The 53,296-nt window shown below is 61.9% G+C and carries 49 protein-coding genes; 30 read left to right on the top strand and 19 right to left on the bottom strand.

Going from position 1 to position 53,296, the window contains the following annotated elements:
* Positions 1–147: 147 nt before the first annotated feature.
* The gene (locus tag ACOX7T_RS05285) at positions 148–489 is read right to left on the bottom strand and encodes a branched-chain amino acid transporter permease (RefSeq protein ID WP_148316174.1); all 342 of its coding nucleotides are present in this window, start codon (positions 487–489) and stop codon (positions 148–150) included.
* On the bottom strand, positions 486–1,196 hold the full coding sequence (locus tag ACOX7T_RS05280; protein ID WP_006571954.1) for an AzlC family ABC transporter permease: 711 nt from the start codon (positions 1,194–1,196) through the stop codon (positions 486–488). The genes ACOX7T_RS05285 and ACOX7T_RS05280 overlap by 4 nt, the downstream gene beginning before the upstream one ends.
* Positions 1,197–1,408: 212 nt before the next feature.
* On the opposite strand from ACOX7T_RS05280, the gene ACOX7T_RS05275 reads away from it, so the two are divergent.
* From ACOX7T_RS05275 to ACOX7T_RS05255, 5 genes are all read left to right on the top strand, one after another.
* Positions 1,409–2,299, top strand: coding sequence for a diacylglycerol/lipid kinase family protein (locus tag ACOX7T_RS05275; RefSeq protein ID WP_433440581.1), 891 nt, complete (start codon positions 1,409–1,411; stop codon positions 2,297–2,299).
* Positions 2,300–2,672: 373 nt separating this feature from the next.
* Entirely contained in the window at positions 2,673–3,968 is a 1,296-nt protein-coding gene (locus ACOX7T_RS05270) for a cytosine permease (RefSeq protein ID WP_433440579.1), read from the top strand.
* A 124-nt stretch (positions 3,969–4,092) separates the two neighbouring features.
* Positions 4,093–4,689 (top strand): cysteine hydrolase family protein, encoded by a 597-nt coding sequence (locus ACOX7T_RS05265; protein WP_433440577.1) that lies wholly within the window; start codon positions 4,093–4,095, stop codon positions 4,687–4,689.
* A 54-nt stretch (positions 4,690–4,743) separates the two neighbouring features.
* Positions 4,744–5,700 carry an isochorismatase family protein gene (locus ACOX7T_RS05260; protein ID WP_433440575.1) on the top strand — a complete coding sequence of 319 codons (957 nt, stop codon included), beginning with the start codon at positions 4,744–4,746 and terminating at the stop codon, positions 5,698–5,700.
* Positions 5,697–6,752 carry an alcohol dehydrogenase gene (locus ACOX7T_RS05255; protein WP_433440573.1) on the top strand — a complete coding sequence of 352 codons (1,056 nt, stop codon included), beginning with the start codon at positions 5,697–5,699 and terminating at the stop codon, positions 6,750–6,752. The genes ACOX7T_RS05260 and ACOX7T_RS05255 overlap by 4 nt, the downstream gene beginning before the upstream one ends.
* A 60-nt stretch (positions 6,753–6,812) precedes the next feature.
* Here the strand turns inward: ACOX7T_RS05255 and spoIIP are convergent, their stop codons facing one another.
* On the bottom strand, positions 6,813–8,036 hold the full coding sequence (gene spoIIP / locus ACOX7T_RS05250) for a stage II sporulation protein P (RefSeq protein WP_433440571.1): 1,224 nt from the start codon (positions 8,034–8,036) through the stop codon (positions 6,813–6,815).
* 170 nt (positions 8,037–8,206) lie between these two features.
* On the opposite strand from spoIIP, the gene ACOX7T_RS05245 reads away from it, so the two are divergent.
* Entirely contained in the window at positions 8,207–8,734 is a 528-nt protein-coding gene (locus ACOX7T_RS05245) for a MarR family winged helix-turn-helix transcriptional regulator (RefSeq protein WP_433440569.1), read from the top strand.
* 24 nt (positions 8,735–8,758) lie between these two features.
* Complete coding sequence (locus tag ACOX7T_RS05240) at positions 8,759–9,601, top strand: DegV family protein (RefSeq protein ID WP_433440567.1); 843 nt, start codon at positions 8,759–8,761, stop codon at positions 9,599–9,601.
* Between the two features lie 124 nt (positions 9,602–9,725).
* On the opposite strand, the gene ACOX7T_RS05235 is transcribed toward ACOX7T_RS05240, so the two are convergent.
* Positions 9,726–9,971, bottom strand: coding sequence for a hypothetical protein (locus ACOX7T_RS05235; RefSeq protein ID WP_433440565.1), 246 nt, complete (start codon positions 9,969–9,971; stop codon positions 9,726–9,728).
* 217 nt (positions 9,972–10,188) lie between these two features.
* Complete coding sequence (locus tag ACOX7T_RS05230) at positions 10,189–10,431, bottom strand: hypothetical protein (protein WP_433440563.1); 243 nt, start codon at positions 10,429–10,431, stop codon at positions 10,189–10,191.
* 263 nt (positions 10,432–10,694) lie between these two features.
* Here ACOX7T_RS05230 and ACOX7T_RS05225 point away from each other — a divergent pair, with 263 nt between their 5' ends.
* The 10 genes from ACOX7T_RS05225 to ACOX7T_RS05180 all read left to right on the top strand — a co-directional run bounded on the left by ACOX7T_RS05225 (position 10,695) and on the right by ACOX7T_RS05180 (position 22,425).
* Positions 10,695–11,609, top strand: coding sequence for a DUF2156 domain-containing protein (locus ACOX7T_RS05225; protein WP_433440561.1), 915 nt, complete (start codon positions 10,695–10,697; stop codon positions 11,607–11,609).
* A gap of 58 nt (positions 11,610–11,667) precedes the next feature.
* Positions 11,668–12,546 (top strand): GNAT family N-acetyltransferase, encoded by an 879-nt coding sequence (locus tag ACOX7T_RS05220; protein WP_433440559.1) that lies wholly within the window; start codon positions 11,668–11,670, stop codon positions 12,544–12,546.
* Between the two features lie 527 nt (positions 12,547–13,073).
* Positions 13,074–14,018: an ABC transporter permease gene (locus tag ACOX7T_RS05215; RefSeq protein WP_433440557.1), complete on the top strand. Its 945-nt coding sequence runs from the start codon at positions 13,074–13,076 to the stop codon at positions 14,016–14,018.
* 2 nt (positions 14,019–14,020) lie between these two features.
* A complete protein-coding gene (locus ACOX7T_RS05210; RefSeq protein ID WP_433440555.1) occupies positions 14,021–15,352 on the top strand; it encodes an ABC transporter permease in 1,332 nt (443 codons plus the stop codon).
* A gap of 16 nt (positions 15,353–15,368) precedes the next feature.
* Positions 15,369–16,445 carry an ABC transporter ATP-binding protein gene (locus ACOX7T_RS05205; protein WP_433440553.1) on the top strand — a complete coding sequence of 359 codons (1,077 nt, stop codon included), beginning with the start codon at positions 15,369–15,371 and terminating at the stop codon, positions 16,443–16,445.
* A 4-nt stretch (positions 16,446–16,449) separates the two neighbouring features.
* A complete protein-coding gene (locus ACOX7T_RS05200; protein ID WP_433440551.1) occupies positions 16,450–17,484 on the top strand; it encodes an ABC transporter ATP-binding protein in 1,035 nt (344 codons plus the stop codon).
* A 484-nt stretch (positions 17,485–17,968) separates the two neighbouring features.
* Positions 17,969–19,717, top strand: a complete 1,749-nt coding sequence (locus ACOX7T_RS05195) for a peptide ABC transporter substrate-binding protein (protein WP_433440549.1) — start codon at positions 17,969–17,971, stop codon at positions 19,715–19,717.
* Positions 19,718–20,013: 296 nt separating this feature from the next.
* On the top strand, positions 20,014–20,904 hold the full coding sequence (locus tag ACOX7T_RS05190) for a transporter substrate-binding domain-containing protein (RefSeq protein ID WP_433440548.1): 891 nt from the start codon (positions 20,014–20,016) through the stop codon (positions 20,902–20,904).
* Positions 20,905–20,987: 83 nt separating this feature from the next.
* Entirely contained in the window at positions 20,988–21,716 is a 729-nt protein-coding gene (locus tag ACOX7T_RS05185; RefSeq protein ID WP_433440592.1) for an amino acid ABC transporter permease, read from the top strand.
* Positions 21,703–22,425 carry an amino acid ABC transporter ATP-binding protein gene (locus ACOX7T_RS05180; protein ID WP_433440546.1) on the top strand — a complete coding sequence of 241 codons (723 nt, stop codon included), beginning with the start codon at positions 21,703–21,705 and terminating at the stop codon, positions 22,423–22,425. Before ACOX7T_RS05185 ends, ACOX7T_RS05180 begins: the two co-directional genes overlap by 14 nt.
* A 44-nt stretch (positions 22,426–22,469) precedes the next feature.
* Here the strand turns inward: ACOX7T_RS05180 and ACOX7T_RS05175 are convergent, their stop codons facing one another.
* The 4 genes from ACOX7T_RS05175 to ACOX7T_RS05160 form a co-directional block, all read right to left on the bottom strand.
* On the bottom strand, positions 22,470–23,285 hold the full coding sequence (locus tag ACOX7T_RS05175; RefSeq protein ID WP_433440544.1) for a YczE/YyaS/YitT family protein: 816 nt from the start codon (positions 23,283–23,285) through the stop codon (positions 22,470–22,472).
* A gap of 230 nt (positions 23,286–23,515) precedes the next feature.
* Positions 23,516–24,694 (bottom strand): MalY/PatB family protein, encoded by a 1,179-nt coding sequence (locus ACOX7T_RS05170; RefSeq protein WP_433440542.1) that lies wholly within the window; start codon positions 24,692–24,694, stop codon positions 23,516–23,518.
* A gap of 68 nt (positions 24,695–24,762) precedes the next feature.
* Entirely contained in the window at positions 24,763–26,415 is a 1,653-nt protein-coding gene (locus ACOX7T_RS05165; RefSeq protein ID WP_433440540.1) for a DAK2 domain-containing protein, read from the bottom strand.
* 43 nt (positions 26,416–26,458) lie between these two features.
* Positions 26,459–26,809 carry an Asp23/Gls24 family envelope stress response protein gene (locus tag ACOX7T_RS05160; RefSeq protein ID WP_006571925.1) on the bottom strand — a complete coding sequence of 117 codons (351 nt, stop codon included), beginning with the start codon at positions 26,807–26,809 and terminating at the stop codon, positions 26,459–26,461.
* A 180-nt stretch (positions 26,810–26,989) separates the two neighbouring features.
* On the opposite strand from ACOX7T_RS05160, the gene ACOX7T_RS05155 reads away from it, so the two are divergent.
* Complete coding sequence (locus tag ACOX7T_RS05155) at positions 26,990–27,184, top strand: hypothetical protein (protein WP_433440538.1); 195 nt, start codon at positions 26,990–26,992, stop codon at positions 27,182–27,184.
* Positions 27,185–27,235: 51 nt separating this feature from the next.
* Here the strand turns inward: ACOX7T_RS05155 and ACOX7T_RS05150 are convergent, their stop codons facing one another.
* Together ACOX7T_RS05150 and ACOX7T_RS05145 are read right to left on the bottom strand one after the other, a co-directional pair.
* Positions 27,236–28,048, bottom strand: a complete 813-nt coding sequence (locus tag ACOX7T_RS05150) for a TIGR03915 family putative DNA repair protein (protein ID WP_433440536.1) — start codon at positions 28,046–28,048, stop codon at positions 27,236–27,238.
* On the bottom strand, positions 28,048–29,313 hold the full coding sequence (locus tag ACOX7T_RS05145) for a putative DNA modification/repair radical SAM protein (RefSeq protein WP_433440534.1): 1,266 nt from the start codon (positions 29,311–29,313) through the stop codon (positions 28,048–28,050). Before ACOX7T_RS05145 ends, ACOX7T_RS05150 begins: the two co-directional genes overlap by 1 nt.
* Before the next feature lie 481 nt (positions 29,314–29,794).
* Between ACOX7T_RS05145 and ACOX7T_RS05140 the strand changes: the two genes are divergently transcribed.
* The 10 genes from ACOX7T_RS05140 to ACOX7T_RS05095 all read left to right on the top strand — a co-directional run bounded on the left by ACOX7T_RS05140 (position 29,795) and on the right by ACOX7T_RS05095 (position 40,077).
* Positions 29,795–30,178 carry a NusG domain II-containing protein gene (locus tag ACOX7T_RS05140; RefSeq protein WP_433440532.1) on the top strand — a complete coding sequence of 128 codons (384 nt, stop codon included), beginning with the start codon at positions 29,795–29,797 and terminating at the stop codon, positions 30,176–30,178.
* Positions 30,175–30,765 (top strand): Gx transporter family protein, encoded by a 591-nt coding sequence (locus ACOX7T_RS05135; RefSeq protein ID WP_433440530.1) that lies wholly within the window; start codon positions 30,175–30,177, stop codon positions 30,763–30,765. Before ACOX7T_RS05140 ends, ACOX7T_RS05135 begins: the two co-directional genes overlap by 4 nt.
* Positions 30,762–31,814 carry an FAD:protein FMN transferase gene (locus ACOX7T_RS05130; protein ID WP_433440528.1) on the top strand — a complete coding sequence of 351 codons (1,053 nt, stop codon included), beginning with the start codon at positions 30,762–30,764 and terminating at the stop codon, positions 31,812–31,814. The genes ACOX7T_RS05135 and ACOX7T_RS05130 overlap by 4 nt, the downstream gene beginning before the upstream one ends.
* A gap of 144 nt (positions 31,815–31,958) precedes the next feature.
* A complete protein-coding gene (locus ACOX7T_RS05125; RefSeq protein WP_433440526.1) occupies positions 31,959–33,248 on the top strand; it encodes an RnfABCDGE type electron transport complex subunit C in 1,290 nt (429 codons plus the stop codon).
* Positions 33,245–34,147, top strand: coding sequence for an RnfABCDGE type electron transport complex subunit D (locus ACOX7T_RS05120; RefSeq protein ID WP_433440524.1), 903 nt, complete (start codon positions 33,245–33,247; stop codon positions 34,145–34,147). Before ACOX7T_RS05125 ends, ACOX7T_RS05120 begins: the two co-directional genes overlap by 4 nt.
* The gene (locus ACOX7T_RS05115) at positions 34,144–35,532 is read left to right on the top strand and encodes an FMN-binding protein (protein WP_433440522.1); all 1,389 of its coding nucleotides are present in this window, start codon (positions 34,144–34,146) and stop codon (positions 35,530–35,532) included. Before ACOX7T_RS05120 ends, ACOX7T_RS05115 begins: the two co-directional genes overlap by 4 nt.
* A gap of 1 nt (position 35,533) precedes the next feature.
* Positions 35,534–36,211 (top strand): electron transport complex subunit RsxE, encoded by a 678-nt coding sequence (gene rsxE / locus ACOX7T_RS05110; RefSeq protein ID WP_433440520.1) that lies wholly within the window; start codon positions 35,534–35,536, stop codon positions 36,209–36,211.
* Between the two features lie 3 nt (positions 36,212–36,214).
* Positions 36,215–36,820 (top strand): electron transport complex protein RnfA, encoded by a 606-nt coding sequence (locus ACOX7T_RS05105; protein WP_433440518.1) that lies wholly within the window; start codon positions 36,215–36,217, stop codon positions 36,818–36,820.
* A 12-nt stretch (positions 36,821–36,832) separates the two neighbouring features.
* Positions 36,833–37,633, top strand: a complete 801-nt coding sequence (locus tag ACOX7T_RS05100) for an RnfABCDGE type electron transport complex subunit B (RefSeq protein ID WP_433440516.1) — start codon at positions 36,833–36,835, stop codon at positions 37,631–37,633.
* Positions 37,634–37,920: 287 nt separating this feature from the next.
* Entirely contained in the window at positions 37,921–40,077 is a 2,157-nt protein-coding gene (locus tag ACOX7T_RS05095; protein ID WP_433440515.1) for an FAD-dependent oxidoreductase, read from the top strand.
* 73 nt (positions 40,078–40,150) lie between these two features.
* Here the strand turns inward: ACOX7T_RS05095 and arcC are convergent, their stop codons facing one another.
* The 4 genes from arcC to dpaL all read right to left on the bottom strand — a co-directional run bounded on the left by arcC (position 40,151) and on the right by dpaL (position 45,185).
* The gene (gene arcC, locus ACOX7T_RS05090) at positions 40,151–41,095 is read right to left on the bottom strand and encodes a carbamate kinase (protein WP_433440513.1); all 945 of its coding nucleotides are present in this window, start codon (positions 41,093–41,095) and stop codon (positions 40,151–40,153) included.
* A gap of 133 nt (positions 41,096–41,228) precedes the next feature.
* Positions 41,229–42,428 (bottom strand): knotted carbamoyltransferase YgeW, encoded by a 1,200-nt coding sequence (gene ygeW, locus ACOX7T_RS05085; RefSeq protein WP_433440511.1) that lies wholly within the window; start codon positions 42,426–42,428, stop codon positions 41,229–41,231.
* Positions 42,429–42,508: 80 nt separating this feature from the next.
* The gene (locus ACOX7T_RS05080; protein ID WP_433440509.1) at positions 42,509–43,900 is read right to left on the bottom strand and encodes a YgeY family selenium metabolism-linked hydrolase; all 1,392 of its coding nucleotides are present in this window, start codon (positions 43,898–43,900) and stop codon (positions 42,509–42,511) included.
* 49 nt (positions 43,901–43,949) lie between these two features.
* Positions 43,950–45,185: a diaminopropionate ammonia-lyase gene (gene dpaL / locus ACOX7T_RS05075; RefSeq protein ID WP_433440507.1), complete on the bottom strand. Its 1,236-nt coding sequence runs from the start codon at positions 45,183–45,185 to the stop codon at positions 43,950–43,952.
* 252 nt (positions 45,186–45,437) lie between these two features.
* Here dpaL and xdh point away from each other — a divergent pair, with 252 nt between their 5' ends.
* On the top strand, positions 45,438–47,996 hold the full coding sequence (gene xdh, locus ACOX7T_RS05070; protein ID WP_433440505.1) for a selenium-dependent xanthine dehydrogenase: 2,559 nt from the start codon (positions 45,438–45,440) through the stop codon (positions 47,994–47,996).
* A 438-nt stretch (positions 47,997–48,434) separates the two neighbouring features.
* Here xdh and ACOX7T_RS05065 read toward each other — a convergent pair whose 3' ends face one another.
* Positions 48,435–48,602 carry a ribbon-helix-helix domain-containing protein gene (locus ACOX7T_RS05065; protein WP_083870383.1) on the bottom strand — a complete coding sequence of 56 codons (168 nt, stop codon included), beginning with the start codon at positions 48,600–48,602 and terminating at the stop codon, positions 48,435–48,437.
* Positions 48,603–48,708: 106 nt separating this feature from the next.
* Between ACOX7T_RS05065 and ACOX7T_RS05060 the strand changes: the two genes are divergently transcribed.
* Positions 48,709–48,915, top strand: coding sequence for a hypothetical protein (locus tag ACOX7T_RS05060; RefSeq protein ID WP_433440503.1), 207 nt, complete (start codon positions 48,709–48,711; stop codon positions 48,913–48,915).
* A gap of 21 nt (positions 48,916–48,936) precedes the next feature.
* Here ACOX7T_RS05060 and ACOX7T_RS05055 read toward each other — a convergent pair whose 3' ends face one another.
* The 3 genes from ACOX7T_RS05055 to rpsO form a co-directional block, all read right to left on the bottom strand.
* Complete coding sequence (locus ACOX7T_RS05055) at positions 48,937–50,184, bottom strand: M16 family metallopeptidase (RefSeq protein ID WP_433440501.1); 1,248 nt, start codon at positions 50,182–50,184, stop codon at positions 48,937–48,939.
* Between the two features lie 93 nt (positions 50,185–50,277).
* Positions 50,278–52,428, bottom strand: a complete 2,151-nt coding sequence (locus ACOX7T_RS05050; RefSeq protein ID WP_433440499.1) for a polyribonucleotide nucleotidyltransferase — start codon at positions 52,426–52,428, stop codon at positions 50,278–50,280.
* Between the two features lie 472 nt (positions 52,429–52,900).
* Entirely contained in the window at positions 52,901–53,167 is a 267-nt protein-coding gene (gene rpsO, locus ACOX7T_RS05045) for a 30S ribosomal protein S15 (protein WP_433440497.1), read from the bottom strand.
* Positions 53,168–53,296 lie beyond the last annotated feature (129 nt).

Genomic DNA, 53,296 nt, shown 5'->3' with positions numbered 1-53,296 from the left:
GATTTTAGACAGCCTATAATATGAATAGCCGCAAGCCATCACACGATAGCTTGCGGCTATTCCGTTTGTTCCGTACCGGTAGTGCCCCTGGGGATTCAGTTTGTTTCCCTATGAGATGGAGCCCTTCCGGCGGCATTTCTTTTTCTTTTACACGAATACGGCCTGCACCAGCACCATATAGAGGATAGTGCCGCCGAAGATGGACAGCAGGTTGTTGTGCTTCCACAGGTGGAGCACCACCACCGCCGCCACGGCGATGACCTGGGGCAGCCACCCGGCGGGGGCAAACAGGCTGGCCGCCCGCAGGGAGCGCAGGCAGTAGACGATGAGCATGGCGATGATGGCGGGGGGCAGCACCCGGCCCAGGTAGAGCACCAGCTTGGGGGGATTGCCGCCCCGGTCAAAGAGCAGGAAGGGCAGGGCACGGGTGAGGAAGGTGACCACAGCCATCACCGCGATGGCCAGTACAGCGTGAATGGCGGGACTCATGCGTCCGCCTCCTTTCCGGCGGCGTCCTGCTTGTCCAGCCGGGGCCGGAGGAGGAGCAGGGCCACCACAATGGCGCCCAGAGCGGGGAGCAGCATCTGCTCCTCCCCTACCAGGATGAGAAACAGCAGGGTACAGCCCGCACCCAGGAAGGCGGGCAGGTGGTCCTTGGCCGCCTTCCACTGGTCCACGGCGATAACCACAAAGAGGGCGGTCATGGCGAAGTCAATGCCGGTGATGTCAATGGACAGCAGGCCGCCCGCCACCGCGCCGATGACCGACCCGGCAATCCAGTACAGGTGGTCCAGAATGGCCACGGCGAAGTAGAAGTCCTTGGGGCGCACGCCCACAGGCACCGAGGCGCCCGCCAGCAGGGCATAGGTCTCGTCGGTGAGGGAAAAGATCATATAGAACTTCCGCCAGCCCATGCCCCGGAACTTCTCCAGCATGGACAGACCGTACACCAGGTGGCGGAAATTGATGAGCAGGGTCATCACCGCCACGGTGCCCAGCCCGGCGGCGGTGGCCAGCAGCTCCACGCCCAGGTACTGGCCCGACCCGGCATAGATGGTCAGACTCATAAAAAACGCCCAGATAAAGTTGAAGCCCACCCGCTCCAGCATCAGCCCAAAGGCGATGCCGATGGACAGATAGCCCATCAGCACCGGCAGGGTGACAGGAAACGCGGCGGCGAGTGCCTTGCGGTTCATGGGAACGCCTCCTCTGCTCACTTGCACACAATAGTTTGCTAAAGCAATAGTTTAGTTCTTTTTGCGGAAAAAGGCAAGGAGATGTTTACAATTTCTCCGTCCTGGGCAAAGTCCGATTGCATTTTCTTCAGGATACAGTATAATAAAACAATCGCTGGTGCTGTTCCGCCGGGCGGAAACGGGGCGCCGGACGGGTTTCTCTGGAGGACAAAATGAAGAAACTGCTCTTTATCTACAACCCCCATGCCGGCAAGGGCCAGATCCGCGCCAAGCTGGCCGATGTGCTGGACATTTTCACCAAGGCGGGCTGGCTGGTGACCGTCCGGCCCACCCAGGGCAAATCGGACGCTACTTACACCGCCGCCTGGCTGGGGAGTGAGTTTGACCGTGTGGTCTGCTGCGGCGGAGACGGCACCCTTCACGAGGTGGTCACCGGCCTGATGGAGATTGAACGCCGCCCCGAGGTGGGCTACATCCCCGCCGGCACCACCAATGACTTCTCCCGTAACCTGAAGCTGCCCAAGGGGTATGACGCCCTGGCCGCCACGGCGGCGGAGGGCATCCCCCGTCCGGTGGATATCGGCCGGTTCAACGACCGGTACTTTGTGTACGTGGCCGCCTTCGGCGCCTTTACCGACGTGGCATATGACACCCCCCAGCAGGTAAAGAACATGTTCGGCCACCTGGCCTACGTGCTGGAGGGTATCGCCCGGCTGGGCAACCTGAAGGGCTACCAGGCCAAGGTGGAGTATGACGGCGGCGTGCTGGAGGATGAATTTATCTTCGGCATGGTGAGCAACACGGTCTCAGTGGGCGGCATGCTGGGCCTGCCCGCCGACACTGTGGCTCTGGACGACGGGCTGCTGGAGGCCGTGCTGGTGCGTACGCCCCGCAACCCCATGGAGCTTCAGGGGGTCATCACCGCCCTGATGAAGCAGACCACCGACGAGGCCGCCGGGGTGCTGGGCTTCCACACCTCCCGGCTGAAGATCACCTGCGCCGACGAGACGCCCTGGACCCTGGACGGGGAGTACGGCGGCGCGCCCAAGGTGGCGGAAATCGCGGCCTGCCGCCATGCGGTGAATATTGTCTACGGCGCCTGACGCCGTTGGTCCCCGCGCTTGTTCCGGCGCTCCCTTTCGGGAGCGCCGTTTTTTCTGTTTCGAAATTCGTTTTAATTTGTGAAAAAATCGTCAATTTGGCTCTGATTTCCCGTTTCAGGTCACTTTCTCTTATCCTATGTTCAAATTGCTGCGAATTGGAATATTTTCTATCTGTTTTGATTTCATTTTTCACAAAAATTCCTTGACATTCCCCTAAGAGGATGGTTTATAGTTTGAGTTGAACGGAGGCCCAATGCGGCGGGCAGAGACGGGTATCCACCCGGCTCCGAACTCCGTCCCGAGTGTGTGGCAGGGGCGGAAACGCGGCGTCCGGCGCACGGGTCAGGCAGACCGGATCTTATTTGAGAAAGGGATGTGTATTGTGAAAGAGACAAAAGCAGCGGTCCAGAACGAAGCCGCCAACAGCGACGAATTCAGTAATCAGCGAGTCCCCATGTCAGCCCGTAAGGGCATGCTGAGCCTTCTGACTGTATCCCTGGGCTACGTGTTCGTGGTCACCAGCATGCAGGCCGGCGGCAACATCGGCGCGGGCCTGAACTTCCAGGACACCGTGCTGGCGGTCCTGGTCAGCAGCGTAATCCTGGCGGTGCTCTCCTGCGCCATGGGCGTCATCTCCGCCAAGAGCGGCCTGAGCCTTGGCCTGCTGAGCAAGTACTCCTTCGGTAAGGCCGGCACCTACGTGCCCGTGGCCATCGTGGTCATCACCACCATCGGCTGGTTCTCCATCGACGCCTACCTCATCGGCCAGACCACCAACACCCTGTTCCCCATCATCCCTATTGTCCCCGTTGCCATCCTGGGCGGCCTGGGCATGACCTTCACCGCCATGCGCGGCATGAAGTGGATGACCTACCTGAGCAACGTGGCCGTGCCCCTCATCATCGTGTTCGGCATCATCTCCATGGTTCTGGCTGTCAACAGCGCCGGCGGCATTGCCGGCATGATGGCCATTCCCCAGGAGAACCCCGTGGACTTCGGTCAGGCCGTGGCCTGGGGCGTGGGCTCCTACGCCGTGGGCGCCGTCATGTTCACCCCTGACATCATGCGCTTCTCCAAGAACGCCCGCACCGCCATCATCGTCATGATCATCACCATGATGATCGGCAACACCTTCATGCTCCTCTCCGGCGCCATCGGCTCCGTGGTCACCGGCACCCCCGACGTGGCCATCATGCTGTCCATGCAGGGCCTGCTGGCTCCCGCCTTCCTGGTGCTGGTGCTCAACATCTGGTCCACCGCTCAGGGCTGCGTCTACTCCGGCTCCATGTCCCTCAACAGCGTGGTGCCCAAGGTCAAGCGCACCTGGCTGGTGGTTGGCTTCGGCATCATCGGCATCATCTTCGCCCTCATCGGCTTCTACAACTACTTCGGCTCCTACATCGACTTCCTGTCCGCCAGCGTGCCCCCTCTGGGCGGCATCTTCCTGGCTGACTTCCTGGTGACCTACCGTCAGGACTACCCCGACATGGACACCGTGGACCTGCCCACCGTCAACATCGCTGGCTTCATCGCCTGGATCGTGGGCTTCGTGGTCAACCGCATCAACATCGGCATCGGCATGCCCGTCATCAACTGCATTATCGTGGCCTTTGTGGTAAAGGCCATCCTGGGCAAGGTCATGGGCAGCGGCCTGAAAACCAAGGCCTGATTATCCTGCGCTTCCGGGACCGCGGCTCAGCCGCGGTCCCCTCACTATCCGGCCCGCTCCGGCGGGGCCCGGCATCAAATACCCCCAACAGGCGCAATGCGCCAACTGAAAGGAGATTTTTTACATGAAAGGCTTTGCGGAACATTTTGTGGACGACGGCTCCAACTTTGAACTGAATGACCCTGCCCTGCTCATTGTGGACATGGTCAACGACTTCTGCAAGGAGGGCGGCGCCATGGTGCTGCCCGAGGGCATGGAAACGGTGGAGCCCACCCAGAAGCTGATTGCCGCCTTCCGTGAGAGGAAGCTGCCCATCATCTTCATCAACGACTGGCACCGGGCTGGCAAGTACGACAAGGAATTTGACAAGCGGGCGCCCCACTGCATCGAGGGCACCTGGGGCGGCAAGGTCATCGACGAGCTGGCTCCCCAGCCCGAGGACTACCAGATTCCCAAGCGGCGGTTCAGCGGCTTCTACCAGACCGACCTGGACCTGGTGCTCCGTGAGCTGGGCCGCAAGACCGTGGTGGTCACCGGCGTGGTCACCAACATCTGCGTCCGCTCCACCTGCCACGACGCCTTCTTCCGGGGCTACCAGGTGGTGGTGCCCAAGGACTGCGTCCGGGCCACCGGCCCCCGCGAGCAGGAGTCCACCCTGTGGGATATCGAGACCCACTTCGGCGCCGTCACCGACAGCGAGACCGTGCTGTCCAAGCTGTAAGCCATCCCGCCGCCCTCCGGGCGGCCATTCCGGACGGCAGAGGAGGGAGCGAGAATGCTGACCGTCAAGGCAGCGGCCGACGAGACCGGCCTCACCGTCAAGGGAATTCGCTTCTATGAGAAAATCGGGTTGATCCGGCCGGCGGAGCGTTCGCCGGCCGGATACCGGCTTTATTCGGAGGAAGACGTGGCCCGGCTCCACCAGATCCACTTCTACCGGGAGCAGAAGTTCTCTCTGGAGGACATCGACGCCATCCTCAACAACCCGGATACCGACCTGCGCAGCTATTTGAAGCGGCAGCTCTTTGACATTGAGGACCAGATCCGGGAGCTGGAGCGGGTACGGGACACCCTAGACCGGGTGCTGCGGGAGGACGACTGCCGGGGCGCCATGAGCAACAGGGCAAAGGACGCGGGCAACCGCAGCCGGTACGCCATTGTGAGCACCGACCTGCAAAATGAGTTTCTGGACGGCGGGTCCATGTCCTGCCGCCGCATCTACAACATCATCGAGCCTTTGCGGGCCATGCTGGAGCGGGCCAGAGCCATGGGGATTCCGGTCATCTACGTCCGGGACTCCCACCACCGGAACGACCCGGAGCTGGAGATCTGGCCCGACCACTGTCTGGAGGGCACCTGGGGCGCCCAGATCATTGAGCAGCTCACCCCCGCTCAGGGGGACTATGTGCTGAAAAAGAACTATTTTAACGGCTTTATCGGCACCAAGCTCCAGAGCACGCTGAAAAAGCTGGGCACCGAGACCATCATCTTTACCGGCTGGCGCACCCATGTCTGCGTGGCCCAGACCGCCATCGAGGCCTTCCAGCGGGGCTACCGCATCATGGTGGCGGAGGACTGCGTGGAGTCCACCACCCAGGTGGAGCACGACTTCGGCCTGAACCTGCTCCAGGTCAACTACTGCGCCGAGGTGCTGCCCGGCCAGGACATTCTGGACCTCATCGCCCGGGAGGGCGGCGAGGACCTTTCTCAGGAAAAGGAGCACAGCGTATGAGCGGAACCATGATGGCCGTGGTGTACCACGGCAAGGGGGATCCCCGCTTTGAAGAGCGGCCCATCCCCACCATTCTGGACCCCAGGGACGCCATCGTGAAGGTGGGCATGTCCAGCATCTGCACCAGCGACTTCCACATCCGCAACGGCGCCGTCCCCAGGGCCAGGGAGAACGTCATCCTGGGCCACGAGTTCGCCGGGGAAGTGGTGGCCGTGGGCGATGCCGTCAAAAAAATCAAGCCCGGCCAGCGGGTGGCCGCCAATGTGGAGACCTTCTGCGGCGAGTGCTGGTTCTGCAAGCAGGGTTTTGTCAACAACTGCGTACAGGGCGGCTGGGAGCTGGGCTGCCGCATCGACGGCTGCCAGACTGAGTATGTCCGGGTGCCCTTCGCTGACAACGGCCTGACCGTCATCCCCGACAGTCTGGCCTATGAGGACGTGATCATGCTCTCCTGCATCCTGCCCAGCGGCTATTTCGGCGCGGAGCTGGCGGAGATCAAGCCCGGCGACACGGTGGTGGTGCTGGGTGCCGGACCGGTGGGCTGCACCACCATGATGAGCGCCCGGCTCTTCGGCCCCGCCTGCATCGTGGCGGTGGATCCTATCGGGGAGCGGCTGGACTTCGCCAAGCGGAATGGCTGGTGCGATGTGGCCGTCAACCCCAATGAGGAAGATTTGGAGGCCGTGGTGAAGGGCCTCACTGACGGACGGGGCGCCGACTCAGTTATTGAGGTTGCAGGAGGAAAGAACACCTTTGAGACCGCCTGGAAGGTGGCCCGGCCCAACGGCATTGTCTCCCTCATCGCCATGTATGAGGAGGCCCAGAGCCTGCCGTTACACCTGATGTACGGCAAGAATCTGACCTTCAAGACGGGCGGTGTGGACGCCTGCCACAACGACATGCTGATGAAGCTCATCGAGGGCGGAAAGCTCAACTGCCGCCCCCTCATCACCCACACCATGCCCCTCAACGACATCATGCACGGGTATGATATCTTTGAACACCACCTGGACGGCTGCGTCAAGGTGGCCATCACCCCCTACGAGCGCTGACATACAGAATATGACAGGGCCCGGGACAGCTGTCCCGGGCCCTGTATTTTGTGTCGGCATTTACTCCGTTCCCTCCAGCTCCAGCAGCACCTGTCCCGCCGCCCGTGCAAAGAGCCGGGCACCCCGGATGGCCTCCTGGATGGTGTTGCCGTGGGCGCCCACCTCCACCAGCAGGGAACCGTTGGTCAGCGCCTGGTTGTACACCGAGCTGCCCCGGATGGTGATGGGGCGGGCCAGGGTGGGGTAGAGGGTGTTCATGCTCTTCTGGATTTTCATGGCCAGGGTCAGGTTCTCCATCCAGCGGGGGTAGTCTCCCGCCTCCGGGCTGCCCATGACCAGCATGACCTGGGCGGTGTCCTGGCCGTCCACGGTGGTGAGGGGCTTGTAGACCGTGCCGTCCTCCCCGATGAGGGCGTCCCGGTGGACGTCCAGCACGATTTTGATGGAGGGGTACTGCTCCAGATAGGTCTGCACCCCGGCGCCCGACCGGCCGTAGGCGCCGTTGTATTGAGGGTAGTCGTAAGGCGTCTCATCGTGGATAACCGACAGCCCCATCTCCTCAAAGACCTCCTTCATCTCCTCCCCAATGCGCACCATGTTCTGCGTGTTGTCCAGGGTGCGGCTGTTGTCAGTCTGGACGTAGATGTCCGTGCCGTCGGGCGTGTAGGCCTCGGTGGCGTGGGTGTGCATGATGAGAATCTGGGGCTCCGCCGGGTCGCCCAGGGTGATATTCACCTGAGCGGAGGCCAGCGCCGCCGCATCCACCGCCACGTCCGTTGTATTATAGATGTATACCCCATCCGCCTGGGCATATCCGACACCCGAGGAGGGCACCAGCGTGCGGGCGATGATATCGTCCGGCGCGGTGGTGACAGCGGGGAGGTTGGCCGGGTCCTCCGGGTCCTCAGCCTCGGGGGTGGGGGAGGGCTCCGCAGGGTCCTCCGGCTCCTCCTTTTCTGTCCCGTCGCCGCCAGGTCCTCCCGCCAGCCATTGGGCCACCGCCTCCTCATTGCTCCGCAGCAGGGAGGACTGGCCCACTACCAGCCGCCCCCACCGGTCCAGGGCGTCAAAGGGACCGCCGGTCCCTTCCACCTCTCCCAGCTCCGCCCGGAGAACAGCCGATACAAAGCTTCCGTCCTCTCCCAGAGCCTTGAAGGCCTCGGCTGCCGCCCCCGCTCCTGCCGCCGTCAGCAGCGCCCACAGCGCCGCCGTGACCATCAGCAGCGCTGCGCTGCGCCGGAGTACCCGCCCCCACTGAATTCCGCTGTGCCTGTCCCTTTTCATCTGTATCCCATCCCTTCATGGTGAAATTTATGCGACAGCTTTGGCGGGTATGCCGGTTATTTAATTTGGCATTCAAAATTTACTTGACTTTTGCAATATCTTCTATATAATGGCTACTGAATTAGGCCTGTACGGCCCATTCTACATACTTTTAAAAGGAGGCGAAGGCCGTGGAACAGCATCGTGAGGAGCTCAACCGTTTTATGGTGGAGGTATTTCACGAAGTTCTCAAGACTGAGGAACTGGCGTTGTCCAGAGCAAAGGGGGAGCTGTCTCTCCGGGAGCTCCACCTGATTGAAGAGGTGTGCCGGGCGGCAGAGCTGGGTCTGGACAACCGGGCCACCGCCATCGCCGCCGCCCAGCGGGTGACTGCGGGCACCCTGACCACAGCGGTGTCCCTGCTGGAGCGGAAGGGCTATCTGGAGCGCCGCCGTGACGAGCACGACAAGCGTGTGGTGCGTATCCTGCCCACTGAGAAGGCCTGGCAGGCAAACCGTGAGCATGAGCGCTTTCATGAGGAGCTGGTGGAGTATATTCTTGGCTTTCTCTCCGAGGAGGAGGCTCAGGTCTTTGTCCGGGCGCTGGGCCATGTGGCCGGTTTCTTCCAGGAAAAGACGGCCATGTCCTCCCGCAACGGGGAACAGACTCCGCCGTCCGCCGCTATGAAACAGACCAGTGAAAACAGTGAAACGCTGTGAGACAGCAGCAGGAGGTATTTTAAAATGATCCGTATTATCACTGACAGCACCAGCGACCTCTCTCCCGCCCGCCAGGAGGCTCTGGGTGTGGATGTCATCCCCCTCTCGGTCCACTTTGGTGAGGAGGTCTTCCGGGACGGCGTGGACATCACCAACGAGGAGTTCTATGACCGTCTCTCCAAGGTGGAGAAGCTGCCCACCACCTCCCAGATCAACCCCGAGGTCTTTGCCGACCTGTTCCGGAAGTATCTGGACCAGGGGGACGAGATTGTGGGCATCTTCATCTCCGGCGCCATGTCGGGCACCTGCCAGAGCGCCCTCATTGCCCGGGACATGGTGGACGGCGAGGACCGTATCCACATTGTGGACTCCCGCACCGTGACCTTTGCCCTGGGCCTGCTGGTGGAGGTTGCCGCCACACTGCGGGATCAGGGTCTCTCCGCCGGGGAGCTGGCCGCCAAGCTGGAGGAGCTGGCGGGCCGCCTGCGGCTGCTGGCCGTGGTGGATACGCTGAAATACCTGAAGATGGGCGGACGCATCTCCACCGCCTCCGCCGTGGTGGGCGCGCTGCTGAACATCAACCCCATCATCACCATTGAAAACGGCCTGGTGGAGGGCATCGGCAAGGCCCGCGGCCGGAAGGCCGCCTTCCAGTGGATTGCCAAGCGGATGGAGAAGGAGGCCCCCGACCTGTCCCTGCCCGTGGCCTTCGGCCACTCCAACGCCCCCGAGGCCATGGCCGAGTGCCAGGCCTTCTTTGCCGATATCATTGGCGGCGCCACCGTACATGCCAGCGACATCGGCAGCGTCGTGGGTACCCACGTGGGCCCCGGCGCCACCGGAATCGTCTATTTCCGCGCAGAATAAAAACATCAGCGCCTCCGGCTGCCGGCCGGAGGCGCTCTCCATTTGTCCATTTGAAGGAATAAAAAGGCGGCGCACTGCGTTTCCGCAGCACGCCGCACCTGATTTTGATTGATTGAGAAGGCGCTTACGCCTTCCGGGCCGCCAGTTTCGCTCTGCTCGCCAGCTCCAGGCGGCGAATCACATACACAGAGTCGGTGACGACCTTGACCGGCTTGGAGAAGTCCAGCACAAACAGGCCGATAAAGGACCCCGCATCAATACGCACGGAACCGTCCTCAGACTCAAAGAAAACCGGCTCTTCCACTGCCTGGGCCAGCTTCTGGACCTCGGCAATCTCGTTGAAGGAATCGAACTTTACTTCAAACACCATTTAAGGTCACCTCCTTTAGGCATGCTCAGTATACCATTGGAGGCCTGTCTGGAGCAATGGTCGCTTTCCACAATCTTTCTGACGGATTAAGCTCGACCTTGCGTGTTTTTGACGCTTTCCTTTTTTAACAAGAATTGTCTTGACGTTATAATTCCAGGTCTTTACTCTTTTAAAGCACTTTCCGCTTGTCAAAAAAGCTTTTTAGCTGTTTCTTAACTTAAAAAGACGCGCACCGCGCCTCTTCATCCAGATAGTCCAGCTGGGAGAGCAGCTCCTGAGAGTCGGTTACAATGCAGACGGGCCGGGAATAATCCAGCGCAAACAGCCCGATGAGAGATTTGGCATCAGCCAGCACGTCTCCCTCTGTCTCCCGGAGCATAACCTCCTCAGGGACGGAACAGGCCATCCGGCGCAGGCACCGGAGCTCCTCCGCATTGCGGAACTTTCGGACAACAGTCATATGCGCTCCCTCCTTTGCCCTATCATAGCATACTTTTCTTTTCCTGTGAAGCAGAGTTATTTTCTTCACATTCTTTTCTGTTTTGGTCCCATACCGCGTGAAAAAGTTCACAATTTTTTCGTCCGGCCGTCTCTTTCCGCCGCCAAAAAAATGCGCCAAAGGGAACAAATTCCTTGTTTTACACTAGGAAATGTGGTAAAATAAATAAAAGCGTCTGTGGGAAAGCCGGCGCTGAATCTTTAGCACAGGAGCGCTCATACCTTATGATAGAATTTCAGACGCCCCAGCTGGCGGATAAGGCCTGGATTGACCAGCTGCTCAGCCGTGCCGGCTATCGGGGCTGCGAATATAACTTTACCAATCTCTACACCTGGAAGGACGCTTACAACCATCAGGTGGCCCGGCTGGATGACTTTCTGGCGGTGCGCCTGTGCGGTGGTCTGGGGTGCAGCTACCTCTATCCCGCGGGCAGCGGGGACCGGGCGGCAGCTGTCGCCGCCCTCCGGGCCGACGCGGAGGAGCGGCGACAGCCCCTGCGGCTGGTATGCCTGACAAAGGAGCAGACCGGCGAGCTGGAGGCACTGTTCCCCGGCCGGTTCCGCTTTGAGTCCGACCGGGACGGCTGGGATTACCTCTATGAAATCGACCGGCTGGCCGATCTGGGCGGCAAAAAGCTCCACGGAAAGCGCAACCACATCAACCGCTTTCTGGAGAACAACCCCACCTGGGTCTACGAGCCCATCACGCCGGACAGTCTGGCCGAGTGTCTGGAGATGGATAAGGAGTGGTACCGCCGGAGCATGATCCGGGAGGGCGCCGCTGAGGAGCGGGACCTGGGCGATGAGGGCCGCGCCCTCCGCCTGGCCATCGAGCACTACCGGGAGCTGGGCCTGGAAGGCGGCCTTATCCGGGTTTACGGTGAGGTGGTGGCCTTCACTATGGGCGACATTCTCACCTCCGACACCTTTGATGTACACTTTGAGAAGGCCTACGGAGAGCTCCAGGGGGCCTACGCCATGATCAACCGGGAGTTCGCCCGGTGGGTCCGGGCGCACCACCCCGGCATCCGCTACCTGAACCGGGAGGACGACATGGGAGTGGAGGGTCTGCGCAAGGCCAAGGAGTCCTACTACCCCGACCTGATGGTGGAAAAATACAGCGCAGTCTGGCAGGCATAAGGCGGCATGGACACGCCGGAAAAAGGGCGTGTATTCATTGAGAAGGATGGGTGATACTATGGTAGAGATCCGTCCCTCCCGCGTGGAGGAGCTGGAGGAGCAGAAGTCACTTTGGAAAGTAGCCTTCGGCGATGACGAGGCGTATATCGACCTCTTTTACCGCACCTGCGTCAATCCGGAAGATATCATTATCCTGGCTGAGGACGGGACCCTGCGCAGTATGCTGGCCCTGCTGCCTCTGGAGGTGGAGCTGCCCAGCAGTGAGCGGCTCAGCTCCGCCTATGTGTACGCCCTGACCACTGACCCCAGCGCCCGCAAGCAGGGCTACGGCCGGGCGCTGCTCCAGTACGCCGACTCCTGCCTGCGGGAACGGAAGGTGGACTGCATCACTGTGGTGCCTGCCGAGGCGGGTCTGTTCAAGTTCTTCGAAACCGTGGGCTTTGGCGACTGCTTCTCCAACCGGAAGCTGGAGCTGCTGGAGAGCATGATTCCCCCTGCGCCTCCCCACAGCACGCTGGAGCCGGTGGACGCCTCCGCCTACGGTGAGCTGCGGGAGCGGCTTCTCTCCGGCACCTTCCATGCCCGGTACGGCGGCAAGCTGCTGGAGTTCCAGGCCGGCGCCTCCCGGCTGAGCGGCGCCGGGCTCTACCGTCTGGCCATTGACGGCCGGGAGGGCTGCGCCGTTGCTGAGTACACCAGCGACAGCAGCCTGGCCATCAAGGAGCTGCTGCTCCCGCCCTCTCTGATGACGGGCGGCGTATCCTTAATTAAAGAAGCGCTGCAGGCCGATCGCTACTTTGTCCGTACCCCCACCCTGTGGGACGGGCTGCCCGGCAGCTATATCCAGCCCTTTGCCATGGTCAAGTGGCTCAGAGAGGATCTGCGTCAGGCGTGGGGCGAAGAACGTTCCGGCTATTTCGGTCTTGGTTTTGACTGATTTCGCCCATATTCTCTGATAAATGCGCTCAAATATGCGCAAAGCGGTCAGTTCTGTCCTAAACCGCCCATGAGGGCGAACTTGTGGGAGCCGGCGCCGCAGCTGTGGCGTCCGGCTCCTTTTGTTTGCATTTTCAGGCAGTAAAAAATGCATTTTTGCCTTCAGCAAATTTGGGTTCATTTTTTCAAATTCCCCCCCAATTTCGCCGGTACAACGCTTTGAAAAAGTGGCGGGAAAGACAAAAAATATGGACGATAGCACAGTAGAAGGACAAACGTTTCTCCTTGAGAAATATTTTTGCGCACATATAAAGAAATAAATGTCCGTAATATATGGACATTTGCAGGATGTCCCGCCCTGTCCATCAAATCCGCGTCCGCTTGCCCTTGACGGAGAGACAGTTTTGTTATACAATGTAAAAACTATTTTGTGTCAAAGCGCGCAATTAGGCCACCGGAGCCCCCTTCCAGTGCACCGCGAAGGGGCGAACGCAACGAAACAAGAGCAGAGTAATAGGAAGTGAAGAAATGGCAAAATACGTAGTAAAGCGGGTTATCATGGCCATTGTCACCATCTTGGTTGTGGCATGCGTCACCTTTTTGCTGATGATGTCCGTGCCTGGCAGCCCCTTCAACGACGAGAAGGCCCTGACTGCGGACCAGATGGCAGCCATGGAGGCCAAGTATGGTCTGGATCAGCCCCTCCCTGTTCAGATGGTGCGCTATCTCCAGGGCGCCCTCCACGGCGACTTCGGCGTGTCCCTGAAGATGCAGAAAGATCGTCCCGTGCTGGACATCATTATGGAGAAGTTCCCCATCTCCGCCAAGATCGGCGTCATCGCGCTGGTCTGGGCCATCATAGTGGGTGTGCCTCTGGGCTGTTTGGCGGCCTATAACCGAGGTAAGTGGATTGACAGTATCCTACGGGTCATCTGTACGTTGGGCATCTCCATGCCAGGCTTCGTGGTGGCCACATCACTTATGATAATATTCTGCGGAGATGGGTCAATCCTACAAATCAACGCTATATTCTCGCCCGATATAGACGGTGCCATGGCCTACTTCCTGCCCTGCCTTGCCCTGGGGCTCTACCCCATGTGCTATATCGCCCGTCTGACCCGTTCCTCCATGCTGGACGCCCTGGGACAGGACTATATCAAGACTGCCCGGGCTAAGGGTCTGGCCACCCCCAAGATTATCTTTAAGCACGCCCTGCGCAACGGCGTCATTCCCGTCATCACCTACCTGGGCCCCCTGACCGCCTTTACCCTGTGCGGCGGCTTCGTGGTGGAGCAGGTGTTCACCATCCCCGGCCTGGGCAAGTACTTCGTCTCGGCCATCCAGAACCGCGATTACTTCATCATCATGGGCACCACCATCTTCCTGGCTACCCTGGTGGTTGTGATGAACCTGGTGGTGGATATCCTCTATAAGATTGTGGATCCCCGCATTGACCTGGCGAAAGGAGATTAAAAATGGCAGACAAGAAGAAAAAAGCTGTCTTTGGCTCCCTCCAGCCCAATGTGGATTCCATGCTGGAGTGGAACGACCTGACCCCGGCGGACTTTGCCCCTGCCGACAAGGATGAAAAAGCGGATTTCATTCAGCAGCGCAAGAGCGTGTCCTACTGGGCCGACGCCTGGCGCCGGCTGCGCCACAACGTGGTGGCCATGGTGGCACTGTTCGTCATCATATTCCTCATGCTCTACGCCTTTGTGGGCCCCATGCTGGTGCCCTACACCTATGACCAGCAGATCCGCGGCTCCGAGAACCTCTACCCCTGGCACTACTCCCTGGAGGCCCAGAACGCCTACAAGGAGGCCACCCAGGTCCAGGACCCCGATGAGGCTGTCGCCGCCGCCAAGGCGGAGGCCGAGGCCAAGGGTGAGAAGTTCACCAGCGTGGACGCGGCCATGATCCGCGCCCAGATCAAGGCCGGCGGCTCTCACCCCGAGTTCGAGGGCATGACCGAGGCCCAGATTTACAAGGAGCTGGGCTACGGCCTCCAGCCCTTCGGTTACTCCACCAGTGAGCTCCAGCGCATCGCCGACGGCGAGAACGTGTTCCCCCACGTGTTCGGCACCGACAGCCTGGGCCGCGACATCATGGTCCGCACCATGTACGCCACCCGTGTGTCCATGGTCATCGGCCTGGCCGCCGCCTTCATCGTGCTGGTTATCGGCGCCCTCTACGGCTCCATCTCCGGCTACTTTGGCGGTATGGTGGATACTGTGATGCAGCGTATCGTGGATATCATCTACTCCCTGCCCGAGGTGCTGATTATCCTCATCATCGCCACTGCTGTGGGCCCCCATGTCACGGAGTTTATCAACAATAACCAGGGCTCCACTTTTGCAAACTTCCTGCGTACCGTAGGTCCCAACCTGATCGGTATGTTTGTGGCCTTCTCCATTCTCTACTGGGTCAGCATGAGCCGTATTATCCGCGGCCAGATCCTCACCCTGAAGAAGCAGGAGTATGTCACCGCCGCCCGTGCCCTGGGCGCCTCCGGCGGCCGGATCATCCGCCGCCACCTGCTGCCCAACTGCATCGGCCAGATCGTGGTTACCACCTGCCTGCAGATCCCCTCCGCCATCTTCACCGAGTCCTTCATGTCCTTCCTGGGCGTGGGCGTGCTGGCTCCTCTGACCAGTCTGGGTTCCATGTGCTCCGACGCACTGAGCGGCATCAACACCTATCCCTACCGGCTTGTGATTCCCGCGGCGATCATCAGCGTGATGATCCTGGCCTTCAACCTCTTTGGTGACGGCCTGCGGGACGCGCTGGATCCCCGGCTGAAGAAGTAAGAGAGGAGGAGAAACCATGGATCAGAACAAGGACAATCAGGCTGTGCAGGATGTGCAGAGCCACAAGACCGGCGAAAAGCTGCTGGAAGTCAAGGATCTCCGGGTCTCCTTCTTCACGCCCGCCGGCGAGGTCAAGGCCGTCAGCGGCGTCAGCTACGACCTGAATTACGACGAGGTTATGGGCATCGTGGGCGAATCCGGCTCCGGCAAGAGCCAGGAGGCCTACGCCATCATGGGCCTGCTCCAGTCCCCCGGTAAGGTCATCGGCGGCTCCATCACCTTTGAGGGTCGGGACGTGCTCTCCTTCAACAAGCAGGAGATGACCTCCTTCCGGGGCAGCGAGGTCTCTATGATCTTCCAGAACCCCATGACCTGCCTGAACCCGGTCTACACCGTAGGCAACCAGCTCATTGAGGCCCTCAAGGCCCACGACAAGTCCATCTCCACTCAGGACGCTGCCAAGCGCGCCATGGAGATGCTGGAGCTGGTGGGCATCAACAACGTGCAGAAGCGGATGAAGCAGTATCCCCACGAGTTCTCCGGCGGTATGCGCCAGCGCGTCATGATCGCCATGGGCCTTATCTGCCATCCCAAGCTGCTCATCGCCGATGAGCCCACCACCGCTCTGGACGTGACCATCCAGGCCCAGATCCTGGAGCTGATGAAGTCCCTCCAGAAAAAGACCCACATGGGCATTATCTTCATCACCCACAACCTGGGTGTTGTGGCCGAGATCTGCGACAAGGTCTCCGTCATGTACGCCGGCAAGATTGTGGAGCAGGGCCCTGTGGACGATATCTTCTACAAGCCCGGCCACCCCTACACTGTGGGCCTGCTGCGTTCCATGCCCCGTGTGGACGCCGAGAGCTATGAGCGCCTGATCCCCATCGAGGGTACCCCTGTTGACATGCTCAATCCCCCCGAGGGCTGCCCCTTCGCCCCCCGGTGTGAGCACGCCATGAAGATCTGCCTGCAGAAGATGCCCCCCTACACCCAGCTGGGTGAGGGTCACCGTTCCGCCTGCTGGCTGCGGGTACAGGAGCAGATGGCCGCCCAGAAGCAGGACGGCCAGACCGAGAACAAGGAGGTGTGAGGCCATGAGTGAGAAAAATGATATCCTCGTTCAGGTCGACCACCTGAAAAAGTATTTCCGCGTCAAGGGCGTAAAGGGTCCCGGCGTGCAGGCTGTGGAGGACGTGTCCCTCTTCATCCGCCGGGGCGAGACCCTGGGCCTGGTGGGCGAGTCCGGCTGCGGTAAGACCACCCTGGGCCGTACCATTCTGCAGCTCTACACCCCCACCTCCGGCAAGATCATCTACAATGGCGAGACCATTTTTGAGGGTCAGGACCCCTGGCCCAAGGACGAGAAGGGCAACAGCATCCATACCAAGGTGCCCAAGTACCATCAGGCCAACATGCTGCCCTACCGCCGCAAGATGCAGATTATTTTCCAGGATCCCTCTGCCTCTCTGGACCCCCGTATGACCGTGGGCGAGATCATTGGTGAGGCTCTGGATATCCACAAGCTCTACTCCAGCAAGCAGGAGCGGACCGACCGCATCAAGGAGCTGCTGGGCATGGTTGGCCTGAACACCGAGCATGCCAACCGGTATCCCCATGAGTTCTCCGGCGGCCAGCAGCAGCGCGTGGGTATCGCCCGTGCTCTGGCTGTGAAGCCCGAATTCATTGTCTGTGACGAGCCCATCTCCGCTCTGGACGTGTCCATCCAGTCCCAGGTGGTCAATATGCTGGAGGATATGCAGGCCGACCTGGGCCTGACCTACCTGTTCATTGCCCACGACCTGTCCGTGGTGCGGCACATCTCCAACCGCATCGGCGTCATGTACCTGGGCAGCCTGGTGGAGCTGGCCGACAGCTATGAGCTGAACAAGAACCCCATCCATCCCTACACCAAGACCCTGCTCTCCGCCGTGCCGGTGCCCGACCCGGAGGTGAGCCGCCAGCGTCAGCGTATCGTGCTGGAGGGTGATATTCCCTCTCCCATGAATCCGCCCAGAGGCTGCCGGTTCCACACCCGCTGTCCCTACGCCACCGACAAGTGCAAGGAGGCTGCCCCCGAGTTCAAGGAGCATGCGCCCGGCCACTGGGCTGCCTGCCATCTGCTGGGCTAACGGGGCGCATGCTCCTGCGAGCGTAAGCGAGCCGCCGCACTGCGGCGTACAAGCGTTTTGCCCCTCAGCGGCAAAACCTTGATGCCGGGCGGATTCACTCCGCCCGTGCAGATAAAAATATGGGTCCCTGGTCAGCCAAAGGCTGGCTGGGTTCATGCGCCTGGCCACTGGGCTGCCTGCCACCTGCTGGGCTGATGGGGCCGTTTATTACGCTCTCTATGTGCGCCTCTCTGCCCGACCGCAGAGAGGCGCGAACTTAAGATTTAACACTTTTGCAACAAATCGCTTTACATGGGGAAAGAGCCGTGGTATAATGGCTCAAACACCATGTTGTCCTGACATGGACAAATGTTGTTCTTCAGCACCTGGTTGGAAACCCGCCGTGCGGGTTTCCTCATTTCCCCAGGGAAATGAACCGGCGCACCGCTCGCTGTGTATCACGCCAACCGGCGTAACGATACAAAGACAAATGGGAGGTTTTAGAATGAAGAATTGGAAGAAGCTTCTGTCTCTGCTTCTTGCCGGCACCATGTCCGTCAGCCTTCTGGCGGCCTGCGGCAACAATGAGACCGGCGGCCAGAACACCCCCGCCCCCTCTGGCTCCACTGAGCCCAGCCAGACCACTGAGCCCAGCCAGTCCACCGGCGACACCTTTAACCTGAACGTCTGCTTTGCTTCTGAGCCCGAGACCATGGATCCCGGCCTCAACCGCACCGTGGACGGCAACATCATGATCAGCCACCTCTTCGAGGGCCTGTACAAGTATACTGACAGCGATCCCTCCGGCGATGGCCGCAACGGCGCTACCGCTGTGCTGGTTCCCGGTCAGGCTGCCGCCGAGCCCGAGGTCACTGACAACGGCGACGGCACCTTTACCTACACCTTCACCCTGCGTGACGACATCTACTGGTCTGACGGCCAGCCTGTGACCGCCAACGACTTCGTCTACTCCTGGCGCCGTCTGGTGGATCCCGCCACTGCTTCCCCCTACTCCACCATCATCGCCATGGTTGTGAACGCCAACGAGATCATCGCCGGCGAGAAGGACAAGTCCGAGCTGGGCGTTGAGGCCGTGGACGACAAGACCTTCGCCGTTCACCTGACCTATGACTGCCCCTACTTCCTGGACATCTGCGCCTTCCCCAACACCATGCCTCTGCGTGAGGACGTGGTTGAGGGCAACGCCACCTGGACTCAGAGCCCCGACACCTATGTGTCCAACGGCCCCTTCAAGCTGCAGTCCTGGACCCACGACGCTGAGATCGTCATGGCCAAGAACGACAAGTACTACGGCGCTGCCGACATCGAGCTGGACACTCTGACCTTCAAGCTGATGGACAACGCCAACTCCATGCTGACCGCCTTCCAGAGCGGCGCTCTGGACGTGATGCAGAATCCCCCCACCGACGAGGTTGCTACCCTGCTGGTTGAGGGCACTCTGATCCCCGGCGACTACCTGGGCACCTACTATGCCTGCTTCAACAACCAGAAGGAGCCCTTCAACGACGTCCGCATCCGTCAGGCTTTCTCTCTGGCCATCGACCGTAACTTCCTGGTGGAGAACGTCACCCAGGCTGGTGAGATTCCCGCCGGCGCTTGGGTCCCCGAGAACGTCGTTGACGCCGAGGGCACCGATGGTCCTACCTTCCGCGAGGTGGGCGGCGACTATTACAGCGTTGATCCTGCCGACTACGAGGCCAACTGCGAGAAGGCCCGTCAGCTCCTGGCCGAGGCCGGCTATGAGAACGGCGAGGGCTTCCCCGAGGTGACCTACCTCTACAACACCGATGAGAAGCACGGCGCCATCGCCGAGGCTCTCCAGCAGATGTGGAAAGAGGTCCTGGGCGTCAACGTGACCCTGAACAACCAGGACTGGAACGTGTTCCTGGAGACCCGTTCCAAGGGCGATTACAGCATCTGCCGCAACGGCTGGATTGCTGACTACAACGACCCCGTGTCCTTCCTGGATATGTTCATGACCGACAACGGCAACAACGATGCTCACTACTCCAACCCCGCTTACGACGAGATGATGAAGACCGTGCTGTCCGACTCTGACGCCGCTGGCCGTATGGAGCTGATGCATGAGGCCGAGAAGCTCCTCATCGAGACTGACTGCGCCGTTGCTCCTCTGTACTACTACTCCAACCCCTATATGGTCTCCGACAACGTCCACGGCATGTTCTACACCCCGCTGGGCAACTTCCTGTTCTACAACTGCACTCAGGGCTAATCTCAGCCTTCCAGAGGGCCGGTCGCAAGACCGGCCCTCTTTTTTCCTCTGCCGCGCTGCCGGGCTGCATAGCTATTCATATCCTGCCGTCTCCGGATGTCCTTTTCTTCCGGCCAGTCGCACAAGAGCCGGTGTCTTTTTTCTGCTGTCTCTGTTCAATCTGCCTTAAAATGAATATTCATTCATCATATTCGGAATCTTTCTGAAAAAAATTCAAAAAATGCTTGCATTATCCCTGCATATGGTGTATAATCCAGTCAATCAAAAATCCCCAGTGGATTAAGGAGAGAATGAATATGAAGACGTGGAAGAAAGTTCTTGCATTTGCTCTTGCCGCGGGTATGAGCCTTTCCCTGCTGGCCGGCTGCGGCAGCGATACCACCGGCGGCGACACCAACAGCCCCGCTCCCTCCGGCAGCACCGCTCCCACTGAGAGCCTGACCGCCGAGGTCACCGGCCCCGCCGCCTGGACCTCCGTGGATGACCTGAAGGGCGCCAAGATCGCCGTTCAGGAGGGCACCACCGGCAACGACGTGGCCTCCGCTATCGAGGGCACCCAAATCAGCGCCTTCAAGGCCGCTACCGCCTGCGCCATGGAGCTGATGAACGGCCGTGTGGACTGCGTTGTGATTGACTCCAACCCCGCCCAGGCTCTGGTGAACGCCAACCCCGACAAGCTGATGATTCTGGACTTCCCCGCCAGCGAGGAGAGCGAGACCTACGCCATCGCCACCCAGAAGAACGACGAGGGCGCCGCTCTGGCTGAGGAGTTCAACACCGCTATGGCTACCCTGAAGGAGAACGGCACCTTTGACGCTCTGGTTGCCAAGTACATCTCCAAGGAAGAGGACGCCACCCTGCCCGAGCTCAAGCCCGTTGAGAACCCCAAGGGCACTCTGGTCATGGGCACCAACTGCGAGTTCGAGCCCTTCGAGTACCTGACCAGCGACGGTACTCCCACCGGCTTCGACGTGGACTTCGTCAAGTACCTCTGCGCTGAGATGGGCTATGAGGTCACCATCGAGAACATGGACTTCGACGCTCTGATTCCTGCCCTGCAGTCCGGCCGGATTGACTTCATCGCCGCCGGCCTGACCCGCAACGAGGAGCGGGAGAAGAACGCCAACTTCACCGACGGCTACTATGAGGCCACCCAGTCCATCGTGGTGCTCAAGCCCGAGGCCTGATTCCTGCAAAGTTAACGTGAAATACCGCGGACAGCCTGCGCTGAAAGAGCGCAGGCTTCCGTGCGCTCTAGAGAAAGGCGGCGATTACCCTGTCATTTGGTGCATGGTTCCTGAGCACTGGCTTTGGCCAGGGGCTGGCGGACTTTGGAGAGAAGCTGTATGCGGCGTTCCTGTTTGAGGACCGCTGGCGGCTCTACCTGGGCGGCCTTGGCACTACCCTCCTGATTACCCTGGGCGCAATCTGCATCAGTACCGTGTTCGGCATGGTGCTGTGCCTGATGCGCCTGTCCCGGCACCGGATTCTCCGGGGGCCGGCCACTGCGTATATCGACATTATCCGCGGCATTCCTGTGGTGGTTCAGCTGCTGATCATGTACAACGTGGTCCTGCTGAATGTGACCGACAACAAGACCCTGGTGGCTATTATCGCCTTTGGTCTCAACTCTTCGGCATATATGGCTGAGATATACCGCTCGGGAATCAACGCAGTTGACCCGGGACAGATGGAGGCTGGCCGCAGTCTGGGTCTGAGCCGTGCCCAGACCATGTGGCACATCATCTTCCCCCAGGCCATCAAGAACTGCCTGCCTACATACACCAGCGAGTTCATCGTACTGGTGAAGGAGACCGCCGTGGTGGGCTATATCGCCCTGGTGGACCTGACCAAGGTCTACTCCTCCATCCAGAGCCTGACCTATGATGCCTCGGCCCCTCTGTTCATCATCGCCGTGGCCTACTTCGCAATCACCAAGACCCTCTCGATTATCTTCGGCTACATGGAAAGGAGGCTGCGGGAAAGTGATAGACGTTGAACATCTGAGTAAATCCTTCGGCAGCCACCTGGTGCTGGACGATATCTCCGAGCACATTGAGCAGGGAGAAAAGGTGGTCATCATCGGGCCCTCCGGCTCGGGCAAGTCCACCTTCCTGCGCTGCCTCAACCTGCTGGAGACCCCCACGAAGGGTAAAATCATCTTTGAGGGCACTGTGGTCAACGACAAAAAGACCGACATCAACGCCGTCCGGCGTCAGATGGGCATGGTGTTCCAGCACTTCAACCTGTTCCCCAACATGACCATCCGGAAGAACATCACCCTGGCCCCGGTGCAGACCAAGCTGATGAGCCAGGAGGAGGCCGACGAGGTGGCCCTGACCCTGCTGGACCGTGTGGGCCTGAAAGACCGGGCCGAGTCCTATCCTGCCCAGCTCTCCGGCGGCCAGAAGCAGCGTATCGCCATTGTCCGCGCCCTGGCTATGAAGCCCAAGGTGATGCTCTTTGACGAGCCCACCTCCGCCCTGGACCCTGAGATGGTGGGCGAGGTGCTGGACGTCATGAAGGAGCTGGCCGACGAGGGCATGACCATGGTGGTGGTCACCCACGAGATGGGCTTTGCCCGTGAGGTGGGCAGCCGGGTGCTGTTTATGGACGGCGGCCACATTCTGGAGCAGAATGAGCCCCACGCCTTCTTTGCCAACCCCAAGGAGCCCCGTACCATCGAGTTCCTGTCCAAGGTTCTGTAAATGCAGAAGTCCCGCGAGAGCAGCGCTCTCGCGGGACTTTTTTGTTATTTGTAGTTCAGGTTGCACTCGGCCCCGGCAGGGCAGGCGGGCCACAGCCCCGCCGCCTTCCGCATGGGCTCCAGAGCCAGCCGGTTGAACACGGCCACGCACCGGCCGATGGCCACCATGGCCACCAGGGTGCCCACGCCGATACCCACCACATGGCCGGCGGCCAGCAGGCACAGGGACACCGAGACGATGACGCAGGCCACGTCCACCGTGTTCTTGCCCAGGCCCAGACCCTTGCCCATGGCCATACCGGCCGCACGGGCCATGCCGTCAGGGGGACTGGCCACCAGATCCATGGCCACGATCATGGCCGCGCCCACGCCGGTGCACACCACCGAACCGGCCAGCAGCAGGATTTTCTGCCACAGGGCGGGGGTATCCAGCCCCAGGGGCACCGCCAGGCGGTCAAAACCGGCGGTAAAGAAGTTGAGCAGGAAGCTGAACACCAGGGAGAAGGGGATCTCCAGCAGGTCCAGCTTGCGGGTGCGCTTGCCCTGGAGAATGAACTGCACGGCCATAAAGACCATGTACACCCCCATGGTGGCGGCGCCGAAGTCGATATGCCAGATCTCCGAGATGGCGTAGGCAGGGGAGATGATGGGGGACACGCCCAGCTGAGCCCGGGTGCTCAGGGTATTGCCCACAGCCAGAATCAGCACGCCCAGCAGGTAAATGCCCATCCGCCAGGCCATGGCCCCGGTAAGGACGCCGCTTCTCCGCTTCACGCCGACATCAGCCCTCTTCAGGACCTCCGCCTCCGGCTGGGGCAGGCTGTGAACCTCGGCGGATTCCGCCATCACATAGCTTCCCATGTTCAACGCCTCTCCTTCATCAGATTGATGGGCCAGAGCCCCGCCAGGCGGGGATACAGAGTTTTTATATTTCTTTTCTCTCATCTGTCCTTGCATTAAGTATACATGTCTTTCAGGAGAAGTCAATACTTTGCCGATAAGTTTATTTTTTAACTCGTTATTGAGAAAAATAAGACAATATAGGTCAAAAAAGTAACATACACGATAGATATTTCACAAACGAAAAATTCTCAGCGGGGCAGGCCCTCCGCCGCACGGTCCAGCCGCTCCATGGCCGCCTCCAGACACTGGCGGGGACAGGCCAGGTTGATGCGCTCAAAGCCCGCGCCCTGGGGCCCGAAGATATAGCCCTCATCCAGGCAGAGCTGGCAGGAGAGGAAGAACTTCTCCTGCTCCTCGGGCGTCAGGCCCAGGCTGCGGAAGTCGCACCACATCAGGTAGGTACCCTCCATGGAATAGGTGATAACGGAGGGGAATTTCTCCTTGAGAAACGCCTTGCAGTACTCATAATTGCCCCGGATTACCTCCAGCAGCTCCTCCAGCCAGTCCTCCGCCTCCTCATAGGCGGTGCGGGTGGCGGTGAGGCCGAAGTAGCTGGTGTACTCTCCGGTATACCCCACCTGTTTGCCCAGCAGGGCGGCGCGGAGGCTGCCGTCGGGGACGATGATGTTGGCGGTGGCCAGTCCGGCCAGATTGAAGCTCTTGCTGGCGGAGGTGCCCACAATACACTGCCGGGCGGCAGGGCCGTCCAGAGTGGCAAAGGGGGTATGGACATGGCCGGGATGCACAAAGTCGGCGTGGATTTCGTCGGAGAACACGGTGACGCCGTGGCGGGCGCAGATGTCCGCCGCCGCCTGGAGCTCCTCCCTGGTCCACACCCGGCCCACCGGGTTGTGGGGGGAGCAGAGGAAGAACAGCTTCACGTCGGGCCGGGCGGCCAGTTCCTCCAGGCCCTCCAGGTCCATGACGTACCGGCCGTCCTCCAGCTTCAGGGGGTTCTCACACACCTTGCGGCCGGTGTTTTCCACCACCTTGCGGAAGGGCGGGTACACCGGCGGCTGGATGATGACTCCCTCGCCGGGCTGGGTCAGGGCGTGGACGGCCAGGTTCATGGCGGGCACCACGCCGAAGGTCTGGAACATCCACTCCGGCTCCACGGTCCAGTGGTGGCGCCGGGCCATCCAGCGGCACACCGCCTGCTTGTAGGGGCCATCGGCGATGGTGTAGCCGTAGACGCCGAAGGATGCGGCCTTCTGGATGGCAGCGGTGATCTGAGGAGCCACGGCGAACTCCATGTCCGCCACCGAATAGGGAACCAGGGCCGTGTTATCCACATTCATGGCCTCAAATGTGGACCATTTCTCCGCGCCCATATTCCTCCGGGGGCGGAGGGTAGTAAAGTCGTACATGCTGAATCCTCCTTTGCTAATGTAAAAAACAGGGGCGGCCCATAGGCCGCCCCTGTGTGCGTGAATGATTATTCGGCGGAGATCATGTAGTAATACACGGGCTGGCCGCCGGCCAGAAGGGTGATTTCCGCCTTGGGGCATGCCTCCTGGAAGATGGCCAGGGCCTTCTGGGCGTCGTCCTCCTGGACGTCCTCGCCGTAGAACACGGTGATGAACTCGGCGTCCTGCTGGGGCTGGGCCTCAGCCAGACGGCGGAGGAGGGTGTAGATATCCTGGTCAGTGCCGAAGAGCTGGTGCTCAGCCAGAGCCAGATAATCGCCCTGCTTGATGGCAAAGCCGTCAAAGTCGGAGTCACGGGCGGCGTAGGTGATCTCGGAGGTGCTCACCCGCTTGAGGGCGTCGGCCATGGCCTCGGTGTTCTCCTCCACGGAGCTGTCCGGGTCAAAGGCCAGCAGAGCGGAGATGCCCTGAGGCACGGTCTTGCTGGGCAGGACCACCACCTGCTTGCCCTCCACCAGGCGGATGCACTGCTCGGCCGCCATGATGATGTTCTTGTTGTTGGGCAGGACAAAGACCACCTCGGCGGGGGTCTTGTCGATCTCGCGCATGATATCCTCGGTGGAGGGGTTCATGGTCTGACCGCCGCTGATGATGCCGTCGGCGCCCAGGTCACGGAACACGGCGGCCACGCCCTCGCCGGCGCACACCGCCACAAAGCCGTAGGGCTTCTCGGGAGCGGCAACCTTGTGCTCCTCCTGAGCGGGGGCCTGGGCGGCCTCCTCCAGGATCTCGCTGTGCTGGTTGCGCATGTTCTCAATCTTCACGGTCTGGAGGGCGCCGTAGGTCAGGGCCTCCTCCAGCACCTTGCCGGGGTTGTTGGTGTGGACATGCACCTTGATGATGTCGTCGTCCTCCACCAGCACCAGGGAATCGCCCAGGGCGTTGAGGAAGCCGCGGAGTGCCTCCGGGTCCTTCTTCTTGTTGTCCCGGGAGCAGATGAACTCGGTGCAGTAGCCGAACTTGATCTCCTCGGTGGAGAAGCTCTCAAAGTCGGCCCGGTCCTTGGGGGCGGCGGGAGCGCTCTCGTCGGAACCCTCGGGCATGGGCTCGCCCCGCAGCTCGTCCAGCATGCCCTGGAGGATGACCAGGAAGCCCTTGCCGCCGGCATCCACCACGCCGGCCTTCTTCAGGACAGGGTTCTGGTTGATGGTGTTGTCCAGGGCCACGTGGCCCTCGTCAATGGCGGCCTGGAGCACGGCCTCGGCGCTGTTGTTCTCCCGGGCGGTGGCGGCGGCCTGAGCGGCGGCCAGGCGGGAGACGGTGAGGATGGTACCCTCGGCGGGCTTCATGACCGCCTTGTAGGCGGCGGCCACGCCCCAGTCAAGGGCCACGGCCAGATCCCGGCCGTCAATGGTCTCCTTGTCCTTCACGGCCTTGGAGAAGCCCCGGAACAGCAGGGACAGAATGACGCCGGAGTTGCCGCGGGCGCCCCGCAGCAGGGCGGAGGCGTTCATGGCGGCGGCCTCGCCCACGGTGGACGCGGCCTTCTTCTTCATCTCCGCCGCGGCGGTGGAGATGGTCAGGGACATATTGGTGCCGGTGTCGCCATCGGGCACAGGGAAAACGTTGAGCTCGTTGATCTCCTGCTTGCGTGAATTGATGGAGGCCGCGGCGTGGACTACCATCCGCTGAAACGACGCCCCGTCAATGGTATCTCTCATGTCGATGTTCCTTTCTGTCATACAGGTCCGGCGGAGCCCAGGCTCAGCCGATCACCATGGAATCAATGTAGACGTCCACGTTGCGGACCTCCACGCCGGTGGTGCGGCTGACCACGTACTTGACCTCGCTCATGATGGAGCGGGACACAGCCGCCAGGTTGACGCCGTTGTCCACAATGATATGGAGCTCGATGGAGACGGTGGAGTCGTCGTGATAACGGACCTTGACGCCCTTGGCCATAGACTCTCTGCGCAGCAGGTGGACCAGCCCGTCGGTGGTGGAGCGCACGGCCATACCCTTCACGCCGTAGCAGTTGGTGGCGGCGGCGCCGGTGATGTTGCTGAACACATCGCTGCTGATGCGTATCTCGCCCTTCTCGGTCTGCAGCTTCATGGGGATCCTTCCTTTCTATGGGGGATGACTGCCGTGAGGCAGCTGGTTTCTTCTCATTCGTTCCTATATTTTATTCTATTTCCGTCCAAAATACAAGGGAAAAAGTTTGTACAGGTCATTGTAATTTGGACGAAAAACGTGTACACTATTACCATCATTTCATAAGAGGAGGCGACAGACATGAGAAAGGTCGTCCAATTTGTACTGAAACTGGTGGCTGTGTGCATGGTAGTGGCCGCCGCTGCCTGCTGCGTCATCGCCTATTGGGACAAGATTACCGCCGTGCTGGGCTGCGCCCGGGATAAAATCGCCGAGAAGAGGGCCTGCTGCTGCCACTCTGAGTACGACGACTACGCCGACTGGGACGAGGAATAAACAGATGAAAAACCGGGGACGGGAGTGAAAGCTCCCGTCCCCGGTTTTGTGTTATGGCCTGCCGTCCCCGCCGGGCAGGGCAGGGGAGGTCTCAGGCGGATCGGTCTGAAATTCCGTCATGCAGCCCCAGTACCGTTTGGGCATGTGGGTCATGCGGCAGCGGGGGTTGTACCGCCCCTCAATGGACACGGTGCGGTAGAACTGCCGCCACAGGGCCCGCCAGTCCCGCTCGGCCTTATCCGGCCCGGCCACCCGGAAGTCCTCCAGAGGGATGATGGCCCACTGTCCCGGCCGGTAGAAGAGGGCCTCCCGGTGGGTGCGGTCGTAGATGATAAAGGCCTCCGACGGGTACCGGGCGCAGAAGTGGGGCCGCAGCAGGGGGAGCACCCGGTTCCGGGGCTCAATCTCCGCCGTCAGGACGCCGTTCTGGTCGGAGAAGCGGATGAAGCCCTTGAGGAGGTGTGCCTCCCCGGTGAGGTATTTTACCGCCCGGTTCAGGGAGAACACCCGCTCGTCGGTCAGGTCGTGGAGCACCGACGGCCCACGCTCAAACCCCAGGGCCAGAAAGTCGTACAGGTGCTGCTCCCGGTCGGGCAGGGCGGTGAGGAAGCCGTAGACCGCCAGCCGGGCCCCCTGGGGGGACAGGCGGCGAGGCAGGGACTGCCGCACCCGCCGGGCGTGGTCCGGGTGGGTGTCCACCGGCCGCTCGGGGTAGAGGGAGAGCTGGGCCTGGCCGGGGGCGGAGAAGGCCGCCGCCCGCTCATGGTGGACATAGCTCTCGTAGACGCAGGTGAGAAAGCCGTCAAAGGTGCCGTCGTAGGTGTAGGCCACCTGGGGCCAGCCGGTCATGTCGTAGTTTCCCATTATCCCGTCTCCTCAAACAGGCTCAGCTGCTCCGGGACCTCCCGGGAGAGCATGGGCCGCTCCAGTGCCACCAGGTGGCGGAGAATGCCGTCCTCCTTCACCCGCAGGCCCTCCGCTGTCTTTCCCGAGCAGGTGAGGAAGTACTGGGCCCGTTTGAGCACCACCCCCAGCTTTTTCAGCCCCTGGAAGGTGAGGGCACCCCACCGCCGGGCGGAGAGAATCCGCCGGGCCGAGGTGACGCCGATACCGGGCACACGCAGCAGGGCCTCGTAGTCAGCGGTATTTACCTCCACAGGGAAGAACGCCGGGTGAGCCAGCGCCCAGGAGCACTTGGGGTCCACCAGAGGGTTGAAATTGGGGTTGGCCTCGTCCAGCAGCTCGTGGGCCTCAAAGTGGTAGTACCGCAGCAGCCAGTCGGCCTGATAGAGCCGGTGCTCCCGCAGCAGGGGCGGCTTGAAGCCCTGGGGCGCGGGGAGCAGCTTGCTGTCCGACACGGGCATATAGGCGGAGAAGAACACCCGCTTGAGCCGGTACTTTTTGTACAGCCCCTCGGTGAGGCGGAGAATTTGAAAATCGGTCTCCGGCGTGGCCCCCACAATCATCTGGGTGGACTGTCCCGCCGGGGCGAATCTGGGCGCCTTCCGGGAGAGGGCCAGTTCCCCTCTGGAGGCGGCGATGCCGTCCCGGATCTGGGCCATGGGGGTGAGGATGGAGGTCTTGGCCTTGTCAGGGGCCAGCAGCCCCAGGGACTGCTCCGAGGGCAGCTCGATGTTCACCGAGAGCCGGTCGGCCAGCAGGCCCAGCCGGTGGGTGAGGAGGGGGTCGGCCCCCGGGATGGCCTTGGCGTGGATGTATCCGCCGAAGGCGTACTCCTCCCGCAGCAGACGCAATGTCTCAATCATCAGCTCGGTGGTTTTGTCCGGGCTGCCCCATACGGCGGAGGACAGGAACAATCCCTCGATATAGTTGCGCCGGTAAAAGCCGATGGTGAGCTCGCACAGCTCACGGGGGGTGAAGGCGGTGCGGCGCACGTCGTTGGACCGGCGGTTGACGCAGTACTGGCAGTCGTAGATGCATCGGTTGGTGAGCAGCACCTTCAGCAGGGAGATGCACCGCCCGTCAGCGGAGAAGGAGTGGCAGCAGCCCGCGGCCATGGTGGAGCCCATGGTCCCCGGACGGCCCGCCCGATCCAGGCCGCTGGAGGTACAGGCGGCGTCATATTTTGCCGCGTCGGTGAGTATGGTCAGCTTATCCATCAGCTCCATGGGACAGCCCTCCAAAAGCATAGGAACGTTTGTACGAATATTATGGCATTAGAACAGATGTTTGTCAAGCACAGGAATACATTTCCACCTCAGGAAAGCCAATTTCGGAGGCACTTGGGCAATTGTGCTACAAATTTCACAAACTCCCCGCCTTTTTTGCCTGAATTAAAGGCATTGTAGTGAAAACGGGAAAAGACTGCTGAAAAAGTGAACAAATCTTGTCTAAACTGCTTGCGAATCCTGCCGAGTCGCGGTATACTATTACAGCTCGCTTTTGCGGGTGCTTTGCTATGCAAAAGCATAGCAAAGTTGGCCATGTGCCGCTTTCAGCGGCACGGCCATGAACTCACAGCGCATGGGCCGGGACAGCCCACGTGCGCATAAACTTCATGCGCCCCGGCTTTTGCCTGGTTTTATGGCGCGCCCCACGCGCATGAAGTTTCATGCCCAAACAAACATATGCTTGGAGGACAGCACTTCCATGAAAAAACGCGACATTATCATCATTGTGGCGGTACTGGCTGTGGCATTTGCCGCGTTTATAGCAGCGAATCTGTTCCAGTCCCGTGAGAGCGGTGTGGAGGATTTTGTCTATATCTACGTCAATGACACCCTCTATGAGGCCGATCCGCTCAGCGAGGACAAACTGATTGAAATCGACCAGGGCAACGGCATGGTCAACCACGTCCAGATCAAGGACGGCAAGGTATACATGGCCGACTCCACCTGCGAGAATCAGGACTGTGTGGACCAGGGCTCCATGACCGCCGAAAATGTGGACACCCGGCCCATGCGCAACTGGGTTGTGTGCCTGCCCAACGGCATCTCCATTGAGCTGCGCCTGGCCAGCGAGGAGACCACATGAACCGCCGGGGACAGCAGAATGTCCGGTGGCTGACCCGCATGGCCCTGCTGACGGCGGTGGCCGTGGTGCTGGGCTATATCGAGCACCTCATTCCCATGCCCGGCGGCATCCCCGGCATCAAGCTGGGCCTGGCCAACACCGTGCTGCTCTACGCCATCTACCTGCTGGACGCCAAGAGCGCCTTCCTGCTGATGATCCTGAAGGTAGGCCTGTCCGGCCTGATGTACGGCGGTGTGTCCGCCATGATGTTCAGCTTCGGCGGCGGACTGTGCAGCCTGGTCATGATGCTGCTGGTGAAAAAGCTGGGCGGCGAGGGCGTGTCCATTCTGGGCGTGTCCGTGGTGGGCGCCGTGTTCCACAACGCGGGCCAGACCGCTGTGGCCGCCCTGGTGGTGAATACCGCCGCACTGATGGGCTATGTGCCCTTCCTGCTGGTGGCCGCCGTGGTCACCGGCGTCCTCACCGGCATTGCCGCCAAGTATGCCATCCAGGGCCTGAAGGCCTCGGGGATGGAGAACGTGTCCATGCCAGACAAAAATTCCAAGCCGGAGCCTGAGCCGGAGCACTCCCAGGAGGAACCCAAATGAGACACCGTACCATTGCCGCCGCACTGGCCGGTCTGCTGGCCCTGAGCCTGCTCACCGCCTGCCAGCCCCAGGGTACCCAGGGCTCGGCGGCCCCCACCACGTCCCCCGCCGTGGAGACAGGCCTGTCCAAGCAGAGCCGGGTGGGCTTTTTCTTCGATACCGTCATCACCATTGAGGCCTACACCAACGACGAGTCCATCCTGGACGACGCCATTGCCGAGTGCCAGCGGTACGACGACCTGCTGAGCAAGACCAAGGAAGGCTCCGACGTGTGGAAGATTAACCACGCCAATGGAGAGCGGGTGGCCGTCAGCCAGGAGACCCTGGACATCATCCGCAAGGCTCTGGAATATTCTGAGCTGTCCGACGGCAAGTTTGACATCACCATTGAGCCCTGTGTGGCCCTGTGGGACTTCACCGGCGAGAACATGGGCGTTCTGCCCGACGAGGCCGAGCTGGCCGAGGCCGCGTCCCACGTGGACTACACCAAGGTGGACGTAACCGACGAGGGCGTCCAGCTCCCCGCGGGGGAGACCATTGACCTTGGCGCCATTGCCAAGGGGTACATCACCGACCGCATCAAGGATTTCCTGGTGGATCGGGGCATCACCTGCGGCATGCTCAACTTCGGCGGCAACGTGCTGGCCATCGGCACCAAGCCCGACGGCTCCGACTGGAACATCGGCATTCAGGACCCCGCCTCCACCACCGGCGAGAGTATCGCCGTGGTGCCGGTGAGCGACAGCGCCGTGGTTACCAGCGGCATCTACGAGCGCGGCTTTGACCTGGACGGCGTGCGCTACCACCATATTCTGGATACCTCCACCGGCTGGCCCGTGCAGAACGAGCTGGCGGGCATCACCATACTGGCCGACGACGCCTTTGACGCCGACGCCCTCTCCACCACCGTGTTTGCCATGGGTCTGGAGGATGGGACCGCCTTTGTGGAGGGCCTGGACGGCGTGGAGGCCGTCTTTATTACCCGGGACGAACAGGTCTCCTGGACGTCCGGGCTCAACGATCGTCTGACCCTGCTGAACAACGGCTGAGAGCCCTTCGAGAGAGGGAGCGGCTCCCGGTACCGGGTGAAGCAGTGTACCCGCGGAATGCGGAATATATGCGAAGGTGTCAGAATTTGTCCCAAATCGCGGGGTGAGGCCCCGCGCCTTGTAGAAAAGGAGTGGTCAAGAACTATGGGAATGGGAAAAGGAATCCGCCTGGCGGGTCGTAAAAACACCGCTTCCTGCACTCCCGTGCAGATGACGGTGCCCGCGCGGGTCCGGATACCCCTGTCGCTTCTGGGCGCCAACACCAGTACCATTCTGGTGAAGAAGGGCGACACGGTGGCCGTGGGCCAGCCGATCGCCACCCAGGGCCAGGGCATCGGTGTGCCGATGTACGCCAGCGTGTCGGGCACGGTGGAGGGCATTGAGTCCCTGCGCATGCCCAACGGCAGCATTGTGGACTGCATTGTCATCGCCTCCGACGGACAGCAGACCGTCTGGGACGGCATTGAGGTCCCCAAGGTCACCAACATGCAGGAGCTGCTGGACGCCGTCCGCAAGAGCGGACTGGTGGGTCTGGGCGGCGCCGGCTTCCCCACCTGGGTGAAGCTCAACGCCACTGTGGATCGTCTGATCATCAACGGCAGCGAGTGCGAGCCCTACTGCACCGTGGACTACATCGCCATGCGGGACTATGCCGCCGACATGGCTGAGGGCGTGCGCATCGTCAAGGAGATGCTGGGCATCGAGAAGGCCATTGTGGGCGTCAAGCACCCCCCCAAGGGCCTGGAGGATGCCTTCAAGGGCATGAGCGGCGTGGAGATCAAGCAGCTGCGGGAGTACTACCCCGTGGGCGCTGAGAAGATGCTGATCCACGAGACCACCGGCCGTACCGTCCCCGGCGGCAAGCTGCCCAAGGACGCCGGCTGCATCGTGCTCAACGTGAACACCGCCGCCTTCATCGCCCGGTACCTGCGCACCGGTATGCCTCTGGTGAGCAAGACCGTCTCCGTGGACGGCTCTGCCGTCAACACCCCCGGCGTCATCACCGCCCCCATCGGCACCCCCGTGGGCGACCTGTTCGCCGCTGTGGGCGGCTTCAAGGGTGAGCCCGCCAAGATCTTCGCCGGCGGCCCCATGATGGGTATCGCCCTGCCCGACCTGGACTTCCCCCTGCTGTGGAACAACAACGGCTTCGTGGCCCTCAACGAGAAGGACGCCGCCAAGCCCGCCACCACCGCCTGCATCCGCTGCGGCCGGTGCGTGGACCACTGCCCCATGAATCTGATGGCCTTCGAGATCTCCAAGGCCTACGAGCAGCGGGACGTGGAGTGGCTGCGGAGCATCCGCGCCGACCTGTGCATTGAGTGCGGCTGCTGCGCCTATGTCTGCCCCGCCCGTCGTGACCTGGTCACCAACAACAAGCTGGCCAAGCGGTTCCTGGCCAGCCAGCCCAAGAAGGAGGTGAGCAAGTCGTGAAGCTGCTCTCCGTGACCCCCGCACCCCACATCTGGGCCAAGGAAGACACCCAGTCCATCATGCGGGACGTGCTCATCGCCCTTGCTCCTGCGTTCATTGCGTCCATTGTGATTTTCGGCATCAATGCCCTGCTGGTCACCGCCGTGTGCGTTGTGGCCGCCGTGCTGTCCGAGTTCATCTTTGAGAAGGCCGTCAAGCGGCCCGTCACCATCACCGACCTGTCCGCCGCCGTCACCGGCGTGCTGCTCTCCTTCTGCCTGCCCTATGACATCCCCCTGTGGATCGCCGCTCTGGGCAGCATCATCGCCATCGTGGTGGTCAAGCAGCTCTTCGGCGGCATCGGCCAGAACTTCGCCAACCCCGCCATCACCGCCCGTGTGGTGCTGCTTATCTGCGGCTTCAACGGCGCCATGACCACCTTCAACCTGGACGGCGTGTCCGGCGCCACCCCCCTGGCTGACGGCGCCGCCAACCCCGGTGTGATGACCATGTTCCTGGGCAACCACGCCGGCTCCCTGGGCGAGACCTGCGCTCTGGCCCTCATCATCGGCGGCGTGTACCTGCTGGTGCGGAAGGTCATCACCTGGCACATCCCCGTGGCTTACATCGGCACTGTGGCTGTCATCTCCCTCATTGCCCAGCAGGATCTGTCCATCCAGCTGATGGGCGGCGGCCTGCTCCTGGGTGCCTTCTTCATGGCCACCGACTACACCACCTCCCCCATGACCAATGTGGGCAAGCTGATCTACGGCGTGGGCTGCGGCCTGCTGACCATGATGGTCCGCCTCTGGGGCGCTACCCCCGAGGGCGTCAGCTACGCCATCCTGCTGATGAACATTCTCACGCCCCACATTGACAAGCTCACCAAGCACAAGGCGTTTGGAGGTGAAAAGGCATGATTCAGAAGGCAAACAAGGCGGAAAACAAGGTCTGGAAGATGATCGCTCCCATTGTGGTGCTGACCTGCATCGGCCTTGTCATCACCGCGGCGCTGGCCGTCACCAACCAGCTCACCGCTCCCGTCATCGAGGCCCAGGCCGCGGCTGCGGCTGAGGCCGCTCTGAAGGTGGTCCTGCCCGAGGGCAGCGACTTTACCGACATCACCGGCGTGGAGCTGCCCGAGGGCGTCACCGCTGCCAAGGCTGCCGGCAACGGCGCCGGCTATGTGTTCACCACCACCGGCAAGGGCTTCGGCGGCGATATCTCCGTCATGGTCGGCCTGAATGCCGACGGCGCCATCACCGGCACCAAGGTTCTCAGCAACGCCGAGACCCAGGGCATCGGCTCCAAGGTGGTGGAGGACGGCTCCGCCTACCAGCAGCAGCTGGTCGGTATGACCGACACCTCCGGCATCCAGGCCACCAGCGGCGCCACCGTGTCCTCCAACGCTATGACCTCCGCTATCCAGACCGCCTTTGACGCCTATGTGCTCTCCACCGGCGGCACTGTGGAGGCTGAGGTGTACGAGGCTCCCGCCAACCTGACCGACGACGTGCTGGCCGAGTACTATCCCGGCGCCACCTTCACCGACGTGGTGGGCGGCAAGACCTCCGACGCGGGCACTGTTGTGTACGCCTCCGAGGCCGGTATGGCCGGTCCTGTGAACGTGGCCGTGTTCTTTGATGCTGACGGCAAGATCATCGGCGCCATCTCCGACACCTCCTCCGAGACTCCCGGCTACGGCCAGCCTCTGGGTGATGGCGAGTTCATGGACAGCTTCGTTGGCGTCACCAGCGGCAGCGAGGTGGACGGCGTCTCCGGCGCTACCATCACCTCCGACGCCATCAAGGGCGCTGTGGATATTGCCATTGCCAACCTGGAGACCGTGAAGACCGCTGAGGCCGTCACCGGCGGCTCCACCGGCGGCTCTGACGCGGACGAGGGCGGCGAGACCGCCGAGGCCGCTGAGGCCCCCGCCAACCTGACCGACGATGTGCTGGCCGAGTACTATCCCGACGCTTCCTTCACCGACGTAGCCGGCGGCAAGGTGTCCGACGCGGGTACTGTGGTGTACGGCGCGGCTCAGGGCATGCTGTCCGAGATCCGCGTGGCCGTGTTCTTCGACACCAATGACACCATTCTCGGCATTGTGGCCGACTGCTCTCAGGAGACCCCCGGCCTGGGCACCATGGCCGGTGAGGAGGACTTCACCAGCCAGTTCGCCGGTGTGACCAGCGCTGACGGGGTGGACACCATCACCGGTGCCACCATCTCCTCCACCGCTGTGAAGGACGCCGTCAACCAGGCCATCTCCAATCTCCAGACTGTAAAGGAGGCGGGCTGAGATGAAGAATAAAGCACCTTCCAAGCTCTCCATTCTGACCAACGGCATCATCAAGGAAAACCCCGTTCTGGTCCTGGTGCTGGGCACCTGCCCCACCCTGGCTACCACCACCTCGGTGTCCACCGCCATCGGTATGGGCATCGCGGCTGCCATCGTTCTCATCTGCTCCAACATTCTGATCTCCCTGCTGCGGAAGATCATCCCCGATTCCGTCCGTATCCCCTGCTACATCGTGGTTATCGCCGGCTTCGTGTCGGTGGTCCAGATGCTGGTGCAGGCCTACTTCCAGGACCTGTACACCGCCCTGGGCGTGTACCTGCCCCTGATCGTGGTTAACTGCATCATCCTCGGCCGCGCCGAGATGTTTGCCAGCAAGCACTCCGTGGGCGAGTCCGCCCTGGACGGCATCGGCATGGGCATCGGCTTCACCGTGACTCTGGTGGTCATGGCCACCCTGCGTGAGGTCGTGGGCGCCGGCACCTTCGCCGGTATCCCCGTGCCCTTCTTCTCCAGCTACAACATTCCCATCCTGACCCAGACGCCCGGCGGCTTCTTCATCTTCGGCTGCCTCATCGCCCTGGTTGCCAGAATCACCCACGGGAAAGTGAAGCACGCCGCCACCGGCTGCGGTAACTGCCCCAACGCCGCTGTGTGCGGTAAGATCGGAAAGGAGGCCTAAGGAATGGAACTGGATTGGGGAAACCTCCTCTTTATCATCCTGAGCGCTGTCTTCGTCAATAACTACGTGCTGCAGCGCTTCCTGGGCATCTGCCCCTTCCTGGGCGTGTCCAAAAAGCTGGACCAGGCCGCCGGCATGTCCATCGCCGTTATCTTCGTCATGCTGCTGGCCACCGCTGTGACCTGGCCCATCCAGACCTACCTGCTCACCCCCAACGACATGGGCTATCTGCAGACCATAGTGTTCATCCTGGTCATCGCCGCCCTGGTGCAGCTGGTTGAGATCGTCCTCAAGCGCTACATCCCCGCCCTGTACAAGTCCCTGGGCATCTACCTGCCCCTCATCACCACCAACTGCGCCGTGCTGGGCGTCACCGTGCTGAACATCACCGAGGGCTACAACTTCGCCCAGTCCATGGCCAACTCCTTCGGTTCCGGCCTGGGCTTCTTCCTGGCCATGGTCCTGTTCGCCGGCGTGCGTATGCGCACTGAGACCTGCGACGCCCCCGACTCCTTCAAGGGCCTGCCCATCACCCTGGTTTCCGCCGCCATCGTGGCCGCCTCCTTCAACGGCTTCGCCGGTGTGGTGGAGACGCTGTTTGGAAATTAAGGGGGTGACGGCATGAATCCGATTCTGATGGCTGTAATTCTGGTTGTTGTTATCGCGATTATCTGCTCCGTCATGCTGGTCATCGCGTCCACCGTCATGGCTGTGCCGGAGGACCCCAAGTTCCCCGCCATCCGTGAGTGCCTGCCCGGCGCCAACTGCGGCGCCTGCGGCTACGCCGGCTGCGACGGCTACGCCAAGGCTCTGGCCTCCGGCGAAGAGGACCGCACCAATCTGTGCGTCCCCGGCGGCGCCGGCTGCGCGGCTCAGATCGCCGGCGTGCTGGGCGTGGAGGCCGGCTCCGTTGAGGAGCGTGTGGCCGTTGTCTGCTGCGGCGGCAACTGCGAAAAGACCCAGCCCCGCATGAACTATGAGGGCGTCCACAGCTGCTCCGCCGCCAAGCTGCTCTTCGGCGGCGCCGGCGCCTGCGCCTTCGGCTGCCTGGGCAACGGCGACTGCGTCTCCGTCTGCCCCCAGCAGGCCATCCGCATTGAGAAGGGTGTGGCCGTGGTGGACCGTGACGCCTGCATCGGCTGCGGCCTGTGCGAGAAGGTCTGCCCCAACCACGTCATCGGCATCTTCCCCAAGAAGCAGAAGGTCTTCGACCGCTGCTCCAACTACAACCGGGGCAAGGCCGTTATGGACGTGTGCAAGGCCGGCTGCATCGGCTGCACCAAGTGCAGCAAGGTGTGCCCCGAGGGTGCTATCACCATGGACAATTGCCTGGCTCAGGTCAATCCCATGAAGTGCACCGGCTGCGGCACCTGCGTAGAGAGCTGCCCCACCGGCTGCATGAGCTTCACCGAGAAGCTGTAAGCGCCAACCCCGCTGTCAATCAAAAGGAGGCGTGTCCATCCGGACACGCCTCCTTTTTCTGTCATTTTCTTTGCGTCTCATCTGCCTGGGAAGGGGATAATAGCCAAAGAAATCACAAACTTTTTGTGAGATTGTTAAAAATATATTTAAAACTTTCGGTAACGTTGATTCAGCTCCTGCCTTCCGATATAATTATTTTTGATGACCGGAACAGGAAAAATTAACGATTTTGTCAAAAATACAATGAATAGTTTTTCTGATTCCGGCAATAGGAAAGGAGAATCCCCATGAAGAAGCTCTCCCGCGCAGTTGCTCTGGTGCTGGCCGGCTCCCTGCTCACAGCCGTTACCGCCTGCACCAACGAGACGCAGCCCAGCACCGCACCCACCGGTTCCGCCAGCCCCGCGCCCACTGCTGAGGCGGGCATCTATACCCCCGGCACTTACACCGGCAGCGCCCAGGGCTTCGGCGGCCTGGTGACCGCCGAGATTACTGTGGATGCCAACGCCATCACTGCCGTCACCCTCACCGGCGCCGACGAGACCCCCGATATCGGCGGCAAGGCTCTGGAGACCCTGACTGCCTCCGTCCAGGAGAAGGGCGCCGAGTTTGACGCCGTCTCCGGCGCCACCTACACCTCCGACGCCGTCCGCTCCGCCGTCACCGACGCCCTGGCCCAGGCCAAGGGCGAGTCCGCCACCGGCGGCACCGTGGCCGACGGCAAGTACACCGTGGAGGTCATCGGCCACGAGGGCACCATCGTGGTCACCACCATGTTTGTGGACGGCAAGATCACCTCCGTCACCGTGCCCTCCAACAACGAGACCGTGGGCGTGGGTACCTACGCCGTGGAGCGCATCCCCGGCCGCATTGTGGAGGCCCAGAGCGTGAACGTGGACGAGGTCTCCGGCGCCACCGTCACCTCCACCGCCATCAAGCAGGGCGTGTCCGAGGCCATCAAGCTGGCCGGCGGCGACCTGGACGATTTCTCCGCCGCCCCTGAGGCCCCCGAGGTGGTGCCTGAGGAGGTCACGGAGGACGTGGACGTGGTCATCATGGGCGCCGGCACTGCCGGCCTGCTGGCCGCCGCCCGGCTGATGGAGGCCGGCGTGGAGAACGTCATCCTCTTCGAGAAGACCGACATCCCCGGCGGCTCCATGGCCATGGCCTTCGGCGGCTTCGTGGGCACCGACTCCCAGACCTGGGCCAACTGGGGCCTGGGCCGTGAGGCCACCACCATGTGCGGCCCCTGGGAAGTGGCCGAGTCCATGCTGCTGAAGATCGTCAAGCCCGACGAGAACGGCAATGCCCGCACCGAGCTGCCCTGGCTCAAGCAGATGTACCAGAACTCCGGCAAGCTCTACGACTGGATGGTCAACATCGGCGTGGGCTTCTACACCCTGGGTGTGAAGGACGCCTACACCAGCCCCTATTTCTCCCCCGGCTGCTATGAGGGCGGCGCAGGCTATGCCATGCAGTTCTTCGTGGACCGCATCACCCACCAGGGCGCCCGCATCATTTACAACACCCCCGTCACCGACCTCATCCAGGACGAGACCGGCCGCATCGTGGGCGTGAAGGCTGAGGGCGAGGACGGCAAGAGCTGGACTGTCACCGCTGACGCGGTCATGCTGGCCTCCGGCTCCTTCGCCAAGAACAAGGAGATGCTGGAGCAGTACCACACCGAGTGGGCCGACTCCTACTTCAGCTGCCCCGAGAGCCTGACCGGCGACGGCATCCAGCTGGCTCTCAAGTATGGCGGCGTGGTGGACTATCAGCAGGCCTACCTGCCCGGCTTCCTGGCCTCCTACGACAGCCACTTCGAGCTTGCCTTCATGCACTACACCACCCCCGGCATCATCGTCAACATCAACGGCGACCAGTTCGGCAACATCATGAAGAGCAACCACGCCGTCATGTCCGCCGCCAAGGCTGACCCCGCCAACGGCGACACCTTCTACTTCATCTTTGACGACGACGCCGCCGCTTCCACCCGCAACAACGCCGCCTACGGCTTTAACACCTACGAGGGCATCTTCGAGAAGGGCGAGGCCGTCCACTATGACTCCGTGGCTGAGGCTTCCGCCGCCCTGAACCTGCCCAACCTCCAGTCCACCATCGACACCAACAACGCCCTGGCCATCCAGGGCCCCGAGGCCGCCGACGAGTGGGGCCGCACCAACCTGCCCTATATCGACACCCGCGAGGGCGTGTGGGCCATCCGGGTGGACCCCAACGTCTACCTGACCACCGCCGGTATCCGCGTTGACATGCAGTCCCACGTCCTCACCGCCGACAACGAGATCATCCCCGGCCTGTACGCCGCCGGCGACGTTATCGGCGCCTACGAGGAGCGCGACGGCCAGAACTACGGCAACGGCTTTGACGCCGCCGTGTCCTTCGGCGCCATCTGCGGCGACGTGATGGCCTCCGAGATTCAGTAAATCCCCGCCAGAAACAGAAAACGCCCCCGCTGCTGATGCAGCGGGGGCGTTTTTATGCACTGGAAGGACCTGCTCAGGCCTGGATGCGGGTACCGGTGCGGCCGGCGATGCCGTCCTTGGCCTTCTCCAGCAGGGTGATGAGGGCGGTGCGGCCCTCCTTGGACTCGGCGAATTGGACCGCCGCCTGGACCTTGGGCAGCATGGAGCCGGGGGCGAAGTGGCCCTCGTCCATGTACTTGCGGGCCTCGTCGGGGGTGAGGGAGTCCAGCCACTTCTGGTCGGGCTTGCCGAAGTTGATGGCCACCTTCTCCACGGCGGTGAGGATGATGAGGCAGTCGGCGTTGAGCTGCTGGGCCAGGACGCAGGAGGCGAAGTCCTTGTCGATGACCGCGGCGGCGCCCTTCAGGTGGTGGCCCTCGGTGGTGAACACGGGAATGCCGCCGCCGCCGCAGGCCACGACCACGTGGTCGGACTCCACCAGGGCCTGGATGGTGTCAATCTCCACGATGCCCTGGGGCTTGGGAGAGGCCACCACACGGCGGTAGCCGCGGCCGGCGTCCTCGATGATGTCATAGCCGCGCTCGGCCACCATCTTGTCGGCCTCCTCCTTGGTCATGAAGGAGCCAATGGGCTTGGTGGGATTCTTGAAGGCGGGGTCGGCGGGGTCTACCTCCACCTGGGTCAGCACGGTGGCCACGCCCTTGTTGATGCCCCGGTCCAGCAGCTCCTCACGGAGGGCGTTCTGGAGGTCATAGCCGATGTAGCCCTGGCTCATGGCCACGCACACGGACAGGGGGCAGGGGATGTACTTCTCCGGGTTGGAGCGAGTCAGCTCGGTCATGGCGGCCTGGATCATGCCCACCTGGGGGCCGTTGCCGTGGGCAATGACCACCTCATGGCCCTCCTCGATGAGGTCGGCGATGGCCTTGGAGGTCTGCTTGACGGCGATCATCTGCTCAGGCAGGTTGTTGCCCAGGGCGTTGCCGCCCAGAGCGATAACGATACGTTTTTTATCCATAAAATATTACCTCCGGTTAAAAAAGGCCCGGCCCGGCCGCACATACCGGGAGTGCCGTATCTGCGGACGGGCCGGGACGGTCCGGGGCGGGGGAGAGGGTGCCTCCCCGCCCCGGGTTACATGGTCGGATTGCTTACAGGCTGAACTGACGCTTGGTGCCGCGCTCCTCCAGGGCCTTCAGGACGGCCTGGGGATCCTTGCACTTGGCCAGGAAGATCATGGCGGCGATGATGTAGGGCTTGTAGGAGGCCTCCTTGTACAGGGGGTCACGGTAGCGGTCGAACACGGTGGCCTCGACCTCGCCGTCCACGCAGGAGACGCCGTTGATGTCGGCGGGCAGGCAGTGCAGGTACAGAGCCTTGCCGTCCTTGGTGGTCTTCATCAGCTCCTCGGTGCAGCACCAATCCTTGTGCTCGGCGTTCTGGGCCAGCAGGCGCTTCTCCAGAGCCTTGATGCCGTCGCTGTCGCCCTTGGCGTACAGGTCGGTGCGCTCCTCCATAGCGGCAAAGGGAGCCCAGCTCTTGGGATACACGATGTCGGCGTCCTTGAAGGCCTCGGCCATGGAGTTGGTCTTGGTGAAGGTGCCGCCGGACTTCTCGGCGTTCTTCTTGGCGACCTCCTCGACCTCGGGCATGACCTCATAGCCCTCGGGATGGGCCAGGACAACGTCCATGCCGAAGCGGGTCATCAGGCCGATGACGCCCTGGGGCACGGAGAGGGGCTTGCCGTAGCTGGGGGAGTAGGCCCAGGTCATGGCGACCTTCTTGCCCTTCAGGTTCTCCACGCCGCCGAACTCGTGGATGATGTGCAGCATGTCGGCCATGCACTGGGTGGGGTGGTCGATGTCGCACTGCAGGTTGACCAGAGTGGGCTTCTGCTCCAGCACGCCGTCCTTGTGGCCCTGGGTGACGGAGTCCACAACCTCGTGCATGTAGGCGTTGCCCTTGCCGATGTACATATCGTCACGGATGCCGATGACGTCGGCCATGAAGGAGATCATGTTGGCAGTCTCACGGACGGTCTCGCCATGGGCGATCTGGCTCTTGCCCTCGTCCAGGTCCTGAACCTCCAGGCCCAGCAGGTTGCAGGCGGAGGCGAAGGAGAAGCGGGTACGGGTGGAGTTGTCGCGGAACAGGGAGATGCCCAGGCCGGACTCGAAGATCTTGGTGGAGATGTTGTTCTCACGCATGTAGCGCAGGGCGTCGGCCACGGTGAACACGGCCTCCAGCTCGTCGTCGGTCTTCTCCCAGGTCAGGAAGAAGTCACCCTCGTACATCTCCTTGAAGTTCAGCGCGTTCAGCTTGTCAATATAGGCCTGCAGTTTGGCGTCCATGTGGATCGACTCCTTTTCAAATATTTAAATTGTTTTGGTGGGTTCAGCGCTTCTGTATGTTACGCTTTGCTCAGCGGTTCTTACTTAATGTCATTATCGGTCTTGCCGGCGCGGAACTGGGACACATCGGCGGTCTTGTTCTCCTCCTTGTACAGGCCGGGCACGGCGGCGTACAGGGCGGCGCAGGTGACCAGGTCCTGCTTCCAGGTGATCTCGTTGGGGGCGTGGGCCTGGCTCTCAGCACCGGGGCCGAAGCCGACGCAGGGGATACCGTAACGGCCCTGGATGGCAACGCCGTTGGTGGAGAAGGTCCACTTGTCGATCAGAGGACGGTGACGCAGGTGCATGGCGCCCTCGGGCCCGATGCGCTCCTCGCCGAACAGGGCGTGGTGGGCGTCCACCAGAGCCTGGACGTGGGCGGCGTTCTCCTTGTTGATCCAGGTGGGGAAGTAGGCCTCGGTCTCGTACACCTCGCCGGTCCAGGAGGGACGGTCATACATGTACATGGAGACCTTCACGTCGTCGCCATACTTCTTCACGCTGGGCAGGTCCCGGATCTCCTGCAGGCAGGAATCCCAGGTCTCGCCGGCGGTCATGCGGCGGTCGATGGAGATGGAGCAGGAGTCAGCCACAGCGCAGCGGCTGGGAGAGGTGTAGAAGATCTGGCTGGTGGTGCAGGTGCCGCGGCCCAGGAAACGGGCGTCCTCGTAGTGCTCGGGGTTGTACTTGGGGTTGAGCATCTTCACGAGGCCCTTGACTTCCTTGTCGTCGGCGTCGTCGTTCTCGTTGAGGGCGCGGACGTCCTGAAGGATGTCGGCCATCTTGTAGATGGCGTTGTCGCCGCGCTCGGGGGCGGAGCCGTGGCAGGAGACGCCCTTCACGTCCACACGGATCTCCATGCGGCCGCGGTGACCGCGGTAGATGCCGCCGTCAGTGGGCTCAGTGGAGATAACGAACTCCACCTGCTCCTTCTTGATGCCCTTGGCGGGGAAGAACTTGTTGACGATGTACTGCCAGCACATGCCGTCGCAGTCCTCTTCCTGGACGGAGCCCACGACCATGATCTTGTAGCCCTCGGGGATGAGGCCCAGGTCCTTCATGATCTTGGCGCCGTAGGTAGCGGAGGCCATGCCGCCCTCCTGGTCGGAGCCGCCGCGGCCGTAGATGACCTCGTCGTCCTCATAGCCCTTGTAGGGGTCGTGGGTCCAGTTGTTGATGTTGCCGATGCCCACGGTGTCGATGTGGGAGTCAATGGCGATGATCTTGTCGCCCTGGCCCATCCAGCCGATGACGTTGCCCAGGCCGTCCACTTCCACCTCGTCGTAGCCCAGCTTCTCCATCTCGCGCTTGATGCAGGCCACAACCTCCTTCTCCTCGCAGCTCTCGCTGGGGTAGGAGATCATCTCACGCAGGAAGCGGGTCATATCGGCGCGGTAGCCTTCGGAAACCTTCTTGATCTGCTCAAAATCCATGGTATTCATCCTCCATTTCAGTATGTTCCATCACAAACGGTTTCTCTGCTCAGTATGCGCGCTGGGGAGAGTCGGTGGTGGGGTACTCGCCGTCCCAAATCACGCGGCGGAACTTCAGCGGGTCGGTGTTGCCCTCGGTGGAGAACATGAGCACCTGGCTGAAGCGGTCCAGCTCCAGGGCCTCCCGGAGGTCCTTGTAGGTGTCGTCGGACATGATGGCGTCCAGCACGCCCATGCCCACGGCGCCCGACTCACCGGAGATGACCACAGGGTCGCCCTTCACGGGCACGCCCAGCATCCGCATGCCCTTGGCGCTGACCCAGTCGGGGCAGGAGACAAAGGCGGAGACATGGTTGCGCAGGATGTCCCAGGACAGGGTGTTGGGCTCGCCGCAGGCCAGACCGGCCATAATGGTCTGGAGGTCACCGGTGACGATGCGGGGCTTGCCGTCGCCGGCCACAGCGCCCTTGTACAGACAGTCGGCGGCAGCGGCCTCCATGACCACGAACTTGGGCGGGTTATTGGGGTAGAGGTTGGTGAAGTAGCCCACCACAGCGCCGGCCAGAGAGCCCACACCGGCCTGAACGAACACGTGGGTGGGGCGGTTCACCTCGCACTGGCGCAGCTGCTCGGCGGCCTCGCTGGCCATGGTGCCGTAGCCCTGCATGATCCAGGAGGGGATCTCCTCGTAGCCGTCCCAGGCGGTATCCTGGACGATGACGCCGTGCTCGGTCTGCTCGGCCTCGGCGGCGGCCATACGGACGCAGTCGTCGTAGTTGACCTCCTCGATGGTGACCTGAGCGCCCTCCTTGGCGATGTTGTCAAAGCGGGACTGGCTGGAGCCCTTGGGCATATGTACCACAGCCTTCTGGCCCAGCTTGTTGGCGGCCCAGGCCACGCCGCGGCCGTGGTTGCCGTCGGTGGCGGTGAAGAAGGTGGCCTGTCCGAATTCCTTGCGGAAGGCCTCGCTGGTGAGATAGTCGTAGGTCATGTCGGACACGTCCCGGCCCATCTCCTTGGCGATATACCGGGCCATGGCGAAGGAGCCGCCCAGCACCTTAAAGGCGTTCAGGCCGAAGCGGTAGCTCTCGTCCTTGACGTACACGCCGCCAAGGCCCAGGTACTTGGCCATGCCGTCCAGCCGGGCCAGAGGGGTGATGGAGTACTGGGGGAAGCTGCCGTGGAAGGAACGGGCCTTGGTCACGTTGTCCAGGGCCATGATAGAGAGTTCGCGATCCTCGCTCTTGGGCATGTGGTTGAGTGTCCAGCGGATGGGGTCTTTCATGCTGCCTCGCCTCCGAATAAATTCTGGTGATTCCAGACAGATTAAAACCTTTATGGACCTATCATATCATGCCCGGCGCACAAGTCAAGGGGTTTGCTAAAAAATTTTTGTATTGCCAAAATTATTTTTAGATATTTGTGTATTTTGCCATATCTATTTCGGTTGATACCTTTCGAAATTGGTGTTAAGCTATATAAAAAGAGGGAAATAAGCCAAGGGAGAGACCCGATTACTATAAGGAGGCTTTTTGCCATGTATACCTTCATCGTCAACGGGAAGACGGTTTCCACAGAGCGGGACGAGCGCCTGCTCACCTTCCTGCGGGAGGAGCTGGGGCTCACCTCGGTCAAGAACGGCTGCTCCGAGGGCGCCTGCGGCACCTGCATGATCCTCATCGACGGAAAGGCCACCAAGGCCTGCGTCCAGAAGACCTCCAAAATGGAAGGCAAGCAGGTGATCACCTGCGAGGGCCTCACCGACCGGGAGAAGGATGTGTACGCCTACGCCTTCACCCACTGCGGCGCGGTGCAGTGCGGCTTCTGCACCCCCGGCATGGTCATCAGCGCCAAGGGCCTCATTGACGCCAACCCGGACCCCACCCGGGAGGAGGTCAAGTTCGCCCTGCGCAACAACATCTGCCGCTGCACAGGCTACAAGAAGATTGAGGACGCGGTGCTGCTTGCCGCCAAGATGTTCCGGGAGGGCACCGAGGTGCCCCACGAGACCTTTACCGGCAAGGTGGGCGAGAATCTGCCCCGTGTGGACGCCCCCGCCAAGGCCATCGGCACCGCCGAGTATGCCGACGACATCCGCATGGAGGGCATGCTCTTCGGCGGCGCGGTGCGCTCCGACTACCCCCGCGCCATTATTAAGGGAATTGATATCAGCGAGGCTCTGGAGGTGCCCGGCGTGGTGAAGATTGTCACCGCCGCCGACCTGCCCGGAGAGCTGAAGGTGGGCCACCTGAAGCGGGACCAGTGGGTGCTGGTGCCCATCGGCGGCGAGGTCCACTTCTGCGGCGACCCCATCGTGCTCATCGCCGCCGAGACCACCGAGGCCCTGAACCAGGCCAGGGCCCTGGTGAAGATTGACTACGAGGTGCTCAAGCCCGTCCTCACCCTGGAGGAGGCCATGGCCCCCGACGCCCCCGAGCTCCAGGAGGGCGGCAACTGCTTCGCCCACGAGCATCTGGTCCGGGGCGACGCCGAGGGCAAGCTGAAGAACAGCAAGTATGTGGTCACCACCAAGTACCACACGCCTCCCACTGAGCACGCCTTCCTGGAGACCGAGACCGCCGTGGCCGCTCCCGAGGGCCAGGGTGTGGTGGTCTACTCCGGTGACCAGGGCATCTACCAGACCCGCCGCGAGTGTGCCGACGCCACCGGCCTGCCCCAGGAGCTGGTGCGGGTGGTTGCCAAGTGCGTGGGCGGCGGCTTCGGCGGCAAGGAGGACATGTCCGTCCAGCACCACGCCGCCGTGCTGGCCCATCTGACCCAGCGGCCCGTAAAGGTGGCCATGACCCGCAAGGAGTCCATGCTCTGCCACCCCAAGCGCCACGGCTTTGAGATGGAGGTCACCACCGGCTGCGACGAGAACGGCCACCTGACCGCCATGATCGCCATTCTGCGCACTGATTCGGGTGCCTTTGCCTCTCTGGGCGGCCCGGTGCTTCAGCGGGCCTGCACCCACGCCGCCGGTCCCTACAACTATCAGGACATCATCATCGACGGCAAGGCCTTCTACACCAACAACCCGCCCTGCGGCGCCTTCCGCGGCTTCGGCGTGACCCAGAGCTGCTTCGCCGCCGAGTGCAACCTGAACAAGCTGGCCGAGCTGGTGGGCATCAGCCCCTTTGAAATCCGCTACCGCAACGCCATCCGTCCCGGCCAGGTGCTGCCCAACGGCCAGATTGCCGACGAGGGCACCGCTCTGGTGGAGACTCTGGACGCGGTGCGGCCCTACTACGAAGCCAACCCCAAGGCGGGCATCGCCTGCGCCATGAAGAACGCCGGCCTGGGCGTGGGTATCCCGGACACGGGCCGTGTGACCCTCCACGTGGAGAAGGGCGTGGTCCATGTCCGCACCTCCGCCGCCTGCATCGGCCAGGGCATTGGCACCATCACCTGCCAGATTGTCTGTGAGGTCACCGGCCTGCGGCCCGACCAGGTCACCTGGGACGCCCCCGACACCTCCATCGCCCCCAACTCGGGCAACACCACCGCCTCCCGCCAGACCCTGTTCACCGGCGAGGCCACCCGCCGGGCGGCCACTGAGCTGAAGTGGGCGCTGGAAGGCCGCGACCTGTCCGCCGTGGAGGGTGTGGACTTCCACCAGGAGTACACCGGCATCACCGACAAGCTGGGCTCCGACCGGCCCAACCCCATCAGCCACATTGCCTACGGTTACGCCACCCACCTGGTGGAGCTGGACGACGAGGGCAAGATCAAGCGGGTCATCGCCGCCCATGACGTGGGCCGGGCGGTGAACCCGGTGAGCGTGGAGGGTCAGATTGAGGGCGGCGTGGTCATGAGCCTGGGCTATGCCCTTACCGAGGACTTCCCCCTCAAGGATGGCCGTCCCACAGCGGTGTACGCCTCCCTGGGCCTGTTCCGGGCCAACCAGACCCCCGATGTGAAGGCCATCATCGTGGAGAAGAACGAGTCCGAGCTGGCCTGCGGCGCCAAGGGCATCGGCGAAATCTGCTCCATCCCCACCGCCCCCGCCGTGCAGCTGGCCTACTACAACTACGACGGCAAGTTCCGCACCAGCCTGCCCCTGGCTGACACGCCGTACAGCAAGAAAAAGAAGTAAATCTGTTTCGTAAGACTGGCAAGGCCGGCGGAGAATTCCGCCGGCCTTGTTTTGGACTTTCTCTCGAAGGAAACGGTCTCCGACGGCCTACTTTCCAACGAGGGAAAGTAGGCAAAGCTCGCCAGGGGGCAACAGGCGCGGAGGGCCCTGTTAGGGCCAAACGCGCCCGTTTCCCCCTGGTACCCCCTTTCGGGGACGCGGCTTGCGGCGGTGGGTTTCAATTACCCTCCGAACTTGAAGGCATTTGCTTGCCGGTTCGGCTGTTTGGTATCGCAACTGCTCAGCCCGAGCAGTGTTACCCACCCAGACTTGCCAATCCCTGCAATTCATTGGCGATCTCAATGCCGCCCCTAGTCTCTGCCTCGTTATCTGGCCTGCGCCCGAACGGGTTTGACGCATAGAAACCTTCAGAACAGCAAAAAAGAACGGCTGACCACGTCAGCCGTTCTTTTTCTCGTACTTTTTCAGCAAATCCTCTATGGCCTCGTCCAGAAGCCGGGATTTGGGGATGCGGGTATCCTCCGCCAGCTTGTTCCACTTGGGCACAAGTTCATTTTTCAGTGAAGAGGTAAACCGGGTGCGGTTCACCAGAATCGGATCGGCCATGCGCATTCCCTCCTAGTTGAATCCAGCATACCAAGGATGGAATGTGGTTTCAACTGGTTGAAAATAGTGTCTATTATATGTATAATAGCATTAAGGAGGTGAAGGTATGCCCAATTCGGAAGAGGAAAAGACCTGCGCCCAGTGCCGTCATTTCCGGCGGCACTATGTATGTGAGGGTGGACGGCGCTTTGTGCCTCTGGGTCGTGGTCACTGCGGCGCACCCCGCCTGCGGGACAAGGATGCAGACACCCCGGCCTGCGGGCGGTTCTCCGGCCGCCCCGAGGGGAAAAAGGCAGAAAAAGCGGACGGCTGAGCCCAGCCGTCCGCTTTTTGTTCAGTTCAGCAGCGCCCGATACTCGTCGGCGGTACGCACCCGGCCTACGGCGGACAGGGACGCCCGGGAGAAGTCAAAAATCTCCTCCGCCAGCCCCCGCACATCCTCAGCGGTGACGGCGTCATAGGCGGCGATAATCTGGTCGGGAGTGAGCACCTCACCCATCATCAACTCACTGCGGCCCAGGTGGGCCATGCGGGCCTGGGTGGACTCCAGCCCCATGAGCACGTTGGCCTTTGACTGCTCTCTGGCCCGGTCCAGCTCCTCCCGGGTGACGCCCCCGTCCCGGAAGGCCTTCACCGTGTCCACAATGGTGCGGATGGCCTCCTCCTCGGTCTCCCGGCCCAGGGCGGTGTAGACGGCGTAGAGGCCGGTGTCGGCGTGGCCCGCACCGTAGGAGTAGATGGAATAGCACAGACCCCGCTGCTCCCGCACCTGCTGCCACAGCCGGGAGGACATGCCGCTGCCCAGGATGGAGGAGAGCAGCTGAAGGGCGAACCGGCGGCTGTCCCCGTAGCACAGGCCGGGGAAGGCCAGGGTCAGGTGGTTCTGCTCGATGGCCTTTTTCTTCACGGTGATGCAGGGGGTATACACCGCCGCCCTGGGCTGGGGCAGACCGCCCGCGGGCATGGCGGAAAACCGGGCCTTCAGGTCGTCCACGTCTTTCTGCGTGAAGCTGCCCGCCAGGGCCACCACGATGTCCCCGGCCAGGTAGTGGGAGGTCATGTACTCCTTCAGCCAGGCGCCGGTCATCTTCTCCAGGGTGGCCTTCCGGCCCAGGATGGGCCGGGCCAGGGCGGAGCCGTGGTACACCCCGGCGGCCAGGCGCTCGGCGCACAGGTCCTCCGGGTTGTCCTCGTACATGCCGATCTCCTCCAGCACCACGCCCCGCTCCGTCTCCACGTCGCTCTCGTCAAACTTGGAGGAGAAGAACATGTCGCACAGGATATCGGCAGCCTGGGGCAGGTGGGTGTCCAGCACCCGGGCGTAGAAGCAGGTGGACTCCTTGGTGGTGTAGGCGTTTATTTGGCCGCCCACCGCGTCCATCTCCCCGGCCAGGTCGGCGGCGGTGCGGCGGGCGGTGCCCTTGAAGAGCATGTGCTCAATGAAGTGGGCGGCGCCGTTCTCCGCCGCCTTCTCCTGGCGGCTGCCGGTGCCCACATAGATGCCCAGGGCCGCCGAGCGCACGGCGGGGACGTGCTCGGTGAGGATGCGCACGCCGTTGGGCAGGGTTATTTTTTCATACATGGCAGGGTCCTCCTTGGACGCGGGCCGCGGCCCGCAGATGCGGAAACCGGGCGGGCAAGTACTGCCCGCCCGGTCTATTATACCCGTTTTTTCTTACTTTGCGCTCTCGCCGGCAGCCTGCTTGGCCTTAATCTCCTTGAGGGCGTCCTTGTAGGACAGGTTCACGCGGCCCTTCTCGTCGATATCGGTGACCTTGACCCAGATCATGTCGCCGATGTTGACCACGTCCTCCACCTTCTCCACGCGGCGGTCGGCCAGCTTGGAGATGTGGACCATGCCGTCCTTGCCGGGAGCCAGCTCCACGAAGGCGCCGAAGGTCAGGATGCGCACCACCTTGCCGTAGTACAGCTGACCCACCTCGGGGACGAACACGATGGTGTCGATCATCTTCTTGGCGGCGTCGCAGGAGGCGGCGTCGGGGGAGGCGATGTGGATGGTGCCGTCGTCGTCGATGTCCACGGTGGCGCCGGACTCAGCGCAGATCTTCTGGATCACGCTGCCGCCCTTGCCGATGACCTCGCGGATCTTGTCCACGTCGATCTTCATGGTGATCATCTTGGGGGCGTACTTGCTCACCTCGGGACGGGGCTCAGCGATGCAGGGCAGCATGATCTCGTCCAGGATGGCATAGCGGGCGTCCTTGGTGATCTCCAGGGCCTGCTTGATGATCTCGTGGGTCAGACCGTCGTTCTTCAGGTCCATCTGGATGGCGGTGATACCGGCCTTGGTGCCGGCCACCTTGAAGTCCATCTCGCCGTGGAAGTCCTCCACGCCCTGGATGTCGATGAAGGTCTGGAAGGAGCCGTCGTCGTCCTGGATGAGGCCGCAGGAGATGCCGGCCACGGGGGCCTTGATGGGCACGCCGGCGTCCATCAGAGCCAGGGTGGAGCCGCAGATGGAGCCCTGGGAGGTGGAGCCGTTGGAGGACAGGACCTCGCTCACCACGCGGATGGCGTAGGGGAACTCGTCCACGCTGGGCAGCACGGGCACCAGAGCGCGCTCAGCCAGAGCGCCGTGGCCGTACTCGCGGCGGTTGGTGGAGCGGGGAGCCTTGGCCTCGCCCACGGAGTAGGGGGGGAAGTTGTAGTGGTGCATGTACCGCTTCTCGTCCTCTTCCCAGATGGTGTCCAGCTTCTGAGAGGCGGCCAGGGTGTTCAGGGTGGCCACGGACAGGACCTGGGTCTGGCCGCGGGTGAACAGGCCGGAGCCGTGGACCTTGGGCAGCACGCCAACCTCGGCGCTCAGAGGACGGATCTCGTTCTTGGCGCGGCCGTCCACGCGGTGGCCCTGGAGCAGCCAGGCCTTGACGATCTTCTTCTGGAACTTGTAGGTGAACTCCTCGAGATACTTGTCCATCTCGGGGTACTCCTCCAGGTAGTCCTCGTGCCACTTGTCGATCATGGCGTTCCAGCGCTGCTCACGGATGTTCTTGTCGTCGGTGTCCATGGCGGCCTTGGCCTCGTCCATGTACTTGTCCACGATTTTGTCGAACAGCTCCTGGTTGAAGTCGGCGTGGTCGTACTCCATCTTGGGCTTGCCGATCTGGGCCACAATGTCGTTGATGAAGGCGACCTGCTTCTTGATCTCCTCGTGGGCCTTCACGATGCCCTCGTACATGATGTCGTCGGGGATCTGGTCGGCGCCGGCCTCGATCATGACCACCTTCTTCTCAGTGGCGGCCACGGTCACGTCCATGCGGGAGGTCTTGCGCTGCTCCTGGGTGGGGTTGAAGACAATCTGGCCGTCGCAGTAGCCCACCTCCAGGCAGCCGATGGGGCCGGCGAAGGGGATCTCGGAGTAGCTCAGGCAGGCGGACACGCCGATCATGGCGGTGACCTCGGGGGAGCAGTCGTAATCCACGCTCATGACGGTGCAGGTGATGCACACGTCGTTGCGGAAGTCGTAGGGGAACAGGGGGCGGATAGGCCGGTCGATGAGGCGGGAGGCCAGCACGGCGGGCAGGGAGGGACGGCCCTCACGGCGCAGGAAGGAGCCGGGGATGCGGCCCACGGCGTACAGCTTCTCCTCAAAGTCCACGCTCAGGGGGAAGAAGTCCACGCCGTCCCGGGGACGGGGGGAGACGCAGATGGCCACATGGACGGTGGTGTCGCCGTAGCGCACCAGAGCGGCGGCGTTGGCCAGCTCGGCGGTCTTGCCCACCTCGATGGAGAAGGGACGGCCGGCGATCTCAGTCTTGAAGATCTTGTGGTTGGGGAACTGCTTGTGGGTGATGACGGTAGACATGGTTGTCCTCCTTTTCGTTGGTATGGGCCAGCGTCCGGGCCGTCTCACCTTTTAGCATTTGAACCCGGGTCCGTATCTTTCAGGCCCATGTTCAACTGCTAAAAAAGCGCTCCGGCCCGGCGGGGCCTGTGGATAGGTTCGCGCCGTCCTCCCGGAGGAGAATGGCAAGATAGGGTGGCGTGGCATAACCACGCCACCCTATCGGGAAGCTCTTACTTAATGCGTATCGACCAAAGCCCAAAGCATTGAAAGCTCTGGCTTTCAATGCCATTTGGCTTTGCTCAGGCGCAGGGGTTTTGGACAAAATTGTCTAAACCCCTTGCGCCTTCCGCTGGTGCATCTCAATGCGCCAGCGGAAATACGCATTACAGCAATGGCTGAATTCCATAAAATCGGCTTTTTGAGCCGCTTTTATGGAATTGCGCGGCCGCTGCCGCGCGAATAAACCGCTTTACGGTTTATTCAGCAGACATTACTTACGGATGCCCAGCTTGGCAATGATGGCACGGTACCGCTCGATGTCCTTGGCCATCAGGTAGTCCAGCATCTTGCGGCGCTTACCGACCATCTTCAGCAGGCCACGACGGCTGTGGTTGTCGTGGGTGTGAACCTTCAGGTGCTCGGTCAGCTCCTGGATGCGGGCGGTCAGAATGGCGATCTGAACCTCGGGGGAGCCGGTGTCAGTGGGGTGAGCGCGGTTGGCCTCGATAACGGCCGTCTTCTCGTCCTTACGGATCATGGATGGTTTCCACCTTTCATATCATTTGCCCGGCGGCTGAGTAACGGGTGGGCGGACCCCCGCGGATACGCGGCTTTTGTCCCGAAACTAAGCGGCAGGCGGCTTACGCACATTTGCGTGCCATGGTAG

Origin of the sequence: Pseudoflavonifractor sp. (assembly GCF_050943825.1) — a bacterium.
Lineage (GTDB): Bacteria > Bacillota > Clostridia > Oscillospirales > Oscillospiraceae > Pseudoflavonifractor.
Note: the sequence above shows the minus strand (reverse complement) of the source record. Positions and strands in the feature narration are given on the sequence as shown.

What these genes read in the sequence shown, in the direction of transcription:
- ACOX7T_RS05285 (WP_148316174.1), bottom strand. Translation starts at nt 489, where the DNA reads ATGAGTCCCGCCATTCACGCTGTACTGGCCATCGCGGTGATGGCTGTG.
- ACOX7T_RS05280 (WP_006571954.1), bottom strand. Translation starts at nt 1,196, where the DNA reads ATGAACCGCAAGGCACTCGCCGCCGCGTTTCCTGTCACCCTGCCGGTG.
- ACOX7T_RS05275 (WP_433440581.1), top strand. Translation starts at nt 1,409, where the DNA reads ATGAAGAAACTGCTCTTTATCTACAACCCCCATGCCGGCAAGGGCCAG.
- ACOX7T_RS05270 (WP_433440579.1), top strand. Translation starts at nt 2,673, where the DNA reads ATGTGTATTGTGAAAGAGACAAAAGCAGCGGTCCAGAACGAAGCCGCC.
- ACOX7T_RS05265 (WP_433440577.1), top strand. Translation starts at nt 4,093, where the DNA reads ATGAAAGGCTTTGCGGAACATTTTGTGGACGACGGCTCCAACTTTGAA.
- ACOX7T_RS05260 (WP_433440575.1), top strand. Translation starts at nt 4,744, where the DNA reads ATGCTGACCGTCAAGGCAGCGGCCGACGAGACCGGCCTCACCGTCAAG.
- ACOX7T_RS05255 (WP_433440573.1), top strand. Translation starts at nt 5,697, where the DNA reads ATGAGCGGAACCATGATGGCCGTGGTGTACCACGGCAAGGGGGATCCC.
- spoIIP (WP_433440571.1), bottom strand. Translation starts at nt 8,036, where the DNA reads ATGAAAAGGGACAGGCACAGCGGAATTCAGTGGGGGCGGGTACTCCGG.
- ACOX7T_RS05240 (WP_433440567.1), top strand. Translation starts at nt 8,759, where the DNA reads ATGATCCGTATTATCACTGACAGCACCAGCGACCTCTCTCCCGCCCGC.
- ACOX7T_RS05235 (WP_433440565.1), bottom strand. Translation starts at nt 9,971, where the DNA reads ATGGTGTTTGAAGTAAAGTTCGATTCCTTCAACGAGATTGCCGAGGTC.
- ACOX7T_RS05230 (WP_433440563.1), bottom strand. Translation starts at nt 10,431, where the DNA reads ATGACTGTTGTCCGAAAGTTCCGCAATGCGGAGGAGCTCCGGTGCCTG.
- ACOX7T_RS05225 (WP_433440561.1), top strand. Translation starts at nt 10,695, where the DNA reads ATGATAGAATTTCAGACGCCCCAGCTGGCGGATAAGGCCTGGATTGAC.
- ACOX7T_RS05220 (WP_433440559.1), top strand. Translation starts at nt 11,668, where the DNA reads ATGGTAGAGATCCGTCCCTCCCGCGTGGAGGAGCTGGAGGAGCAGAAG.
- ACOX7T_RS05215 (WP_433440557.1), top strand. Translation starts at nt 13,074, where the DNA reads ATGGCAAAATACGTAGTAAAGCGGGTTATCATGGCCATTGTCACCATC.
- ACOX7T_RS05210 (WP_433440555.1), top strand. Translation starts at nt 14,021, where the DNA reads ATGGCAGACAAGAAGAAAAAAGCTGTCTTTGGCTCCCTCCAGCCCAAT.
- ACOX7T_RS05205 (WP_433440553.1), top strand. Translation starts at nt 15,369, where the DNA reads ATGGATCAGAACAAGGACAATCAGGCTGTGCAGGATGTGCAGAGCCAC.
- ACOX7T_RS05200 (WP_433440551.1), top strand. Translation starts at nt 16,450, where the DNA reads ATGAGTGAGAAAAATGATATCCTCGTTCAGGTCGACCACCTGAAAAAG.
- ACOX7T_RS05195 (WP_433440549.1), top strand. Translation starts at nt 17,969, where the DNA reads ATGAAGAATTGGAAGAAGCTTCTGTCTCTGCTTCTTGCCGGCACCATG.
- ACOX7T_RS05190 (WP_433440548.1), top strand. Translation starts at nt 20,014, where the DNA reads ATGAAGACGTGGAAGAAAGTTCTTGCATTTGCTCTTGCCGCGGGTATG.
- ACOX7T_RS05175 (WP_433440544.1), bottom strand. Translation starts at nt 23,285, where the DNA reads ATGGGAAGCTATGTGATGGCGGAATCCGCCGAGGTTCACAGCCTGCCC.
- ACOX7T_RS05170 (WP_433440542.1), bottom strand. Translation starts at nt 24,694, where the DNA reads ATGTACGACTTTACTACCCTCCGCCCCCGGAGGAATATGGGCGCGGAG.
- ACOX7T_RS05165 (WP_433440540.1), bottom strand. Translation starts at nt 26,415, where the DNA reads ATGAGAGATACCATTGACGGGGCGTCGTTTCAGCGGATGGTAGTCCAC.
- ACOX7T_RS05160 (WP_006571925.1), bottom strand. Translation starts at nt 26,809, where the DNA reads ATGAAGCTGCAGACCGAGAAGGGCGAGATACGCATCAGCAGCGATGTG.
- ACOX7T_RS05155 (WP_433440538.1), top strand. Translation starts at nt 26,990, where the DNA reads ATGAGAAAGGTCGTCCAATTTGTACTGAAACTGGTGGCTGTGTGCATG.
- ACOX7T_RS05150 (WP_433440536.1), bottom strand. Translation starts at nt 28,048, where the DNA reads ATGGGAAACTACGACATGACCGGCTGGCCCCAGGTGGCCTACACCTAC.
- ACOX7T_RS05145 (WP_433440534.1), bottom strand. Translation starts at nt 29,313, where the DNA reads ATGGAGCTGATGGATAAGCTGACCATACTCACCGACGCGGCAAAATAT.
- ACOX7T_RS05140 (WP_433440532.1), top strand. Translation starts at nt 29,795, where the DNA reads ATGAAAAAACGCGACATTATCATCATTGTGGCGGTACTGGCTGTGGCA.
- ACOX7T_RS05135 (WP_433440530.1), top strand. Translation starts at nt 30,175, where the DNA reads ATGAACCGCCGGGGACAGCAGAATGTCCGGTGGCTGACCCGCATGGCC.
- ACOX7T_RS05130 (WP_433440528.1), top strand. Translation starts at nt 30,762, where the DNA reads ATGAGACACCGTACCATTGCCGCCGCACTGGCCGGTCTGCTGGCCCTG.
- ACOX7T_RS05125 (WP_433440526.1), top strand. Translation starts at nt 31,959, where the DNA reads ATGGGAATGGGAAAAGGAATCCGCCTGGCGGGTCGTAAAAACACCGCT.
- ACOX7T_RS05115 (WP_433440522.1), top strand. Translation starts at nt 34,144, where the DNA reads ATGATTCAGAAGGCAAACAAGGCGGAAAACAAGGTCTGGAAGATGATC.
- rsxE (WP_433440520.1), top strand. Translation starts at nt 35,534, where the DNA reads ATGAAGAATAAAGCACCTTCCAAGCTCTCCATTCTGACCAACGGCATC.
- ACOX7T_RS05105 (WP_433440518.1), top strand. Translation starts at nt 36,215, where the DNA reads ATGGAACTGGATTGGGGAAACCTCCTCTTTATCATCCTGAGCGCTGTC.
- ACOX7T_RS05100 (WP_433440516.1), top strand. Translation starts at nt 36,833, where the DNA reads ATGAATCCGATTCTGATGGCTGTAATTCTGGTTGTTGTTATCGCGATT.
- ACOX7T_RS05095 (WP_433440515.1), top strand. Translation starts at nt 37,921, where the DNA reads ATGAAGAAGCTCTCCCGCGCAGTTGCTCTGGTGCTGGCCGGCTCCCTG.
- arcC (WP_433440513.1), bottom strand. Translation starts at nt 41,095, where the DNA reads ATGGATAAAAAACGTATCGTTATCGCTCTGGGCGGCAACGCCCTGGGC.
- ygeW (WP_433440511.1), bottom strand. Translation starts at nt 42,428, where the DNA reads ATGGACGCCAAACTGCAGGCCTATATTGACAAGCTGAACGCGCTGAAC.
- ACOX7T_RS05080 (WP_433440509.1), bottom strand. Translation starts at nt 43,900, where the DNA reads ATGGATTTTGAGCAGATCAAGAAGGTTTCCGAAGGCTACCGCGCCGAT.
- dpaL (WP_433440507.1), bottom strand. Translation starts at nt 45,185, where the DNA reads ATGAAAGACCCCATCCGCTGGACACTCAACCACATGCCCAAGAGCGAG.
- xdh (WP_433440505.1), top strand. Translation starts at nt 45,438, where the DNA reads ATGTATACCTTCATCGTCAACGGGAAGACGGTTTCCACAGAGCGGGAC.
- ACOX7T_RS05065 (WP_083870383.1), bottom strand. Translation starts at nt 48,602, where the DNA reads ATGGCCGATCCGATTCTGGTGAACCGCACCCGGTTTACCTCTTCACTG.
- ACOX7T_RS05060 (WP_433440503.1), top strand. Translation starts at nt 48,709, where the DNA reads ATGCCCAATTCGGAAGAGGAAAAGACCTGCGCCCAGTGCCGTCATTTC.
- ACOX7T_RS05055 (WP_433440501.1), bottom strand. Translation starts at nt 50,184, where the DNA reads ATGTATGAAAAAATAACCCTGCCCAACGGCGTGCGCATCCTCACCGAG.
- ACOX7T_RS05050 (WP_433440499.1), bottom strand. Translation starts at nt 52,428, where the DNA reads ATGTCTACCGTCATCACCCACAAGCAGTTCCCCAACCACAAGATCTTC.
- rpsO (WP_433440497.1), bottom strand. Translation starts at nt 53,167, where the DNA reads ATGATCCGTAAGGACGAGAAGACGGCCGTTATCGAGGCCAACCGCGCT.